Here is a 57671-nt window from a genome sequence, read left to right on the forward strand (position 1 = left end):
ACGATAAATGAAAAATTAATGTACTGATCAATTTTACGAAGCAGGTGATCCTCTTCGACCAGTTGATCTAGCAATACAAATTCGGCTTCGTGCTGAGAAGAATTTCTAGTGTGGAACATGAGAAAAAACACCTTCCTTTAGTATGCTTTTCTCTATTATAAAATGGAGGAATGGAAACTTTAAGAAAAAAATAAAGCTGTCGAGATTTTCTCGACAGCCTGACCCCTCTTAACGAGGGGTTTTTTTATGATGAAGTTACACTTTCTGTTTCTTTGACCAACTGTTTCATTCGTTCACGGTCACGTTCTAAAATAGGCTTCAAGTATCGACCAGTGTAAGAAGCTTCTTCTTTTGCAATCTGCTCAGGAGTCCCAGAGGCAATGATCGTTCCGCCGCCTGCACCGCCCTCTGGTCCGAGATCAACGAGGTAATCAGCAGCCTTGATAATATCAAGGTTATGCTCAATCACTAGCACCGTATCTCCGTTTTCGACCAATCGCTGAAGCACTTTTAATAAACGGGCAATATCATCCACATGCAGACCTGTTGTCGGCTCGTCTAAAATATAAAGAGACCTTCCGTTTGAACGGCGGTGAAGCTCAGATGCTAATTTCACACGCTGCGCCTCTCCCCCGGACAATGTCGTCGCAGGCTGTCCAAGTGTAATGTATCCTAGCCCAACATCAAAAATCGTTTGAAGTTTCCGCTTAATTTTCGGGATATTCTCGAAAAATTGGAGTGCGTCCTCCACAGTCATTTCAAGGACATCGGCAATGTTTTTCCCTTTATATGTGACCTCAAGTGTCTCGCGGTTATAACGTTTCCCGTGGCACACCTCACAAGGCACATACACATCAGGTAAAAAGTGCATTTCGATTTTAATAATGCCATCTCCACGACACGCCTCACAGCGTCCGCCTTTGACGTTAAAGCTGAATCTGCCTTTTTTATAGCCTCGTACCTTTGCTTCATTAGTTTGTGCAAACACATCCCGCACATCATCAAATACGCCTGTATACGTAGCTGGATTGGATCTCGGCGTACGGCCGATTGGAGATTGATCAATATCAATCACCTTATCTAAGTGATCCATTCCTTTGATCTCTTTGTGCTGTCCTGGCTTCGCCTTCGCTCTGTGCAGTTTTTGCGCAAGTGATTTTAATAGAATTTCATTCACAAGCGTACTTTTCCCTGAGCCGGACACACCGGTCACAGCTGTAAAGACGCCTAGAGGAAACTTCGCATTGACGTTTTTCAGGTTGTTTTCTTTTGCACCTTTGATCTCAATGTAGCGGCCGTCAGGCTTTCTTCTTTCGATCGGCAGCGGAATAAATTTCTCACCCGATAAATATTGTCCTGTTAAAGATTTCTTGTCCTTCATGACTTCTTCCGGCGTCCCAGCTGAAATCACTTCTCCTCCATGAACTCCTGCTCCAGGTCCAATATCAATCAAATAATCAGCGGCCAGCATCGTATCCTCATCATGCTCTACGACAATGAGGGTGTTCCCGATGTCACGCATGTTTTTCAATGTCCCGATCAACCGGTCATTGTCACGCTGATGCAGACCAATGGATGGTTCATCTAATATATAAAGAACACCTGTCAGCCTTGACCCGATTTGAGTCGCCAGACGAATCCGCTGCGCCTCTCCGCCGGATAGTGTGCCCGCTGACCGGCTCAATGTGAGGTAATCTAATCCCACATTATTTAAGAAAGACAATCGTTCTTTGATTTCACGTAAAATGAGCTGGGCAATCTGCAAATCTTTCTCAGACAACTCGATTTCACCATATAAATCAAGGGCATCAGAGACAGACAAATCAGTGATTTCTCCGATATGTTTGCCATTGATCAGAACCGCAAGCGTTTCTTTTTTCAGACGATATCCTTTACATGTCGGACATGGCTGATTGGCCATATATTTTTCCATTTGCTCACGAATATAATCAGAGCTGGTTTCCTTATAGCGTCTCTCAATGTTACGAAGAACGCCTTCAAATTCAATTTCATTTTCACGTACCTGACCAAAATCATTTTCATATTTAAAATAAATCCGTTCAGAGCCGCTGCCATATAAAATTTTATCGAATAAATGCGACGGTATATCCTTCACTGGAATGTCCATGTCGATGCCGTAATGTGTACATACTGCCTCAAGAAGCTGAGGATAGTATTGTGAGCTTTGCGGCTCCCATGGGGCAATAGCATGCTGTCGTAACGTCAAATCCTTATTAGGAATGACGAGCTCAGGGTCAACTTCTAGTTTAGAGCCAAGCCCATCACAGCTCGGGCAGGCACCGAAAGGACTATTAAATGAAAACATTCTCGGCTCAAGCTCACCAATAGAGAATCCGCAGTGCGGACAAGCATGATGTTCACTGAATAACAGCTCTTCTTGTCCAATCACGTCAATCATCACACGGCCTTCACCTAGTCGCAGCGCCGTTTCAAGGGAGTCAGACAGCCGAGCCGCAACGCCTTCCTTCACCACGATTCGGTCAATCACGACTTCAATGGAATGCTTCTTGTTCTTTTCAAGCTCGATCTCTTCTGACAGATCTTCCATCTCTCCGTCGACTCTTACTCGAACATAGCCCTGCTTTCGAATTTGATCAAGTACTTTGACATGTGTTCCTTTGCGGCCAGATACAACCGGAGCAAGCACTTGCAATTTCGTTCTTTCTGGATATTCTAAAATACGATCTGTCATCTGCTCAATCGTTTGGGACGTAATTTCAATTCCATGTATCGGACAAATAGGTTTCCCGACTCGAGCATACAAGAGACGTAAATAATCATAGATTTCAGTAACGGTTCCAACCGTTGATCTAGGGTTCCGGCTCGTCGTCTTCTGGTCAATACTAATCGCCGGAGAAAGACCTTCAATGGCATCTACATCCGGTTTATCCATTTGACCGAGAAATTGGCGCGCATACGCTGAAAGAGATTCAACGTACCTGCGCTGACCCTCTGCATAAATGGTATCAAAGGCAAGAGACGATTTTCCTGAACCAGATAAACCCGTGATGACCACTAGCTGGTCACGCGGGATATTCACATCAATATTTTTAAGGTTGTGGGCTCTAGCACCTTTCACCTCTATTCGTTCCATAGCCATCAGGCAATCATCCTTCCGCTTTTAGCTCTAGCAATAGATCTCTTAATTCTGCTGCTTTTTCAAAATCAAGCGCTTTTGCTGCATCTTTCATTTCCATCTCGACCTTTTCGATCACTTTTTCTCGTTCTTTTTTGCTCATTTTTGACAGCTTTGGTGCTGCATTTGTTTCATATTCTTCCGATTCCTCATGTATCTTTGTTGCCTTAATGGCATCTCTGATTTTCTTATGGATGGTTTGCGGAGTAATCCCAAATTTCTCATTATACGCCTCTTGCTGCTCTCGTCTGCGCTTCGTTTCTTGAATCGCAATATCCATTGATTTGGTCATTTTATCTGCATACATAATGACCCGGCCTTCTGAATTTCTCGCTGCACGGCCAATCGTCTGGATGAGGGATCTTTCAGAGCGTAAAAAGCCTTCTTTATCCGCATCTAAAATCGTCACGAGCGACACCTCTGGAATATCCAGTCCTTCACGAAGAAGGTTGATTCCCACAAGCACATCATATTTTCCGAGACGTAAATCTCGAATAATCTCAATCCGCTCAAGGGTTTTAATTTCTGAATGCAGATAATTGACCTTGATTCCGATCTCTTTTAAGTAATCTGTGAGATCCTCAGACATTTTCTTCGTCAGCGTAGTCACGAGCACACGCTCATTTTTCTCAATCCGTGCATGAATTTCTCCAATTAAGTCATCAATTTGACCTTCAATCGGACGCACTTCAATGATTGGATCAAGTAAACCTGTTGGACGAATAATTTGTTCCACAACCTCTGGAGTTTTCTCAAGCTCATAAGGACCAGGAGTGGCAGATACATGCACAATATGGTTGATATGCTTTTCAAACTCATCAAAGGTGAGCGGTCTGTTATCAAGTGCTGAAGGCAGACGGAATCCGTGATCAACCAACACTTGCTTTCTTGCTTGGTCCCCGTTGTACATCGCGCGGATTTGCGGGATCGTCACGTGTGACTCATCGACAACAATCATAAAATCATCTGGGAAATAATCAAGCAATGTGTAAGGTGTTGAACCAGGAGGGCGCAAGGTCAGATGCCTTGAGTAGTTCTCGATTCCTGAACAAAAGCCCATTTCTCTCATCATCTCAAGGTCATATCTTGTCCGCTGCTCAAGGCGCTGCGCTTCTAGCAATTTTCCATTATCTCGAAGCTTTTCGAGCTGCTCCTCAAGCTCTTGTTCAATATTAATAATTGCTTTTTCCATTTTTTCTTCTCTTGTGACGAAGTGAGATGCTGGGAAAATAGCCACATGTTCACGATCACCGAGTATTTCTCCAGTCAGTGCATCCACTTCACGAATACGTTCAATTTCATCACCGAAAAACTCCACTCTGATACAGTGCTCATCACGTGAAGCAGGAAAAATTTCAACGACGTCTCCTCGTACTCTGAAGGTTCCGCGCTGAAAATCTATATCATTACGAGAATACTGAATGTCCACCAGCTTACGAAGAAGCTGATTGCGTTCAATCTCCATTTCAGTACGTAAAGACAGCACAAGCTCTCGGTATTCCTCTGGCGAACCTAAGCCATAAATACAGGACACACTGGCAATGATGATGACATCTCTCCGCTCAAATAACGAGGACGTAGCGGAGTGTCTCAGCTTATCAATCTCATCATTGATGCTGGCATCCTTTTCAATAAATGTATCAGTCTGAGGCACATACGCCTCTGGCTGGTAATAATCATAGTAACTCACAAAATATTCGACAGCATTATTCGGAAAGAATTCCTTGAACTCGCTGTATAGCTGACCGGCAAGTGTCTTGTTATGCGCAATGACAAGTGTCGGTTTGTTCACTTCTTTGATCAGGTTGGATACAGTAAAGGTCTTTCCCGTACCTGTAGCACCTAACAGCGTTTGATGCTGTTTCCCCTGATGGATCCCCTCAACAAGCTTTTCAATCGCCTTCGGCTGATCTCCTTGGGGCTGATAGTTAGAAACTAATTCAAAGCGGTCACTCACATCAAAGCCTCCGTTTCGTTACGAAATCTATCTAATGAATATATTATCATAAAAGAACACAAAAATACGAACTAAAGTTCGGCTCTTGCTTGATTTTTATTTCCAATACAGTCATACCCTCTCTTCAATGGCAAATAACCCTCTTACGAAAACCTTCCTTTCAGTATGGAACATTTTGGTGAGAGATATTCGATGAGCAGAAAAAGAGCACAAAAAGAAAGCTGCACTCACTAGAATTCGTAAGCACAGCTTAAAAAACGTCACCTTACGGCCTATCACGCTCTTGATGATGACATCAATGATGTTTTTCAGCCTTTTCTCTTTTTTCAATTTCTTTTTTAGCCATATATAATGCCCCAGCTACTAAAGAAATAATATCTAATCCCACAATAAAGTAGGTTTCTGTATAGCCCTTCATGTACGAGGCAAATAAAAGCGCTGCTGTTAATGCAATGCCCACATAATGATTATAAGTAACCTTTGAAAATAAAATAACGAGCAGGAAAGGAAAAACAAGTGCAAATATGGCTTTTGTAATCACAAAAACCCTCCCTCTTCTTGGTCTACTTCCTTGATTATAGTAAAGATTGGCATATTGAACAATTCACAGTTTTCAATTTCACCTATTTTTCTTTCTGTTCGGAGACTTTTGTTATAGATATAGAAGGAAATTAGTGAGAATGTCCCCTTTGTAAAGATAGGTCTTTCCGTCTTTGACAGTAACATCCAATAAATCCTATGATTAAAATGATAGTGCGCACTATCATTTTAAAAACTATAGAGAGATATACAAATCATTGGCTATTTGGATAAGGGGGCATTCCCATGTATTCAGTTTTATTTCATGCGGCTGAAGAATCCGCAGCACTCGCAGGGGCAAAAGGCCTGAATTTAATTAAATTAAACAATCACGGACTGCCAGTCCCAGATGGATTTATTATCAAAACCAACAGCTTTTCAAGCTTTCTTTCATATCACAACCTGCATCCAACTGAACAAAACCTTGCTCACAAAATCAAAGAAGCATCGTTTCCTTCTCAAATGGAAGCAGAACTCCTTTCGTCCTTTCAATCATTGCGGAAGACTTATCCCTCAGTTGCAGTTCGATCCTCTTCTGTTGCTGAAGATCTCGAAGGCGCCTCATTTGCAGGACAGTACGAGACCTATTTAAATATCAAAACAAATGAAGAATTCTTACAGGCTGTCAAAGAATGCTGGTCTTCTTATTTTGCAGCGAGAGTGACAGAATATAAGGAAGAGATGGATGAAAACGAGGAAGAGATGCCGCTCATGGCTGTTGTCGTTCAAGGATTGATCCATTCTGACGTCTCCGGAGTCATCTTTAGTGAGAATCCCGTATCGGGAAAAACAAATGAAATGATGCTGACAGCAAGCTACGGACTAGGAGAAGCAATCGTCTCCGGGCTTGTGACACCAGACACATTTATTGTAGACAAAGAGACACTTTCTATTGAAAAATCACTTGGAACGAAAGAGCTGCAAATTATTCCTTATCAAGAAGGTGTCATTGAACAGTCAGTAACGGAGGAAATGGCTGGGCAATATTGCCTGAATGATGACGAATTAGTAGAAATCACGCAAATCACCAAACAAGTAGAAGCACTTTATGGACATAGCGTCGATATCGAATTTGGAATAGCAAATGGCACATTTTATTTACTTCAAGCCAGGCCGATTACCGCAGCCCTCTCAAAAGCAGCAGATGAAACAGCGGGTACTTCTTTTCAAATGCAGCCAGATGAGCTGCAGGATTTCTGGATCTCAATGGACGATCATATGCCTGGGCCAACGAGTCCTCTCTTTTCAAGTCTGATCATCCCAGCATTAAAAAGCGGAATGAAGAAAAATGGTGAAAAATATCAAGTACCTGATCTGAATATTAAAAATATCAAGCTTTATAGAGGCCACCTGTACTCAGCACCGTCACTGCCTGAAACGAGTGCAGAAGCTGCGCCAGTTTTTGATGAGCGCATATTTGAGTTATTTCCGCATTTAAGTGAACGTATGTATGAGATTTTAGAGAAAAATTTCTTTCCCTTTTACGAAAAACTCGATCGCCAAATGAAGGAACCTATGACCATTGAAGAAGCCATCATCGGCTTCGAAGAATTAAAGGCTTTTTATATACAAGCCTACGATGATCATTTTGATATTGTCATACCACAAGTTATTCTATCGGCTATGATCGAAGACATGATTGTGACATATACTGGTAATCAAACACAAGTGGTCCTGCTGCATGAGATGTTGATAGGCGTGATGAACAAATCTCTTGAAACAGACAAGAAGCTTTCTGATTTTGCAAAGAGTGTCCTTCAAGATCCTGAACTTCATCAAGCATTTATGAACCATGAAAAGAACCCAGAGCTGCTTGATGCACTCAATCACTCGGAAAAAGGCAGACACTTTATTTTGGAATTAGAGGAGTTTCTTCAAATCTATGGCTGGCGATCTGTTAAAAGTCATGACCTTACGGAAGAGACATGGGCGGAAAACCCTGAGTTTATACTAGATATCATCAGAAACAACATTCAGTCCCAATGTGATTTTGATGAAGAATTTGCACAAGCCGTCATCAAAAGACAAGAGACATATGAACATTTTATGAGCCAAGTGAAGGATGAAGCGTTTAAAACAAAATTTGAGACACTTTATCAATTTGCCCTACAGGCCGCTAATATCCGTGATGATCATCACTTCTACATTGATGCCATGTTAGATGCTAAAGCCAGGGTATATCTATTAAAAATTGGTGAACTTCTTGTACAAAAAGGAGCGATTCCCCATCAAGAAGATCTATGGTATCTCTACGATGAGGAGGTACACACAGCGCTCACAACGTCTACAACATTCGATACGGTCATCGCACAAAGAAAAATGGAAATGAAAGAAAATGAAGCCATTCAACCACCAGCTTATATGGGCACCCCAACTGAAGCTGAATTGCAGCAAGTGGAAAGAATGCTCGGTTCATTAAGAGAAAATGAAAATAACACAAACGATATGATCTATGGAATTGGCGCATCTAGCGGTATTGTTTCTGGAAGAGTAAAAGTCATTACATGTGCTGAGGAATTCTCACAATTTCAAAAGGATGATATTTTAGTTTGCAAAACAACCACACCTTTATGGACGAGCTTATTTAGAGATGCAAAAGCAGTCATAACCGATGCTGGCGGCATTTTGTCTCATTCAGCTATTATCGCTAGAGAGTATATGATGCCAGCTGTCCTAGGTACCCGAATAGCGACTGAAACACTTCAATCCGGTGACCTTGTGACAGTAGATGGTAGCAATGGACGCATTCAGATATTAAAACAGCATGCACGTGTCTAACTTTATCGTTTTGGGTCATATTGGCGGTCATAGGTTTTATCGGTATACTTACTTTGTTGCAAACACATTCATAACCTGAGGTGAGTATGCTTGTTAAAATCTACAAATCAACGAATCATTCGCGCAACAATGGATTTATTAACTGAAAAGGGCTATCAAAAAACCACAACCAAAGAAATAGCCACAAAAGCGAATGTCAGTGAAGCGACTATTTTTCGCAACTTTAAAAACAAACGCGGCGTCATTGCTGCCATTATGAAAATGAAATCAACACCGACGAAAACCTTAGAAGCAGAATTTAAAGGCGATTTATACACCGATTTAAAGTTTCTCGGTTCCTATTTCCTTGAAGATTTAACTTCAAAAAAAGAATTTATTTATATCAGCATGCGAGAACCGGCTATGTTTAAAGATTTGACCAGTCATGAAAAAATTTATCCTCAAGAACTAAGGGAAATGCTGATACAATATTTCAAAAAGATGAGTGCTCAGCATCATGTCTTAAAAGGAAAAGAAGACATTTATGCAGACATTTTCATTAGTACGTATTTCGGTTTTTTTATTCAGCATCTAGAGCAAGACTTTCAACTCGTTTTAACACAAAAAGATGATTTTATTGAGACATACACACACATTTTCATGAGAGGAATTTCCCCCGTTTAAAGGGTGGAATTCTTCTTTTTTACAAAAGGTGGTATACACATTGAGGTTACAAAAAGAGAGCTTGATCATCTATTCTTTGTTACTTGGAGCTATACTAGTTCCGGTCAACTCAACGATGATCGCAGTCGCTCTATCATCCATATCAACTTATTATGATCAATCCATTTCTAACATTACTTGGGTTGTCACGATTTATCTTATTGTCATGGCGGTCACTCAGCCTATCGCTGGTAAGTTAGGAGATATATACGGACACCGCCGCATGTATTTAACCGGAGTGACACTCTTTTTAATCGGCTCGATTGGCTGTGCTTTAGCACCTAACCTAGCATTTCTCATCATCTTTCGATCCATTCAAGCAGCTGGCGGGGCTATTTTAACACCGAATAGCATTGCATTGATTCGTGCAACAGTATCACCCGAAAAACTGTCTAAAACAATGGGTTACTTTGGATTTGGTGCTGGTATTGGTGCTGCACTTGGGCCTTTTATTGGATCGATTCTCATTCAGAGTTTTGATTGGCATTCCATATTCTTAGTGAATATCCCATTTCTGTTTCTTACACTTGTCACCGGTATTTTACTCATTCCAAACATAAAGCATACACGCCTACAAGCAAGGGTAGATATCATCGGTTCATTTTATTTAACCATCGGAATTGCCACAATCATTCTATGCACAAAAAGCCAGTTACTAAATGAATATTTAATTTATGGCATTTTAGCATTGATTGTGATTCCTTTATTCTTTAAACATGTACGGAAAGTAAAGAATCCGATCATCGATTTGTCCCTATTTAAAAACAGTTCATTTACAAATGCGAATCTGTCGATCATGCTAAGTAATTTTGTCATGTACGCCATCCTTCTTATTATGCCGCTGTTTATGGAACAACAACTTGCCCTTTCTCATACACAAGGCGGTATGATTCTATCGGTATTTTCGCTTTGTATGTCTCTTAGCGGTTTGCTAGGGGCTAGACTTCATCCGAAAAAAGGCGCGAAAAAAATGATTCGCTTTTCATTTCTCTGCCTCACTTTATCAGGCATCATGTTAATTACACTGAGTCAGTACCCCTCCTTACCACTGCTAATCGTGACACTAATCGCAGGTGGAATTTCATCAGGGATTGGTATGACCAGTATGCAGATGGCTTCTTTAACTGCTGTTGATCAAAGCTTATCTGGTTCGGCATCTGGTATTTTCTCTACCTTTCGATACTTTGGCAGTATCATTTCATCGACATTGATTGGTATCATGAGTGGTTTCCAATCTTTATTTATTGTATTAATGGGCGCAGGAATCCTTGGTTTCCTTTTATCTCAACGCGTCAAAACAAAATCCACCTCTCCATCATCGGGGCATTCCGCCTAATGACTTCCTGCGCTCTATGTTGATTTAGAGCGGGGGAGTTTTCATCATTTGTATCACTGTAAGCTATAGCGGGTACAGGAATCAAATATTGAAAATCCTTTTTTAAAGATAAAAAAAGCCATATGACTAGACAAAAAAGGAACTTTCGATCGAAATTGTCCCCGTTCACCCACCTAAAAGCTGTTTTTCATCTCTTCCAGCACTGATAACTTCGATTTTTTTTCACAATTTTTGTGGTATGCTTTTTGAAAATAGAGGACGCAAAGGAGCGGAAGAATGGAACGTGTAAAATATGTTTTGATCTGTTTATCAGCTCTAATATTATTCCTGTCAGGCTGTGGAAAAGACCAGCAATTTACTCCACCTGGCATCTCTCAATCGATCGCGGTCATCTCTCAATTAAAAAAAGCTTCCTTTTCAATAGTTGATTTACAAAAGAATAAAATGATCTCTTCCGTTGATTTAAAACATCCGCTCACTGATCTTATCCAAATCAACAAAGACGTCATCATTGCAACAAGTAAAGAAGGAGAATCGCTTATCGAAATTAATTTAAAAAAAGGTACAGCAACAGATTATATGGATGTGAATAAAGGGCTGACTTCTCTTACATATGATGCAGCTTCTCACACCTTAATTGCAGCGGATACACAGAAAAATGTCGTTTATTTTATTGATACGCAGCGTAAAAAAATAAAAGCAACTGTGAAGACCGGAAAGTTACCTTCTTCTATGACACTTTCTTCTTCAGGTACTTTATTTGTTTTAAATGCAGAAAGTCATACTGTCTCCGTCATAGATATTGAGAAGCAAAAACATATACGTACGTTCTCTGTACTTGAACGGCCTTCTGGTATTCATTTTGATGGAAAGTCCATTTGGGTCGGTGGACACGGTAAACAAGGTACCTTAAATAAAAGCATTTTTTCTTACGACCCAAAAACAGGTAAAAAGCAGCGAGAAATGAAACTAGGCGTTATGCCCGTTGCATTCTTTTCAGAGAAAAATTCTTCTACTTTATATGTACTTTGTCATGGAGATCATACGCTGTACAAAGTAGATACAGAGACAAATAAGCAGCTTGCTTCTGTTGAAACTGGTCAAAACCCGAATTATATCACCGCTGATACCACATCAATATATGTGAGTAACTTAGATGACAATTCAGTATCAATTATCGATAAACATACATTCATGATGAAAAATCGACTGAATGTCCCATCAGGACCTTATGCTATCGTGTTGGAGGAAAAGAAATGAAAGAACAAATGCATATTTTAATCGTAGACGATGAGTTCGATATGCTTGAGTTAATCGGATCCTTTTTAAAGAGACAAGGCTTTCACATCATCACAGCTAATAATGGAATGGATGCCTTACGTCAGCTTGAAAAGGAACCCGTTGACCTTGTTGTACTGGATATCATGATGCCTGATATGGATGGATTTGAAGTCTGCCAGCGTATTCGGCAAACATCTCAAATCCCCATTTTATTCTTAACAGCTAGAAGTTATGAGGAGGATCGAATTAGAGGTCTAGAAATTGGTGCGGATGACTACATCATGAAGCCTTTCAGTCTACGTGAGCTTGCAGCAAGAATTGAAACAACCTTGAGACGAATTAGAGGTCTTTCGCTAAAGCGCAGCCGAATACAGATTGGTGACATGGAGATTGATCAGGATGGCAGACAAGTCTATATCCATCAGGAGCCCATTAATTTAACTAGAAGAGAATTCGATTTACTCATGTTTCTTTTACTCAATCAAGGCCAAGTGTTTTCACGAGAACAGCTCTATCAAAAATTGTGGGAATCACATTCCACGAGCGGCTCTTTACGAACAGTCGATACACATATCAAAACGCTGCGACTGAAATTAAAGGGAGCGGAACGGCATATTAAAACCGTTTGGGGTGTCGGCTATAAGTTTGAGGAGGAAGAATGAAGCCTTTATCGATTAAAAAGAAAGTGCTCTTCTTAATCCTTGTAGTGACCGGAATCGTTGCTGCCTCAGCTCTTGCCCTTACCTATTACTTATACCAGCACTTATATATTGATAAACAGATCGATTCCTTAAGTTTACAAGGTAAAAAGCTGGCACAAATCTATCATAAACACGGGAAAGATACGTATTTTACCGATAGAATAAAATGGGCAAACGACTCAAGTCAGGCGAACATTATTTTTACAGATGACCCAATGGAGCTTTCAAGTGGTCTTCCTTTTGATACGAACACAAATGATAATCTCATTACGTTCAAGGAACGCCAAAAGCTCCTTCAAGGGGAAACCGTCGTGCTGATTAGAGAACACTCACAGTTTCATCAAGATATTCTTGGCATCGCCATCCCTGTTTTCTCAAGCAAAGATGAGCTATCGGGGACAATTTTTCTATCCATGCCCTTATCGGATGTGTATGAACCCTTTGTCCAAATCAGATTGACACTTGGCATATCCATTTTATTGATCCTGCTCCTGATTTTCTTTATCGGATATAAAAGCTCCAATAAAGTCGTGCGGACAATTAATCAAATGAAAGAAATTGCTATGGAAATGGAATCTGGTGATTTTTCAAAACGTATGGCAGTGACCAAAAACGGAGATGAGTTAAACCAGCTGAGCCGCTCCTTTAACAAACTGTCTTCTACCCTTGAAAAAGTTGAGCAGCACCGCAGGGAATTTCTTGCGAATGTCTCTCACGAACTTCGGACTCCGCTAAGTTATATGAAAGGATATGCTGAAGGAATTGAAGAAGGGATCATTGATCAAAAAAAAGGAATGCACATCATCCAGGATGAGGCCGCACGTTTAAGCCGGCTTGTGCACGATCTTTTAGACCTTGCGCAGCTAGAAGGTGATTCTTATCCACTAACGATGGAGCCAATTGTCTTTGCACAGCTGATTCATGACGTTCTTGATCAAATGGCATTTATCGCTAATCAAAAAGGCATTTATCTGAAACGAACACTTGATGAGGATTGTATTGTGTATGGCGATAGCGATCGGCTGCAACAAGTGGTTCGTAATTTACTGGACAATGCCATTCATTACACTCCCTCTGGAAAATCGATCTCGATTGAATTACTAGTTCACCAGCATATGGCTGAATTGAGAGTGACAGATGAGGGCAACGGCATTCCAAAAGAAGACCTTCCACATGTTTCTGAGCGATTTTACCGAGTAAATAAGGCACGTACGAGAAAAGATGGCGGCTCCGGTCTTGGACTAGCCATTGTCTATCAAATCATGAAAAAACATCATGGCACGTTCGATATTCAATCTGAGCCAGGATGCAGTACGACAGCCATCATTCAGCTGCCAAATACTCCGATCGATGAAGACCTGCCTACGACATAACAAATTCGATTTTAAAGGTAGGGTCATTCGCTTGATCCATATATACGCATCAGTCGTCTAAATTCGAACAGCTATTTTCAGCCCCTTTTTGATCATCTACTTTTATGCATCAATTCCTTTCAAAAGGAGAGTCGATTGCTTCAGTTCAAACAATAAAACTACATTAAAAAAGCGTGCCAGACCTTCTTCAAAAGTCCTGCACGCTTTTAAATTAAACAACTGTTTCAAACCGCTTTCTATTGATGAAGAAAGAAAGAGTGATGATGAGATAGATACCCATTGTGACCAAGGTTTGGACGATCGGAGTTGTTGATACTACGCCAATAAAAATGGCAATGATCGCAATGACAGAAAACCATGTCGTGAAAGGATACAGCTTGACGCGATATCCTCCTGGTGCTGTTACGCTTCGAGACTTTAGATGCCCGACAGCAATAATAAACCAGATGAATAAGACTGTGTAGCTTAAAGATCCCATTAAATAATTAAAGGTTTGACTTCCTACAAAAAGAGAGATTAATACGGCTGCATACAAAGTAGATGTACATACTAGAATCGCTCTGACTGGCACCTGCTGTTTCGACAGCTTAGAAAAACCCTTCCATACACGGCCATCCATCGCCTGTGTAAATAGTACCCTTGAAGAAGCATACAGACCAGAGTTCATAGAAGACAAGATCGCTAGTAAAATAATCCCGTTCATGATATCACTTGCATATGGCACACCAATCGTTGCAAACACCGTGACGAATGGACTCACTTGCTCATTGTTTACTTGATTCCAAGGAATCAAGCTGACGATGATGAAGAACGGAAGTACATAAAAACCGATGATTCGTACAAATGTACTTTGAATGGCCTTTGGGATGACTTTTTCAGGGTTTTTTGTTTCTGCTAATGTGACCCCAATCATTTCAGTTCCCCCATATGAATACACGACCACCAGCATTGCCGCAATTAAGCCGCCCGTTCCATTCGGGAAAAATCCCCCGTGGTCGGTTAAGTTGGATAATCCCGGTGCTGCATGCTGTCCGAATGAGACAAACAGCATCGTTAACCCAATAATAATAAATAAAAGAATGACAGCAATTTTTATAGAAGCTAACCAGTACTCTGTCTCAGCAAACATTTTAACTGAACAAACATTGATCAATGTCACAACAAGTGAAATGATTAACACAAGTGTCCATATTGGTACTTGCGGGAACCAGTACTGAATAAAGATTGCAGACACGATCGCTTCTGCTGCAATGTTCAGCACCCACATTTTCCAATAGATCCAGTCTAAGAAATAGGCGGGGTATTTGCCTAACACAGGTTCAATTAAATCACGAAATGTTCTAGCGCCAGGTCGTGCAACCGTCATTTCGGCAAGTCCTTGCATAATAAATAATAAAATAAGACCACCAATCATATATGCCAAAATGACAGCAGGACCAGCGATATCAATGGCAGAACTGCTTCCTTTAAACAGACCAGCACCGATGGCACCGCCAAGTGCGAGCATCATGATATGCCTTGACGTCATTGTTCGTTTTAACTGCACATGTTCCTTTTCCATTTTCTATAGCTCCTTTAAATTTGAATCTTCAGACAAATATAAGATAAAAGCATATAAAAAGGCCAGTCATCTCCTTGAAGAGACGACTGACCTTGCAACCGCGTTACCACTCTTATTGATTCAGACATAGCTGAATCCAACTTGAAACCCGATAACGGAGGTCACACGTAAAGACTTACTATTCATTCAGTCTTGCCGCTCCTTGAGCGAGTTCAATGATTCGTTTTACTGCGTTGCACCACCCCGCAGCTCTCTTAGAAAACGGATATTCATTTACTATTCTCAAGTCAAAGCGTTTTATAGTCAATTTGTCTATTTATCAAAGATTTTATTTTTTAAATATACTGACTAACCACGCAATTGTCAACAGCCTTTTTCAGACTTTTTCTTTTAACGAATCCAAACGGCTACTTCATCCATCGGACGACGCGTTTTGCCGCGCTTTGGCTCAATGACTCGATACCCAAAGGCTGCCATGACAGAGATGTCGTACTGACCATCTTCAAGTAATTCTTCTTCCTTAAGAATACGATGAATCTCATCGTAGCTGAATCCCTCAACAGGGCATGAATCAATGCCGATTTGTGCCGCGGCTGTCATCATATTTCCAAGGGCAATATACGTTTGTTTGGAAGCCCAATCGAAGAGCGTACGGTCATTTTCCATCAAATGAAGATCATTCTCTTGGAATTCTTTGTAGCGTTCTTTTACCATTTCAAACGTTTCGTCTGTCATTCCCTTGATTTCCTTGTTGATGTATTCTGCATATGCTGAATCATACCGGGCGTCTGTTCTTGCCAAAATGATCACAAAATGGCTGGCAGTTGGAAGCTGCTTTTGCGCACCCCATGTATATTCTTTTATTTTCTCTCTAAATGCTTCATTTTGAACGACGAGAAATTTCCAAGGCTCAAATCCGACAGAGCTTGGGGAAAGTCTTCCTGTTTCTAAAATGAACGCAAAGTCATCTTCTGGAATCTTTTTCGTCGGGTCGAACTCTTTTGTCGCATGACGGAATTCATACGCCTCAATGATTTCTTTTTTTAATTGCTCTTTGTCTCGCATGGTATTCATCCTTTCTAGTGAACGATTAGGGTGTGAAGTTTCACCAATCCAATTTCTTTCCATTCCCATATAGAAATTGTTATGATAATAAAACAAACAGCCCGAATGTGTGATGTGATATCTCTATGGTAAAAGAAAAGCTTCCATTGATTCAAGTACGCACATTTTTGTTCGTTAGGTACAATCATGTTCGTTTATCACCCATTTCGTCTTAGAAAGGAGTGTAAAGATGAGTGCACCATCCAATCCAGTCAGTATTGTCAATCATGGCTGTCCCGTTTCAACCACAACGAGTGTAATAGGAGGAAAATGGAAAGGAGTGATCCTTTATCATTTGACTTGCGGTCCAAAACGATACAACGAATTACGCCGGCTTCTGCCAAGGATTTCTCAGCGTGTTCTCACGCTGCAATTGCGCGAGCTAGAACAAGACGGCGTTGTTCACAGAAAAGTCTATGAGGAGGTCCCTCCTCGTGTCGAATATTCACTCACTTCTCTTGGAGATACTTTAAAACCCATCATCTTCGCTATGCGTGAATGGGGCGAATCCTATGGAAAAGAAGCTCGCCCAAAAGAAAAAAGCTGCCATCTCTAGCAGCTTTTTTTATAATGAAATCGCCGTTGATTCTTGCTGTGGATCATCCTTCACAAACAGGATGCCAAGCTGATGATGCTCCCCTTCGTAAGAAGCGCGTTTCTCAAACCTTGTCTGACCATTCAAGCCAATGATCTCAAGCTTTGTCAGAGCACGATTGGTTTGAAGGGCTTCGTAAAATTCCGAAACGGTTTTGACTTCAATTCCATTCACCTTTGTAATGACTTCTCCGATCTCAAGCTTTAAATCAGCTGCAGGTGTATTCGGAATGATTCCCAGCACCATCAGCCCTTGATTACGCTTAGAGAAGTAGAATGGAGCCGCATTGTCATTGACTCTCTGTTTCCATGAGAGGAAAGCTCTTCCGACAATCGCTATCAATACAGCTCCCCATGCAATCGGCTCAAACCAAATACTTGCAGCACCTAGTAAAGCAACAGCGAGTCCAAGCATGAGAATACGCCGTGCCGTAATTTGAATGCTCACAATTGGCAGTGATCCTTGAATCCGCTGCCCGAAACCGATGATGTATGGAATCAAAATAAATGAAAAGCTTTGATCGTGTACTTGAAGCACCGGCCACCATGGCAGAGAAGAAGTAAATTCACCTGCCGGCATCAGCAAAACAAGCGGTAAAAGCCACAGGCGGTTTGCCCGCTGCTGGCCAATCAAAAGTCCTCTCGCACTCATCACCATTGCAGGCGATGTTCGTAAATGCGCCGTTCGATAGGCTAGAATCCCCTCAGTCATTAATAAAAGACCTAGCAAAATAACAACGGCTGATGCATTCATCATTGAGAGCTGCGGCAGCCAAGAATGGCTCACTTGGAAAAACATCAGTCCAAGTGCCGCAATAAAACTGAAACCGAGTGTGTATGCAGACGAAAGCGCACTCGCCTTAAAGAATAAAGAGCAAACGATGGTCATCGCTGCAATCAGCACGATGAATCCAGGCGGGAGGGCAATCCCTAAGCCTACTGAAATGACGGATAGGCAAATCCCTAGAATCCATCCCTTTGAATATGTAAATTTAAGTTCATCGTATACATCTTCTATTCTTGTTTGAAACGCTTTTCTCTCACGCTTTACGCGGATGTAGCCATGTAACAGGCTGATTAATATCATGAAATAAAAAAGAGGGTGGATTAAAAACAGACCGACCGCTTTTAATCCAGCTCCCATCCACTCCGAGCTCATTATCGTTCACCGCCCAAGTCAAGCATTTTCTCTTATTCTATCAAATAAATCGATGCTTGACACCAGGTTTATTTCTCCTGATTCATCCAAAGTGTGACATTCGACAGTGAAAAATCTTTTAAGTAGTGATTGACATCTACATCTAGTATGCCGCCGAGCAGCTGCATCGACCTCTTGATGTCGGTTAAGTTTATACCAAGTCTCTTATGATTATCCATTAAATAATTGAAGTATATCTCAGCACAGTCTTCATCGATTTCGTCGACTGATTCTACCGTTGTGTAATTGACCAAGTACCTGCTTAACAGCATGAGCAGACTTAATGCCTTTGTAGCGGAAAACGTCACATCTTTCGTACGACTCTTAAGCTCCTCTACCAACTCGTAATATTTTTTCTCTCTCACAATACTTGCCCTTTTCAATTGTGTACCCCCATTTACTAGTTCTTTTAAGAAAAGCGCAAACCTCGGTACAGCTTAATGCTCAAGCTGAATATCCGCAAAAAATAAAATATTTAAAATGAGTGCTACTTTATATTGTAAGAATTATTTATGTAACATACAACTTTCAAAAGTTTCATTTTCATGACATGTTTAAATCAACAGAAAGTCTCTTATATAAATATGTTATCGGGTAAAATCGAAGGAATGTTATGTTTTTTGTAAAATAAATGAATATATTTCTCGATATAATTTATTTTTAAGAATAAACTATTATATGTTCGTAACACTTATGAACCAAAAAAAAGAGGCATTTATTCGCCTCTTTATTTTTTAAGATATAGTGCTTTTAGTGCAGTCTGCAGTTGAAGATCATTTTTCTCATAGGATTTCACTTCATCCACCATTTTGTTCATCATTTTCGCTGTCTTCAGATCAATCACACCTGATTTATCGAGATTGTATGTGCTTTGGAAGGCTAGCACCGCCTTTTTCGTTTCTTCATCAAAGTAGCCGTCTACTCTGCCGGGGTCGAATGCCAATCCCTTTAACAGCGTCTGTGCTTGTCTCACTTCTTCATTGTTCATATCCAGCTGAAGCGGTTCTTTCAGTTGAAGTGGGCCTACGGTAAAGTAATCTGGCTGATGAATCGCAATTGTCGGTACGACACCTTTTTTGTGAATCCAATTCCCTTTTGGCGTGAGCCATTTATACAGCGTTAATTTAATGTTACTGCCGTCACCCATTGGAACCGCCTGCTGCACAGTGCCTTTCCCAAAGGAGACATCACCGACGACTTCATATTTTCCGGCTTCTTTCATAGCACCAGCAAGTATTTCAGAAGCGGATGCACTGCCTTTATCGATTAAGACATTGACTGGGTAAGGCTTCTGTTCTTTCCGTTTTGAAAAATACCGTTTCCTGTCGCCGTTCCGTTCTGCAATTTGAATATAAGGCTGATCCTTCGTAATAAAATGCTTCAAAATGTCTTCTACACTTTGCAGATAGCCGCCAGGGTTCCCTCTCACATCCAGCACAAGACCTTCTATGCCCTTTTTCTCGAGTTGTTTCAGGCTTGACGTGAAATCCTTCGCAGTATCTTCAGAAAAGCTAGAGATCGCGATATAGCCCGTTTTATGACCATTTACCTCTTTCACAGAGGAAGTCACGGTTTCAAGCGGAATTTCTTCTCTTTTGATATGGAATGTTAACTCTTTTTCAATCCCGTTTCGTCTGATTTTCAGAGCGACAGATGTTCCTTTTTTTCCTCTGATTTTCAGTACAGCATCGTTTAAGCTTTTATCTTTCATTGGCTCACCATCAATGCTGATGATTTCATCTTTCGGCTTTAGACCTGCTTTTGCCGCAGGGGATTTTTTAAAGGCAGAGACGATAATGATTTTTCCTTCATCCATTCCCACTTCTGCCCCAATTCCCTCAAAAGAAGAATCAAGCGAATCAGAAAATTGCTTGGCGGTTTGCTTGTCCATGTATACTGAATACGGATCATTTAAAGTTGAAAGCATTCCTTGAATGGCGCCTTCAAGCAGCTTTTGGCGATCCACTTCCTCTACATATTCATTCGATATCAGGTCATAGGCTTTCTCGATTTTCTCCATCCCATTCTCTTTCGCCTTATCACTTGATTGAGCTTGTCCAGCCATTGCAGCAGCTGCTTGCGGTGACTCTGCATGAGTTCCTTCTTTATGCGTCATCACCCCTGCACTTATTAATAGAACGACACTTGCCATAATAGATGCGATTTGTTTTTTCATATTTGGCCTCCTTCTTCAACTCTTCCTGATGACCTGAGTTATTATATGCCAGAAGAAGGGATTTCATGTAAAGACATTCTCCCGCGAAGGCTTGACTAATCATTTCATTAGGTGTAATTTTTATTTTGTTATGATCGAGAAGGAGTCTTCGCTATGTATATTATATTGACGATGCTTTTATTAGGAATTTTATTAGGATTTGTAGGAGCAGGCGGGGCTGGTTTTGTCATCGCATTGCTTACGTTAATTTTTGATATCCCTATCCATACCGCACTCGGGACGTCTTTAGCCGCAATGGCATTTACGACGTTATCAGGTGCATACAGCCACTACCGGGAAGGGAATATTCAGCTGAAATCTGGTTTGATTGTCGGAGCTTTGGCTTGTGTTGCTTCTTTTGCAGGAGCTAAGGTTGCTCCTTTTATTCCAGAAGAAAGTCTGCACTATTTAACAGCTGGAATGCTCTTTTTATCCGCTGTGTTTATGATGATCAAATTATTTGTTCTTAAGGAAGACACTGAGCATCAGCCGCTTTCTTCACGTCAGCTGCTCATAAGGGGTATTATTTTAGGACTTGTATCCGGATTGCTGTCAGGTATGTTTGGTATCGGGTCTGCACCATTTATTCAAGTAGGACTTTTGATTTTACTGAGACTTTCCATTCGACAGGCAGTTGGCACGACAATGCTTGTCATTATTCCAATTTCCATCGGTGGTGGAATTGGATACATTACAGAGGGCTATGTTGATTTTATCTTGCTGATTCAAATTTTAATCGGAACAGTATTAGGGGCATTTATTGGCGCAAAATTCACACGCCTTGCACCGAAGCTCTTATTGAAATCGGCTGTACTGTTAACACCTATTATTGCCGGTTTACTGCTGTTATTTTAATTTCATTTAGAATAAAAAAGGCCGATAACATGATGTTATCGGCTTTTTGATTAGCGGATATATTGCGCTGGATTGACTGCATTTGATTTAGCGCCATTCCATAATCCTTTATGAATTTCAAAATGGAGATGCTGACCATGTGATTGGCCTGTATTCCCCATATATCCAAGGAATTGTCCTTGCTCGACTCTCTGCCCTGTGGACACACTTCTTGTAGACAGGTGGGCATATACCGTTTGATAGGTCTGTCCATTGATATTATGCGTAATGAATATCACATTCCCGTAGCTCGATGAGTAGCTTGAGTTCGTGACTGTTCCAGCTGCAGCTGCGACGACAGATACTGTGCCTTTTGCTGCAATATCTAAACCGTAGTGCTGTCCGCCTGAACGTCCGCCAAAGCCAGATGAGAATCGGCCAGCAGCTGGTTTAATAAAGCCGGAGCTGCTTGCTGGTGTATCAGATACTTGATCCGAGCCGCCGCTTTGAGGTGCAGGTGCACTTTTTTCAGCAGCTGCTTGTTCTGCTCTCTTCGCTTCTTCCTTTTGGCGGCGTGCTTCCTCAGACTTCACAGCCGCTTTTTGGTTCGCTAGAATTTCTTGTTCATTTTCAAGTTTGCCTAATTCATCATGGGCATGGTTCTTTTTATCTGTTACATCCCCTAAGATTTTCTCTTTTTCTTTTTGCTGTTTAGACAAATCCTTTTTCAGCTCTTCTAGCTCTTTCAGAGATGTTTCAAGTCCATTTAGCTGATTATTTAGCTCTGCTTCTTTTTGCTCCACCAGCTTTAAATCATTTTCATGTTCTGTAATCATGTCTTTGTCTGCTTCGACAATGGTTGTGACAGCTCCAACACGACCGACAAAATCACTAAAGCTGCGAGCACCCAGCAGCACATCTAAATAGTTGATCGTACCGCCGCTTTTTTGCATCGAACGAATTCGATCTTTGAATATAGCTTTTCTTTTTTCAATTCGATCATTGATGACTTGAATGTCTTTTTTTAGTTTCTTGATCTCTTGCTTCGTTTGTTTGACTTCTTTTTCTTTTTCAGCGACTTTTTCAGTTGCAGCACTTACCTTGTGGTCAATCTTTTCAATTTCTTTTTTGAGCTTGGATTCTTTCTTTTCAAGCTTAGCCAGCTCTGATTTCTTTTTCTTCAAAGTGGATTCAGTCTTTGATGTTTTCTCTTCGATTTGTTGACGTTTTTGATCTAGGTCTTCGTATGCGAATGCACGATTCTCGTTCCCTGGAATGTATAGCCACGTTGTTCCAATAAACGCTGCCATTCCAGCCATCATCAGCTTTCTTTTCAAAACGATATTCCCCTCCTATGACAACTGCCTGCATAAAGAGTCGACCGGATGAATCGGTTCAACCGGTCACACCTTCTATCAAATTCTCGAGTGCTGCCATCAAAAATAGATTTATACTTTTAAGAATTTACGGATGGACGTCAAGCTTCCCCATACACCAATGATTGCACCGATCAATAGAAGGACCAGTGAAACTTGAAAGACAAACGGGTTATATGGAAGCATGGAAATAAATGAGCCTTGTACTCTCGGTGCCACCCAGCCCACTGCATATTGATATGTGCCAAGCAATAGAGCGATTGGTATAATGGAACCAAATACACCAAGCAGTAATCCTTCGATGAAGAATGGCCAGCGGATAAACCAGTTCGTTGCACCTACGAGCTTCATAATCTCGATTTCTTTACGTCTAGCAAAAATCGTAATTTTGATCGTATTAGAGATCAAGAACATGGCTGTAAATAAAAGCCCAATAATGAGCGCAATACCTACATTTCGCGCCACTCCGACCACATTAAAGAGTCGGCTGACTTCTTCTTTTCCATAGGTTACTTTATACGTACCCTTTAAGTTTTCTAATTTCTTCGCTACTTTTGGTGTATCGTGTGGGTCTGATGTTTTCACAATAAACGCATCGTTTAATGGGTTTTCTTGATCAACAAGTCCCATGGATTGTCCATTTTCACCAAAGCTTTTAATCAGCGCTTTTAGTTCGTCATCTTTTGATGAGTACTTCACATCACTGATTTCAGGAATCTTCTCAATTTCTGCTTTTAATTCATCCTGCTGCTTTTGATTCGCCGTTAATTCGATTAACACTTTTACTTCTACTTCTTTTTCAGCGTTCGATGCCATGTTATTCAAGTTGAGCATAATCACAAGAAAAACCCCAACTAAAATCAATGTGACAGTGACCGCACTAATTGATGCAAATGTCATCCACGTGTTTCTTCCAAGTGAACGGAAGCTCTCACGTAAATGCCGCGAGAGAGTTTTAATCATAAATGCCGTACTCCCCTCTTGCTTCGTCACGCACAATCATTCCATCTTCGATTGCGATGACACGTTTCTTCATGCTGTTTACAATTTCTTTGTTGTGTGTCGCCATGACGACTGTTGTTCCGCGGTTATTAATCTCTTCGAGTGTCTTCATGATTTCCAAAGATGTATCTGGATCAAGGTTTCCTGTCGGCTCATCTGCAATGACAACCTCAGGACTATTCACGATCGAGCGAGCGATAGATACACGCTGCTGTTCACCGCCAGACAGCTGGTCAGGAAATTGTCGTGCTTTGTGCTTGAGCTGTACCAAATCAAGTACATCCAGCACTTTTTTCTTAATGATATGAGGCTGTTCCCCAATGACTTCAAGAGCAAATGCCACATTCTCAAACACCGTGAGGGTTGGAAGTAGTTTGAAATCTTGGAATACTACGCCAATTTCTCTTCTTACGTAAGGAATTTCTTTTTCCTTAATTGAGGCTAAATCTCTACTATTAATTAAGATTTTCCCTTTGGTTGGCTTCTCTTCACGATACATCATTTTGATGAAAGTGGATTTACCAGCACCACTGGGACCAACAACATACACAAACTCTCCTGGGTGGATAGAGACATTGATTCCATTGATCGCCTTTACACCGTTAGGATAGATCTTGTAGACTTCCTTCATTTCAATCATGTAATCACCTAATCTTTTCTTATTGCTGACTAACAGCTTATCATGATGTTTTGACACTTATCGTCAAAAAACGTTATGTATGGTCACGCACATACCCTTCGATACGTACAAGCAATTTATGTCCTTTTCATCCAAAAAGATGAAAAAAAATGAATCGTCTAAATTTCAACAACTCCAATTATACGTCATGAATCGACGCAATGGTATTACATTTATATTTCAAAACTTATAGTTAAAACGGTAAAAGGAACAAGTAAAACAGATAAACATGTCTTTCTACCCTTATTTTTTAATAAAATTTAATATAATACGTTTTCATACTATTCAAAAGTCTTTTTCTACATATAAAAACAAAAAAACCTTGTCGATTAGACAAAGGTTTTATTTTTTCTCTGCAAGCCATTTTGCCACTTCTTTTGCTTGCTTCTCATCTACCATTCCGCTTGGCATAGAGCCTTTACCATTCTGTGCAATATCTGCGATTTGGCTTTCATTATATTTCTTCCCTACTTCTTTCAGGCTTGGTCCGCCTCCACCAGATAGGTCTTTCCCATGACAGCCAATACAGTTTTGCTGATAAATTTCCTCACCACTGCTCACAGTTGAAGCACTTTTGCTGCCTTCTTTGTCACTGCTGCTTGAATTTCCTCCACAAGCCGCAAGAACAAGAAGCATCACTGCAAACAGCATCATTAATCCGCTTTTTTTCATCAATTTCCCTCCCTTACAATCATTTGGTCAACGCTATTATATCCTTGTTTACGCCCTTTTAAAACCCTCACCAAGCACCTCTTTTGCATCCATTACGATGACAAATGCTGATGCATCGATTGCTTTCACCACTTGTTTCAACTTTGTGAATTGTGACTGCCCAACGACACACATCAGAATTGGACGGTCATGGTCGGTATATCCACCGACTGCTGAGATCTTTGTGACACCACGGTCAATTTGATCAAATACTGCCTGCCTGACCTCATCCTCATGCCCTGTAATGATCATCGCCATTTTCGAATGACTGAAGCCGGCCTGTACGACATCAATCGTTTTACTTGAAATAAACACACCAATGACAGCGTACAGTCCCTCTTCAATCCCAAAAACAGTCATCGCAGCCAGGACAATTAGGCCATCCATCATCGCTAAACAGGTGCCAAGCGTGAGGCCTGTATATTTATTGATGATTTTGGCAGCGAGCGCCGTTCCACCTGTTGATCCATTTCCAAGGAACACGAGCCCTATTCCGATCCCAATCACCACTCCGCCAAAAATGGCTGCTAAGAGCGCTTCATGTGTCACAGGTGCAATATGTCTTGTGACAAACACCATCAAAGGTAAAAAAATAGAGCCAACGAGCGTTTTCACGCCAAATGTCCCGCCTAATAAATAAAAACCAGCGATAAACAGCGGAATATTGAGTCCCCATTGCACATACGCCGCCTCAAAGCCGAATGACTGCATAATCGTACTAATACCGCTCACTCCACCTGCAGCAATCTGATTCGGTAATAATAACGTATTAAACCCAATCGCCACAATGGCTGATCCGATTAAAATGAACAAGTAATTTTTCGCTTCAATCCATAATTGTGAATGTCCCTGCTTCATGTCTTTCTTCCTCCGTTACTTCTGAATGCACACCTATTTTAAGCCCTCCTAAAACGAATGTAAATAACAGCCAAATGCAGTGCTAATGGATTAATACTTTATCACACAAACGGATCAGCGTACTTGCCGTTTGGCATAGGAGCAAATGATGGTATATTTAATATGTACATGAGAAAGAAGGGACATGCGATGAAGAAAATACTGAAGATAACAGGCATGACATTACTTGCACTGATCATCTTGGCTTTTGGTGCTTTCTATACATGGAGCCGCTTTACATACGGACCATCCGCCGCATTAAAAAAGCAAGTGAACATCGAGCAAGTGGAACATAAAAACGATGTGTATACATTTGCATCAGCAAAAAGCGATACTGGTATTATTCTCTATCCCGGGGCAAAGGTAGAACCACTTTCGTACGCCAATATCGGGAATGAACTGATGAAAAAAGGTTATTCTGTCTTTATCCCTGACATGCCATTTTCGTTTGCGATTTTTAATACAAACAAAGCACACGATATTATGAAAGTTCATCAAACGATCAAACACTGGTATATTGGCGGTCATTCACTAGGCGGAACAGCTGCCGCTATGTTTGCAGAAAAAAACCAGCGCAAGCTCGACGGTCTCTTTTTCCTTGCGTCTTATCCAGCATCAGATAACTTGAAATCATCGTCCTTGAACGTACTCTCTATATCAGGTGAAAAGGATGGGCTTGCGACACAAGAGAAAATCAAGAAATCGAAAACAAATCTGCCGTCTCAAACCGTTTACCATGAAATAAAAGGCGGGAACCATGCTCAGTTTGGCATGTACGGCAAACAAAAAGGTGATCAGCCTGCGGACATTCCAGCCCTCACGCAGCAAAAGGATATCATTCAGACCATGCTTGAATGGCTAAAACCAGAAAAAAAGCTCCCGTAATAGGAGCTTTTCATTTTTACTTTTTCGTCGCTTCTAAAAACTCTTCAGCGTCTGCTACAGCTAAACCAATGGCTTCCTCCCAAAAGGCTTTTTGGGTAAGATCGACGCCTAAATGCTTATGAGCCAAATCTTCTACTGTCATTGAAGCTGTATCCTTTAGTAATGCAATGTACTTCTCTTCAAACGAAGTACCAGCCCGCAAGGCTTTTGCATAAATCCCTAGTGAGAACATGTAGCCAAATGTGTATGGGAAATTATAAAACGGTACACCTGTGATATGGAAATGCAGCTTAGACGCCCAGAAATGTGGATGGTATTCATCTAAAGAGTCACCGAAGGCTTCCTTCTGCGCTTCTACCATCAGCTCATTCAACCGATCCGCCGGCACTTCTCCTTGTTTACGCTCTTCATAAAAACGCTGTTCAAATAAGAAACGAGATTGAATGTTCATGAAAAATGCTACACTCCGCTGAAGCTTATCCTCTAACAAACTGAGACGCTCCTCTTCATTTGCCGCTTCTTTTAATGAAGCATCAGCCACAATCATTTCTGCAAATGTCGACGCCGTTTCAGCTACATTCATCGCATATTTACGATTAAGAATGCGAACATCCTGCATCACTTCCTGATGGAACGAATGACCAAGCTCATGCGCGAGTGTCGCCACATTGGATGGACTTCCTGAGAAGGTCATAAAAATGCGTGACTCCCCGCTGTCAGGGAAATTTGTACAAAATCCGCCTACTCGTTTGTTTGGACGATCTTCAGCTTCTACCCAGCGTTCATTAAAGGCTTTTTCTGTAAAGGCAGCAAGCTCTTCTCCAAATCCAGCGAAATGTTTCACAATAAAAGCAGCTGCTTCTTGATACGGATAGATCTTGGTTTCACTGCCAATAGGAGCCCCAACATCAAACCAGCTTAGCTTATCCACTCCAAGCATGTCAGCTTTTCGATGTAAGTAATCAATGAATGGCTGCTTATGTTCATCAATCACAGACCACATTGCATCAAGAGTTTCTTGTTTCATGCGGCAAATATCAAGCGGCTCTTTTAAAATATGATCCCAGCCTCTTGCTTCATATACTTGTAAACGAAAACCTGCCAGATGGTTTAGGGTGCTTGCAAATAGATGTTCATCCTGCGTCCATGCGTGCTCTAAGTTATGATATACGGCCTTTCTGACTTCACGATCTGAATCATCCATCGCATTTTCCGCTTGGCCGACAGAGATCATCTGCGTTTCACCATCTTGTTCAAATGGAATCATAATCTTATTCACCAAGCTAGAATAAAGCTCATCCCACGCATGGTAGCCATCTACAGCTAATTTTTGTATCAATGTTTCTTGTTCAACAGGCAATTGATCCTTCACGCGCTCTCTTCGTTCATTTAATATGTAGCGCACATCTGAAAAGGCTTCTGAATTCATGAGATCTTCCCATTTGCTAGGAGAGATGGCAGCAAGCGCTTGATCAAACAGCGCAAGAATGGTACCTAAATCAGCTTCCAGCTTGGCAATCGTACCTCGAAGACTGCCAGCCTTCATATCCTTTGTATTTTGAGATTGAAGACAGGAAACAAATGAACCTGCTTGAGACAGTTTTTTATATGTCGTTTCATACGTGTCAAGGACAGACGTTAACCTGCTTTCAATGTGTGTATCTTCTTTTGAAAAGGCATCGACCTTTTGTCGTAATTCATTTAATAGCTGCTGAATGTGTTGCAGGTATGTTTTAAATTCTGGTGAAGAACTGCCTCCTTTAAAAAAGGCATCTAAATCCCACGTCTCTTGTAATGGTGTTAATCCCAAAATATTTCCCCCTTTATTTGCTAATTTCATCATACAAAGGATATAGAGTCAGTATGGCGTATGTATTCCTTTATATTCATTATATTTTCTCACAATTAAAAAAACCCAGCAAGAAGCCGAGTTTTTATGATAATTTCGAACGTAAGTAAGCATCGATAAATGAATCTAAATCTCCATCCATGACCGCTTGAACATTTCCCATCTCCGTATTGGTTCGATGGTCTTTCACAAGAGAATACGGATGGAATACATAAGAGCGAATTTGGCTTCCCCAGCCAATTTCTTTCTGCTCTCCTCTAATTTCATCCAATTCAGCCTGCTGTTCTTCGATCCGTCTTTGATAAAGTTTCGATTTCAGCATTTTCATCGCACGTTCTCTGTTTTTGATTTGTGACCTTTCTGTTTGGCATGTGACCACAACATTGGTTGGTATGTGTGTGATACGAACGGCAGAGTCAGTCGTATTGACATGCTGTCCACCTGCGCCGCTTGCACGATACGTATCTACCTTGATATCTTCTGTCCGAATATCAATATCAATTTCTTCATTGAACTCCGGCATGACATCACAGGAAACGAACGATGTATGCCTGCGGCCAGATGAATCAAAAGGAGAAATACGAACCAAACGATGGACACCTTTTTCTGCTTTTAAGTACCCGTATGCGTTATGCCCTTTGATGAGCAATGTCACAGACTTAATTCCTGCCTCATCGCCTGGAAGATAATCAAGCGTTTCAACCTTAAAGCCTCTGCGCTCTGCCCAGCGAGTATACATTCTCAGAAGCATAGAACCCCAGTCCTGTGATTCAGTACCGCCTGCGCCCGGGTGAAGCTCAAGAATGGCATTGTTTTTATCATATGGTTCACTTAAGAGAAGCTGCAGCTCAAACTCGTTAAACTGCTTGGTTAAGTTCTTCAGCTCTTTTTCAAGCTCTGCATGAAGCTCCTCGTCATAATCTTCCCTTAATAGGTCATGTGTCATTTGCAGCTCTTCATGAGATTCACTGAGCTCATGGTATGCATTCACATTATCCTTTAGTGCATTGGCTTCATTGATGACGCCTTGTGCCTTTTGCTGATCATTCCAAAAATCAGCTTCTGACATTGTCGCTTCAAGTTCTGCAATTTTGGCTTCTTTTGTTTCGAGGTCAAAGAGACCCCCTAAAATCAGCTAGCCTGCTAGCCATATTTTCAAGCTCTTGTCTAATTTCTACTAATTCCATATCCTTCACCTCATAGATGTATGGGGGCTGACATGAATAGAAAGAGGTTTTCACCTCTTTCCATTACTTATTCTGTCTTCCCATGACAATTTTTATATTTCTTGCCGCTACCGCAGTGACATGGTGAGTTTCGTCCAATGTCTACGACTTTACGTACCGGCTTCTTTTTCACTGTCTTCTCCTCATCACCCTCTTGAGGCTGATGAGCTGTTGTTTGGCCTTGAACGACTTCTTCACGTTCTAGGTTGTTTTGGATTTCTGATTTTAAGACATATTTGGCTACATCATCTTCGATTGAAGCAACCATATGCTCAAACATCGCAAATCCTTCCATTTGATACTCACGAAGCGGATTCGTTTGTGCATACGCGCGTAAATGAATCCCTTGGCGCAGCTGATCCATTGCATCGATATGATCCATCCACTTTGAATCCACCGCACGAAGAACGATGACTTTTTCAAATTCTCGCATTTGTTCATCGCCATATGTTTCTTCTTTTGCATCGTATTTTTCTTTAATACGATCCATGATGAAGGAGGTGATTTCATCTGCTTCTTTGCCATAAATATCTTTGACCAAAATAGCTCCTTCATCTAAATAGTTCGTGTTGATTAATTCAACAAGCCCATCTAGTTTCCATTCTTCAGGAAGCTCTTCTTTCGGCGTATAAGAACCAACAGCCCGCTCAATTGAAGATTGAATCATATTGATGACAATCGATTTTAAGTTATCAGAATCGATGACTTCAAAGCGTTGTTTGTAAATCACTTCACGCTGCTGACGAAGTACATCGTCATATTGCAGAAGCTGTTTACGGGAATCAAAGTTGTTCCCCTCGACGCGTTTTTGAGATGATTCAACGGCTTTAGACACCATTTTACTTTGGATAGGTGTAGAGTCATCCATGCCAAAGCGGTCAAGCATCGCCATCGTGCGCTCTGCACCAAATCGGCGCATCAATTCATCTTCCATGGAGAGATAGAATTGAGTAATCCCTGGGTCTCCTTGACGACCAGAACGTCCGCGAAGCTGGTTATCAATACGTCGTGATTCATGACGCTCTGTCCCAATTACAGCTAGACCGCCAAGCTCTTTGACGCCTTCGCCAAGCTTGATGTCCGTACCACGACCTGCCATGTTTGTCGCAATGGTGACGGCTCCTTTTTGACCAGCCTCTTCAATAATTTGTGCCTCACGCTCATGGTTTTTCGCATTTAACACTTGATGAGGAATCCCTTTATTTTTAAGCAGCTTAGAAATAAGCTCAGATGTCTCAACCGCTACTGTTCCGACAAGAACTGGCTGCCCTGTCATATAGCGCTGCGCAACATCCTCAGCCACTGCTTTAAATTTACCTTCCATTGTGCGGTAAATTAAATCAGGTCTGTCATCACGAACGACTGGTTGATTGGTCGGGATTGTCACAACCTGCATGTTGTAAATGTTACGGAATTCTTCTTCTTCCGTTTTCGCTGTACCAGTCATACCAGATAGCTTTTCATACATACGGAAGTAGTTCTGGAACGTAATCGTTGCAAGGGTCATACTTTCGTTCTGCACTTCGAGACCTTCTTTTGCCTCAATAGCTTGATGCAGACCTTCACTATAACGGCGTCCTTTCATTAAACGTCCTGTGAAAGAGTCAACAATAACGACTTGGTCTTCTTCAACGACATAATCCACATCTTTTTGCATCGCAACATGTGCCTTCAGCGCCTGAGCGATGTGATGGTTCAGCGCAACATGCTTAACATCAAATAAGTTCTCGATGCCGAATGCTTTTTCCGCCTTCGTCATTCCGCTTTCTGTCAGCTGTACACTTTTTGTTTTAATATCATATGTGAAATCATCTTCTATTTTTAATGTACGAACAAATGCATTGGCTTGTACGTAAAGCTTTGTAGATTTCGCAGCTTGTCCAGAAATGATAAGAGGTGTTCTCGCTTCATCAATTAAGATGGAGTCAACCTCATCGATCACGGCATAATGAAGCGGTCTTTGAACCATTTGCTCTTTGTAAAGCACCATGTTATCTCGTAAATAGTCAAAGCCCAGTTCATTGTTTGTTGAATACGTGATATCAGCGGCATACGCTTCTCTTTTTTCATCTTTGTCTAAGCTGTTTAAGTTTAAGCCAACCGTTAAGCCAAGAAATTCAAAAATCTTGCCCATTTCCTCTGCATCACGGCTTGCCAAATATTCGTTGACTGTCACAATGTGGACGCCTTTTCCAGAAAGAGCATTTAAATAAACAGGCATTGTTGATGTCAACGTTTTACCTTCACCTGTTTTCATCTCAGAGATGTTGCCTTCATGAAGCGCGATCCCCCCCATGAGCTGCACCTTAAACGGGAACATTCCTGTCACGCGGCGTGATGCCTCGCGAACCGTTGCAAATGCTTCAACCAACAGGTCATCCACGGATTGTCCTTTTTCAAGTTTTTCTTTAAATTCAATCGTTTTATTTCGTAAAGCCTCGTCAGATAATTTCTCGAAATCTTGTGCGAGAGCTTCGATTTCATTTGCTTTTTTTTCATATTTGCTGATCGTACGTTTCGTAGGATCAAACACTTTGTTTAAGATTCCAAGCATATAATAACGCTCCTCTATTTCATGCAATTTTTCGGCATGTCCAAAAGATTGACAGGTCCATATTTACCTGCATTTATCATACCATACCTTCCTTCATTTCCAAAGAATTTGCAATGATTTCGCACAAAAAACCCGCCCCTTATGAAGGGAACGGGTTTACTTTTTTTAGGTTGTTTTTAGATCAGATTAAGCGTTTGGCTCAATGAGTCCATATTTTCCATCATTTCGGCGATAGACCACATTGGTCAAATTTGTCTCAGCATTTGTGAAGACGAAGAAACTATGACCTAACATGTTCATTTGAAGAATGGCCTCTTCGCTATCCATCGGTTTTAAATTGAATCGTTTTTGTCTGACGATTTCTGTTTCATCAATTTCTTCGTCATCTTGAACAGCTACATCAGGCGTCCCATTTCCTCCAGCAAATAAGTGTTTTTTGGCACCTTGCTCGCGGAATTTACGGTTTACTTTTGTTTTGTGCTTTCGAATTTGACGTTCTAATTTACTGGCTGCTAGGTCTACTGCATTGTACATATCTTCATTATGCACCTCAGCTCGAAGTGCTAGATCAGTCATTGGAATGGTAACCTCAACTTTAGATTCTTGATCATTGTAAAACTTCAAGTTCACGTTGACTGAAGCATCTACGTCTGTTTCAAAATAACGCTCCAGCTTTCCAATTTTTTTCTCGACATGATCTCTTAGTGCAGGTGTTACGTCGATGTTTTCTCCTCTGACATTGTAATTCATGTAAAGAACGCCTCCTTTAAAATTAAGGATATGTAAACCTATTTCTACTTTTCCCTCCTTTTCTCCTGCTCAAACGTAAAAAAAATGTGAATATTCATTGAAATTTGTCGAATTTTGCGGTGCTTCAACTGTTGCTTGATAGGTGATGAATATATATTCGGCTCATTCTTGAAAAAGACCAGCTCACGTTTAAATCGTGAAAGATGAAATGGATGTTTTCAGCGAATGAGATAAGGTTTTTAAATCTTCCGCCGCTGCTTTCATCTCTTCATTTGCCGCCAATGATTCTTCAACAGCCGCAGACATGTACTCCGTCTCTTCTGAATTGCGTTTGGCTCCTTCTTCAATGACCCCAACCGTCTGAGATATTTCCTCTGTACTAGCTGAAATTTGCTCTGCAGTGGCTGAAAGTTCCTCTGCTTTCATCGAAATATCACGAATAGATTCCAAGATTTCATGAAAGCTCTGTTCAGACAATTGCGATACTTTCACACCTTCTGCTACATCCTGCTCAACCTTTGTCAATGAGTGTGATGATTTTTCAGTATCTTTGTTCACGTTCGCGAGTAATTGACTAATTTGATCTGTCAGCTGACTAGATTCTTCCGCCAGTTTCCTCACTTCATCTGCTACAACCGCAAAGCCTCTTCCATGTTCTCCTGCTCTTGCCGCTTCAATAGCTGCATTTAAAGCAAGCAAATTCGTTTGGTCAGCAATGGCATGGATATGACCTAACAAATCTTCAATGCCAGTAAACTGGGCTTGTACATGAGCCATTGTGGAATGGTGCTCGTTCACAGACGCTTTGATAGAGCTCATTTGTTTTACGAATTGCTGAATAAGCGCTGCACCCTCTTCAGCCTTTTCAGTCACTGAAATTGAGTGACCCGAAACATCGGATGTGTGTTCAGCTGCATTTTGCATACCAGTCGAGACTTCTTGAATCGCAGAAGCTACTTTTCCGACCGCGTCTGATTGTTCACGTGAAGCTTCACCGACCTGTTCAATCGAACTAGACGTCTGCTCACTTGCCGATATTGTTTGATGAATGGTTTCCTCAAACTGAGCAGCAGAATCAGCTAATTGTCTTGATCCATTTTGCACCTGTAAAATGAGCTGACGTAAATGAGTCGTCATTTGATTAAAAGCGGTACCAAGTTGGCCAATCTCATTTTTAGAGGTCACTTCAATCTCTTCAAGTGTAAGATCACCATCTGCCATCCTTCTCGCGGCATTTGTGACAGAAACAATCGGCTTTGTCATACGATAAACGAATCTTGTCCCAATCACCAAAAAGCCAACAATAATGACCGCACTAACTAGAATGAGTGTGAACACTAATTGGTTACTGTCTTGATTGAGCTGATTGATTTTCTGGTCACGTTGCTTCAACTGGGTTTGAGCAAATTCTTTTGTAAAGGTATGTATTTCTTGTTCGATAGGCTGTAATTCTTGACTGAGGCGGGTGTTGAATTCTTTTTGATTTTGCATATTCAATGAATTAAATAGTCGGTTCGTTGAGGTGTAGTAGAGATAATTTTTTTCTGAGATTTGATCTAATAGATTTTTTGCTTGTTTGACAGCGCTCATTTTTGAAGCTTCAGTTGTTTTCTTATTAATCTCTTCATATGTTTGCTCAATTTTCTGTAAATTTTCAGCATCTTGCACGACAACATAGGTTTTGATTTGCGCTTCCTGCTTTTGCAAAAGCACCTCTAATTCCAGTGAGGTCTGATAAAGCTTCACTTCTTTGCTGAGAAGCGTCTTGTAGGATTGATCTGTTTTGTAATAGATAAAGCTTGAGACCCCTAAAATACTGACAAACAATACACATATGACAATAAGCCCAAACAAAAATTGATTTTTTAGTCTCATAATTTCCTCCGAATGGTCTGAATTGAACAAAAATTAATGAATGACATACGGCCTCATACAGGCATGTATTTCATCCATCCACTTTCTATATTCAGGTATAAAATATGATGTAAGGAATGATTGGAAGTGTATTGAAGGGAATGTATAGAAAGCTAGTATATCAAAACTTAAAAAAATTTGATCAAACGAACGAATCGTTTTGGCAAAGTGCTCATTTTCTATAATTGAAAGCAGAAGGGGATGCGTTGTCTCTAAATGAAAGAAGGCATGGATCAGATCATTAAAGATCCGATCCCCTTCAGTTTTAGCAAAATCCTTCTCAATTTCATCTAAATATTTTAGACTCTCTTCTATCGTATATAGAAGTTCATAATATGTGGTTAATAAAATATAGTCATCTGAACGATACGCCACAGGTCTCACCTAATTATTTCCGTTTATCGTAATATACGCCGTCACTCGTCATAGGCTGGTATGGATTTTGATAATTCAGCTGTTTTGTTTTCTTTCTTTGAATGGCTTGAATATCTGCTTTGATCCCATTTTGGATCACAGTTAATTGCTTCGCCATCTGTTGATCTGTTTGGATGATTTCTTTGATTTTCTCTTTTTCTTGATCCGTCAGCTCATGCTGAATATCTCTCATTAATTCGTCTCTCTCAATCAAAAAGGCATCAAAGTCTTCAACCAAGGTGTCACTTTGCGGATTTGCCGCTATTTCGGCTGCCATTTTTAATGTTTGGTCATGCAGCTGGTCCACAATACTCATAGAGATCCCCCGATAGAGTGATGGCGCCCTTTTCGATCGGTTTGAATAACTTCCTTCCATGCATCACGAAAATCAGTTACGTATTGCTCTACTTCATTCAACATCTCTTCGTCATTTTGAAGATTGGCTTCAATCAGTCTGCGATAAATGTAATCATACATACTTGCCATACTCTTTGATACGTCATAAGAACGATTTAAGGTGACATTTAATTCTTGAATGATGTTTTGAGCCTTTTTCAGGTTCACATTTCTCGTTTCTGCATCCTCTTTTTGAATGGCATACTTCGCTAGTCTAATGAACTTTAAGCAGCCTTCATAAAGCATAAGCGTCAACTCAGCAGGTGTTGCAGTCTCAATAGAATTTTTCTGATAGGCGGCATAAGGGTTCTTTATTGCCATATGTTATAAACCTCCAATTATTGTCCAAGCAGTTGAGAAAGATAGCCAGATTGGTTGTTTAGCTTTTGAATCGCGCTATCCATGGCGCTAAACTTTTTGTAGTAGCGGGTTTCAACCATTTTTAAACGATCTTGGAATGTATCCATTCGTTTTGTTAAAGAATCAAGGTCCTTACCAAGTCCGTATTCCTTTAATTGCATTGTTGTGCTGCCAGCTTTAGTTTGAATGCTCTTCGTGAAGGCTGATAAGGAATTTTTGATACGATGAATGATTCCTTGTTCTTGATATTGCTGCTGCGCTTTATCTTTATCTTTTGAATCCACATTTAGCGAACCTGACATAAATATTTGACTGATCTTCTGTGGGTCTTCTTCAATGGCTTTTCTTAGTTTCGGTTCATCAATGACAAGCTTTCCGCCATCTTTATATTTATCTGAAGTGGTAATTCCGATTTGTGTCATGTGAATTCTATTCCCATCACTTGTCGTAATATCAGCATAAAAATCACTTCTTATTTTAGAGGCACCACCTCGTAAAATGGAATCACTTCTCAGCAAGCCAGACTTCGCTGTCGTTTCCCATAGCTCCACTTCTTTGTCAGACATTGCTTTTTTCTCTTCAGCTGTTAAAGGATGATAGTCCCTATTTCTTTTTTCATTGACTTTGCCATTGACCTGCTCAACAAGTTCATTGTATTTATCAACAAATTGTTTAATTTTATCAAAGATTGTATCGACATCTGTTGAAACGTTTAAGCTGACAGGCTTATCGGTTGTCCCTTTAAGCTCGTACGTAATACCAGCTTGCTCAAATGTATTGTTGTTATTTTCCATTTTCAGACCATTAATCTCGTATTGTGCTTTTTGCCCTTGAGTGGTCGCAACTAATTTGTTATCTCCATCCACTTGGAAGCCTAATTGAGTGAAGAATGAAGCTGAATTACCATCAGCTGCTTTAATACTGACACCTTCTCCCGTTGTCCGTGAAGTGAGAGCGACCGTATCGACATAGTTTGATCCGTCAAAGATCTGTCCTTTGTAAGCCGTCACACCTAATTGCGAGCTGTTCAGCTTTTTCACGATGTCATCAATTGTATCGGTATCAGAAGTATTGATCGTCACCGTTTTCGGTTTTGTCGAATCTGGTGTCGTCACTTCGAATGTAAACGTGCCATTTGTTGGTGTAAATCCAGATGTACCAGATGATCTGAAGACGGAAGCTGTCGCTAATTGGGTGACATTGATTGAGCCAGAAGTAGCATTAGTTGAGCCAGTTGCTGTGACAGCAGATTCATTTGAGCTTGTCACCTTTTTTGCGCCATATGTACTTGGACGCGTTAAGTTTAAACTGTTGATCAAATCATCTAATTCTTTGACTTTCGAGTTCACCTCGCGATAGCTGTCTCTTTGCCATTCAAGTGTTTGTTTCTGGCGTGTCATTTTATCAAGTGGTGCTTGCTCAGTTTTCATTAGCTTTGATACGATTTCATCAATATCAAACACATTTGAAAATCCAGTAATTCGATTGACCATTTTTTATGTTCTCCCTTCACTTACATTCTTTTATCTACAAATAAACCGACAATTTCTGTCATTGCCGCATAGAAATCAAGCCATTCCTTGGAAGGAATTTCTCTAATGACTTCTTCTGTTTGGTTATCTACGACTTTGACATAATATTCATTGAGTTTTTCATGTAATTCAAATTGCAGATGAAATTGAGTGGGTTCAATCAGCTTGTTTGCTCCTTGAAGCGTTTTTTCAATTTCTTCTTTTGAAACGACCTTGCCATTTGCTTGTAAATCAGAGTTTACATTGTCATTCTGGTTATTAGAAACACGGGTTTGAAATGCATCGATAATTGGCTCTAGCGATGTCACCTTACCAACAGACATAGTTATTCAGCTCCTGTGCTTTAATCTACCTTTTATATCGGCTTTGAATTTTCAAATTAAATATAGATGGACCGATTTGTTAAAGTTTCATATAGATTATAAACACACACATCGAAACGCTTTCATACGGAGAAGGACAACTGAATTAGATAAAAAAATCCTCACTTTTTTTGTGAGGATAATTGAGTGAGGAGATCTACGGATAAACTCGCAGCACGACTGTTCTCTTCTTGAATAGACAGGTACACTTCTTTCCTGTGAATATCAATGTGCTTAGGAGCTTCAATCCCGATTTTCACTTGATCTCCTTCGATTGAAATAATCTTGACTTCAATATCATCGCCAATTTGAATCGACTGGTTTAATTTACGCGAGAGAACTAACATGAGGATGCCACCTCTAACAAATGTTTTGTATGATAGGCTGAATCATGCAAAATCACCTGCTTGGCTTTCATGTTTTTCCGGTTCACAATAATAGGCGCTCTTAAATTGGCTGTCGTTTTTTCAATAGAAGATTCCATTGTTAAGATCACCATGACTTCCACATCATTGGCATCTTCTACTTCTAGAATATCTACGACCGTTTCGTCTAGATCGAATTCATATTGATTGAAAAATAAAAACGGACTGCTGACAATAAAGCCTAACTCTGCGTTTTTCAATGATTGAAGAACTAAAAATGGAGACTCTTCTGATAAAGGTAAAATGACAAACTGTTTTTGATCCAGAAATCCTGGTATTCCATTAGAGAAGTTGATAATTTGCTCCTCTTTGATTGTCACTTCACCATGGTATTTTGTTTGAATGATCATAATTCACGACCTTTTTCATTTTTCTTAACTATACCTTATCACCATTTTGGCCCGTTTCGTCAACTTCTATTTTTAAATCTGGGTATTGTAACATATCAATATTGACCTTACCTGGCTGGTAGTTAACGATTGGTTTATGAGGCGTTGCCTCTATGATAGCTTTTTGAGGCTCCACATCAATTTGAAGCTCAGATGGCTGATAGTGAATTTTCACACTAAAGAATGAAGGGATCACACCAATGGTGAATTGTTTGGCTGGAGGAGCGCCATTGATTTTGGCAAACTCGGCAATTGCATTCCCACCATTCTCGATCTTGATGAGTTCACTGCCTTCTTCCGCTCTTCGGCCCATTCCCTCTCCAACAGCACGTTTCCCCTCAGCTGCCCATTCCTCAGATCGTCTAAAAATCGACTTGATATCCATATCGGCAAATGCTTCGGTTTGATCTATTGTTAATTTTGACGGTGTCCTTGTCATATTCATGACGGCTCTGGGCTGCTGAATCTCAAGGTCTGCTCTTGGCTGCTCTACTTCTTGCCGAGAAGGAGTTGTCGACATTTGCAGCTTTGCATAGGTTTGTTGCATTAACAATCTAGGGATTTGCATATAGGTACACCTCCATGATGCAAAAAAGCACCCAACGGATGCTTTTTATTATCTTAAGAAATCGACAAGGGATGGCTGAATAACTTTAGCCGTCGTTGCTAAAGCAGCTCTATTCACAACCTCTTGTTGAAGAAGATCAATAATTGCTTTTTCACTTTCTACATCTTCATTATCTGATTTGGCATTTTTCAGTACTTCGAATTGTGAAGTCAAGCGACTGCCTACTAAGTCAACACGATTTGAACGGGCTCCTAGGTCCGAGCGCTCAGCACTCATCACTTCTTTAAACTGATCGATACTTCCTAACGCATCATCAGAATTTGCGAACGTTCCATTTTTCAATGAGTTTTCTAAATCCGTCAGCATTTCAATGACATTTTGACCGCTGGCAGACTGTCCACCAAACGCTGAAATTGGATTTGAGTTCACATTTAAAGTGATACCATCAGAAATGTTCGACTTAACGGCATTTGCATCTGTATAGTTTTCAAAGTTAAACGTAAACGTACCATCTGCGTTCTCGACAACTGGTTTGACATTTGTATTCGTTCCATTAAATACGAATTTACCTAACATCTGAGTGTTCATTGCGTCAATGATTTGTTTCTTCATCTGGCCAATTTCCACTCCGATAGCTGCTAAATCTTCTGGCTGCTTTGTTCCGTTAGCCGCATCAAGCACTTTATCTCGTACATTTGACATAATATCAATGATTTCAGTGACACTTGTTTCAGATGTATCAATCCAGTTTTGTGCTTCATTTAAGTTTTTTTGATATTGTTCATTTCGAAACATTGCTGTGCTATATTGAAGGCTTTTTACTGCTGCAACGGGATCATCAGACGTTTTTGTGAAACGTCTCCCTGTTTGTGCTTGCTCATTTATTTTAGAAAGTTTTTCATAACTTTTACTAATATTACGAAGTGAGTTTTGAGAAATCATACCTTGTGTGACTCGCATCAGCTATACCTACCTTCCTACGACACCCATGCCGTTTATTACTTTATCCAATATTTCATCTTGTAATGTCACAACTCTCGCAGCTGCATTATATGCATGCTGAAATTGGATCATATTCGTCATTTCTTCATCAATGGAAACAGCACTCGTCGACATTCTACGTTCATTGGCTGAATTGACAAGAGCGGCTGAACTGCTTTCTAGCGTCATGTTCTTTTTCCCTTGAATCCCCATCTCAGCAATGACATTTTGGTAGTAATCCTGGATCGTCGTTGTATTGCCGCCGATTGGTAACTTTAAGTCTTGTATATTTGCTAATTTTGTAGCATTCGAACCGTCACCTTTTGTTTGATTGAGAGATGCTGCAATATTATCTGTTGATGCTAAAATGACATCACTCACTTTGATACGAGCTGCTAAGCCTTTATTCAATTCATTGTTATTCTCAATATCAAAGAAGTCTTGTCCACTTGTGCCATTTAACGTGTACCCCTGCTTATGCACATCGTTAAATGTATCCATAAATACTTGTGCTACTTCATCCAGCTCTGCAAGCATATCCGGATACATGCCTTTTTCAGCACCATTTGACATGTAGCCATAAGCCTCAACAAGTGCTTTTACTTTACCATTCACTTGAAGCTGATCTGCTGCAATGGTTGTTGTTCCGAATTGAAGTGAGTTAACAAGTCCCGTTGTATTATCATAGGAGATTTGCAGTTCAGATTTTTCGTTCGTAATGCCATTCAAAATCGTTCCAGCAGATTGTCCATTTGCACCGATAATGTCGATGTTGACAGTTCCTTCAGCAATTTTGAGTGCATTCCCGCCAGATGGATTATAGCTCACTTTAATATCAACAAGTGAGGATAATTGATCTACCAACGCATCACGCGTATCATATAGATCATTTGGAAGATACCCGTTTGGTTCAACTGCTGCAATTTGTTTGTTCACTTCATCTATTTGAGATAAAATCGTGTTCACATTTTTGGCTGTTGAATCGAGTTCTGTTTTTAAATTCTTTTGTATCGTTGTTAAAGACGAATTAAGTAGACGGAATTGATCTACTAAAGCCTGTGCACTTGTTTTAACAACTGTACGCGCAGACGCTGTATCGGCATTTTTTGTTTCGGATAGGACCTGTAATGATTTCCAAAGGTTATCAAAAGCTCTGTTTAAGCCTTCATCCGTCAAATCATTCATAACTCCCTCCATTTGCGAAAGGGCATCAGATTTTGTTGAGTAGTAAGACAAGTTATTGTTATGATCTCTGAATTGCAGATCTAAAAAGCTGTCTCGAATTCTTTCAACGGTTCCAACTTGAACTCCTGTCCCCATTTGGCCATACGTCTTGCCGTCATAAACTGAAATGACTGGATAAGGATTATCTGCTTTAAAGGTAACTCTTTGTCTTGAGTAGCCATCTGTATTTGCATTGGAGACGTTGTTTGATGTGACATAAAGCCCTGCACGCTGGGCTGTGATTCCTCTTTTTGCCGTTTCTAGACCCATGAATGTAGAACCCATTGGTATCCTCCTTGTTTACGCCTTTGAATCAAACAAAGCCCTCTGCTGTTTAGGCTTTGAACTCTCAAGACCATTTTGTCCGTAATTCATATTTTCTTTATTAGGGTTAACGAGATCGAATGTCAGTGAAATAAATTGAAGCGACTGCTGAATGAGCTGTTTGTTCAGTTCATTTACATCTTTCAGTTCCACCATGATGTCATTTAATTTGTCATATAACGAAATGAGCTCTTCTTGATCTGAACCTTCAGCCTTTTCGATACACGCGGTGATGGTTGGCGGTTCATCACTTTGTAAAAATTGAACTGTGGCTTCAATTCGTTTTTCTTCTAATTGAGAAATGGCTTGAATATATTTTTGCTCTAAATTCAGAACCTCTGAAAGAGCATCAATCTCATTGCTTTTCAGCATTTCTGTTTTATCCTTCGACAGCTTCAAAAGCTGTTCATGCAATCCATAGAGACGATGCAGCTCTTCAATGATTATTTTAACTGACATTCACGCTACTCCCTTTTGTTATTGTTGTTTATAAAAATTCAGCATTTTATCAGCAATGCCTTTTGTATCTACTTGATATGTTCCGGCTTCAATGCTTTTTTTAATTTGGTCTATTTTATCTTGGCGTTCTTTCATGATATTCGGCACCTTTTGCATTTCGATTGCCTTTTTAGAAATTTCGACTTTATCAGTTGATTTTGCTTGATTTGATTGCAACGTTTGTTTCTCATATGTTTTCTTGTAAGGATTTACTGGTTGTGTTCCATATCGATTAATTTTCACGGGATTCCTCTCGCTTTCCGTTACAGTCTGTCTTGATTCTATCCATTTTATCGACCAAACTGCAACTTAGTTTAGGGAATCAATCGTTTTTAGGATTAATGGCATAATAGGTGTCTTTTTTCCTAGATTCAATCTCCCTTTTACGCTCTTCTTCTTGATTCATTTGACTCATTTGCGAATGAATATCCTGTTCACATTGGCTGCACAGCTTGTTTTTTCTGATCGGTTGGCCACATCTTTCACAAGGATAGTTGATATTCGGAAATTGACTAATTTGAAGTCTTTTCAAACGGATAAATTTCAAGATTAATTCTTCAGCAACTTCTGTTGCATCTACTATTTCAGCAATGATTGATTGTCTATTACTTTGCTTTCGCAAGAATTTATAAACGATATCAAAAGAACGTTCTTCTTCTTCGAAGCATTTGTTACAAACCGTTTGGATGGTGGTTTTTAAAAATAGCTGATTACATTGTGGACAGTTTGCCAATTGATTCATAACCAAAACCCCTTACGTTATTTTCTCTTCTTATTATCGGTTAATTATCCTGAATTTTAACTACGGATTAACGTAAAAGAGGAAACACTTTTGGCACCTGCTTCTTTTAAAATTCTTGCCGCATCATAAATGGTGGCCCCCGTTGTATAGATGTCGTCAATTAAGATAACATCCCTTTGAACGATCGCATCTGTCTGCTTGATTTGAAACATTCTTTTTTGATCTAAACGTTCATTTTTCTTTTTCTTAGACTGCTTGCTTTGATGTATTTTCACAAGCGGCTGAAGGATCGGCTGACCAATCAAGGAAGCAAGTATGACTGACTGATTAAACCCTCTTTCCTTTAGCCTTTCTTTACTTAAAGGAATCGGGATCAGCACAGGTTCTTTAATTGAAAAGGAGCGCTTAAATACTGCTTGGACATCTTGTTTAAAAAGCTCAGCTAAAGCTGTATCACCTCGAAATTTAAAGCGGGAAAGGACATCTTTCATCAAATCGTTGTAAGCATAAACAGACCTATTTTTCACAAGTACTGTAGTAGAATCAGGGCGTTCTTTCCACCTGGAACAGTCTTGACATAATTGATCATTCGACTGTGCTCTCCCACAAGCTGGACAAATCGGGCGTTGAATTTTTTCTAGGTGATGCTTACATGCTATACATAGATGATCATCATTTAATAGAAGTAATGATTTCCATGTAAAAGCAGCGACAAAATGCCCCTCACAAATTAGGCAGATCAATTGTTATCCTTATTTATCGGCAGACGATTTTCGCATCTTGGAAATGTGGTGACCTTTGAAGCAGCTTCTGTCAGAATGACCAGCATGGCCGTATTCTTCTGTTTATCCACCATCTCGGATTTACTGTAAGATATTTTATCGATATCTGTTATATACTGAGGCTTCACTTGATTTAGTGAAATCGCTAATACATCTTCTATACACTTTTCACAGTGACAAATCATGTTTAATTGGTTGAGATATTGATAGAGGATTTCCTTGAGTAGTATTTCTTTTGCATTGAGTAGCATATTTGTCTCTCCTGCCATTTGTGTATTGTGAATATAAATGTACCATGAAATTTAGTTGAACCCACATTATTTTTCAGTAAACTCTTTTGCAGCTGTATCATTCATTTTTACGATATGCTTCTTTGCTTGTTTCATACTTCTCGTTAAACCAAAATGAAAAAAGATAACATCTCCTTTAAAAAAATCGGGATGTCTACCTGCTCTACCAGAAATCTGAACAAGTGCACTCTCTGTAAAGATAGTAGATTCCGCACCTAGTACCCCCACTTGAACATTTGGAATGGTTACGCCTCTTTCTAGAATGGTGGTTGTAACTAGTACATCGTATTTATAATCTCTGAAGTGCTGGACCTTTTGTTTCCTGTCTGGATCATCAGCAGACACCCCTTCTACATTTAAGCGTTGTTCTCTAAGAACCTTCGTTACCTTCTTCATGGTCGAAATAGAAGGAACAAAAAGTAAAATCCTTCTCTTCTTTGTGATATGTTTCTGCATCCAATTCATTACTTTAGGTGGGAGCTGGTTCTTTTTTAATTTCTTCTTCCAATGTCCAATCCATTGAAAGGACGGGACAGGTAACGGTTGTTGGTGAAAGCGCAGAGGAATTTTTATGGCTTCTAGTTGTCCACGAGATACATCTCTTTTCATTTTCTTAGAGGGCGTCGCACTTAAATAAACCCTAACCCCTTTCTTTCTCATTGCCTTTAAAACAGCAAATTGGAGACGTTCATCGATTGAATAAGGAAAGGCGTCGACTTCATCTATAATAAGCACATCAAATGCATGTTTGTATCTCATCAACTGATGAGTTGTGGCGATCACTAGCGGTGCTATTTGGAACCTTTGAGGGCTTCCTCCATAAAGAACAGCTATTTTCATTCCTTGAAATGCTTTTTTAAGCCGCGGCTCTAGTTCAAGGACAACATCTGTTCTAGGTGTCGCAATGCAGACACTCATTCCTTGATGTAAGGCATATTCAATTCCGTAAAAGAGCACCTCTGTTTTCCCTGCCCCGCAAACTGCCCAGATGAGTAGGTCAGATTTGTTTTTTATCGCTTCGATCAATTTTTCGGACGCTCTTTTTTGTCCTTTAGACAGGTTTCCCTGCCATGTTAATTCCGTATGACATGTTTCTTCCATTTGTGGACCCGTCCATTCATAAAGAAAGCCACATTCCGTTGTTTTCCCCATCATGATGCATGATCTACAGTACACACAATCTTTTTGACACATGTCACACGGAGTGTGGGCAAAGTACCGCTTTTTTGATACACCACATCTACAGCAAGTAAGACCATTTGCTTTCCTCTCAATAGCAGGTGTTCGGATGACGAACCCTTTCTCCTCCAGCCAATCCAAATCGGACTGTGAGCATCTTGTTTCAGCGGTAAGCAGGTGGCGTGACTGCAGTTGCTGCCTTAGTTCCATTGCTTTGTCCATGTTCAATTTCACCAAACACCTTTCAACTGATGTTTGCCTATTATGCGCAAAGACATGACCTTTCGTCCAACAGCTAAAATAGAAAAACAAAACCCCTTTTCTATTAGAAAAGAGGTTTTTTAAGATTTATCTAATCACCCAGCCAAGAGCTATAGAGCCTTCGCCTAGATGAGTGCCAATCACGGCACCAAAGTAGCTTTTATAAAATTCAACATGAGGATACTTTTCTGATAAGTGCGCAATTAAGTCGTCTGCTTCTTCTTCTCTATTACCATGTATCAGTGTTGCTCTCATCGGGACACCACGTGATGCATCTTCGTCAAATAATTCAAAAATACGTGAAATGGCTTTTTTCCGTGTACGAATCTTCTCAAAAGGGACAATTAGCTTGTTGTCAAAATGCAGTATAGGCTTTACCTTTAAGAGGCTCCCAATAAAAGCCTGAGCACCATTTAATCTGCCGCCTCTTTGTAAATGAGTTAAATCGTCTACCATAAAATAAGCTCTCTGATTCTCTTTCAGATAATTGAGATGGGCTAACACTTCTTCTAGAGAAGCACCACCTTGGATTTTTTCAGCAGCTTCTATCGCATAAAAACCTTGCGCCATACAGCTAGTTTCTGTATCAAACGGATAAATATCAATCCCGTCAACTAGGTCATTTGCTGAGGCTGCACTATTATATGTTCCACTAATTCCGCTTGAAAGGTGAATACTAATCACAGCATCGTATGTTTCACTTAGTTTTTCATATAATTCTATTAACTCACCGAAAGCAGGCTGAGAGGTGGTTGGAAGGTCTTTATGCTTTTTGACTTCTTCATAATATGTCTTCCAACCCATTTCTATTTCTTCACGGTATGATTCGTTGCCAAAAATGACATTAAGAGGGATCATATGAATATGATGTTTATCACGCAGCTCTTGTGGTATATAAGCAGTACTGTCTGTTACAACGGCTATTTTCATTCTTAAATACCTTCCTTATCCGTTAAGTTGCTCTTTTTTATTTTCAAAGAATGATCATTGTTATTCATTAGAATTATAATAGTAATCAAAAAAGCCTGCCTAATCAATAGGCAAGCCTGCTATATCCGAAAAAGACTCCTTATCTACCTATCATTTCTCTCCAGTTAACATGTGAGAGAACCAAAAACAGGCGAAAAAGGAGTACTTGTCCGGAACATTATCTCATTTCTACCCAGCCGTTTTTAATTGCTACAACAACAGCTTGTGTACGGTCGTTTACATTCATTTTTTGTAAAATGTTACTCACGTGGTTTTTGACTGTTTTCTCACTAATAAAGAGCGACTCACCAATTCCTCTATTGCTCTTTCCGTCAGCTAACATTTGAAGAACTTCGCACTCACGTCTCGTTAAGATATGAAGTGGTCTGCGAATTTCAGGATATACCTCGTGCTGCGGATGTGCTGAAACGCCACTAGTCGCTAGGCGTCGGAATTCATTTACTAAGTTATGAGTAACTTTCGGATGTAAATAAGATCCTCCGTCAGCTACGACTTTCACTGCTTCAATGAGCGTGTCTGCATCCATTTCTTTTAACAGGTAGCCTCTTGCCCCTGTTTTCAATGCATGTGTCACATAGTTTTCATCGTCATGAATAGATAGAATAATGACTTTTGATTCGGGATAAAGCTCAACTAGCTGCTTTGTAGCCTCTACACCATTTACATTCGGCATATTAATGTCCATAATGACAACATCCGGATGATAGTGTTCTACGATACGTGCAGCTTCGTCACCGTCGTCTCCTTCTGCAACTACTTCAAAAGTAGGTTCAAAATCTAAAATCCGTTTGACACCTTCACGGAATAATTGGTGATCATCAATAATTACAATATTTACTTTAGTCACAAGCTACGCCTCCCCATGTTTATTGTTCTACACCTGAACTTTATGGTCAATATGTCTTTTGTCTCTATTTTACAATTTTATTTTGCAATGTTAATGGCACGCGAATCATGATGAATGTCCCTAGACCTATTTTTGAGTCTATGGTCATTTTACCTTCCAGTAAGTCTACGCGTTCTTTCATGCCAAGTAAACCGAAGGATTTGTTTTTGTTTGTTTTCACATCTTTCATATCAAAGCCTTTTCCATCGTCTTTGATAATTAACGTGACAAAGTCTTTCGTCACTTCTACTTTTACAGAGATTTCTTCAGCTTCGGAATGCTTTAGTGAATTTGTGACAGCTTCTTGGGCTAGTCTAAACAGTGCCACTTCAAATTGAGAAGCAATTCTTTCGCTTTCTGTATCCCCTAGGCATTGGAACGTAATCTTGGTTTTTCCATCATACTCTTCGATTGTGTTTAAATATTTTCTTAGCGTCGGAATGAGACCCAAATCATCTAAAGCCATTGGTCTTAAATCATAAATGATTCTTCTCACTTCGTACAGAGCATTTCGCACATTCTGTCTGAGACTTCTAATTTCTTTAAAGCCTTCTTCTGTCCCACGGTCTCTGAAAATCCGTTCAATTAATTCGGAACGCATCATCACGTTTGCCAGCATCTGGGCCGGACCGTCATGAATTTCCCGGGACACCCTTTTGCGTTCTTCTTCTTGGGCTTCAATAATTCTTAGTCCAAAATCTTGTTTTGCCTGAGCATCTTCAAGTAACACGCCAACTTGGCGTAAGTCCTGATTGAGATAGTTGAGAACAACTGTGATCTGACTCACAAGCGTTTCAGAGCGTTCAATGACGTCTTGCAGGCTTAACAATCGTCTTTCCAGATCGTCTCTTCTTTCTCTCAGCTGCTTTTCGCGCTGCTGGATCATGGTGAGTTCCACTTGCAGATTATGTGCTTTTTCGTAGGCCTCCCGTATTTCTTCTTCGCTAAATTTGTTGAAGTTTCTGCTGACCTCAGATAAGCGATTTCTAGCATGTCTCGTATGGACTTCGAGTTTATCCCCAAAATCAATTACTTCGTTTACTTGCTGCTTGATTTGCTTCAGCTCTTCTACTAGGCTTTCATATTGTTGACGGGACTGTTCGCCTATCCTAAATACTTCGTCCTTGCTGCCATCAACTGTACTTAGCATTTTCATGATGATTGAATCCAATAATTTCGGATCCATTTTAGGTGTTGTCATGGCTTTTCCCTCCCGTAACAGTGATGTCATCTTTTTTTATTATAAATGTCATTGATCTGCATTTTATGTCGAATTATAATGAAAGAATGCGTATAAATCATGAAGTTTTTATGACGACCCTTTTTCCGCCCCTATCATCATAACAAAATACGCTGTAAAATTCTAAAACCAATGCAAATTTTCTCTAGTCTTACAATTTGCTTGTCAGGAGGGTAAGTCTTTTGCTGAATCGCTATCTTACAGTAAAAAGTCGTGGCGAGCATGAGATCGTCATTGAAAAATCACGTTTTATTTGTCATATACAGCGTGCTGTCTCAGAAGAAGAAGCACAAGCATTTATACAATCCATTAAAAAACAACATTGGAATGCCACACATAATTGTTCTGCCTATCTCATTGGAGAACATGACCTGATTCAAAAAGCGAATGATGATGGTGAACCAAGCGGTACAGCAGGTGTGCCAATGCTTGAAGTGTTAAAAAAACGGAAGCTGAAAGATACAGTCGTAGTGGTCACTCGTTATTTCGGCGGTATTAAGCTAGGCGCCGGTGGATTGATTCGTGCCTACGGAAAATCTGTATCAGAAGCCATCAACCATGTTGGTATGGTAGAACGCTGTTTAATGCGTACGATGCACACAACAATAGATTATACATGGCTTGGAAAGGTAGAGAATGAGCTTAGAGCCTCATCTTTTCAGCTAAAAGAAATTCATTATGCAGAAGATGTTATTTTTGAGACGTATGTAGAAGAAACACAAACAGAGCAGTTCATTGAATGGATGACTGAGCTGACAAATGGAAAGAGTGTTACAAAAGAAGGCGAACTGATTTATTTAGAAAAGGACATTGGTCCGATAAAGGAGACAGATGAATGGCACAACGAGTAAGAGTGCGTGTACGAAAGAAAAAGAGTAAGAAGAAGAAAATTTTCAAACGTATCCTGGTCTTATTTTTGCTTCTTATCATCTGCATGGGCGGATTTGCAGTATATAAAATAGTCAATACACTTCAGGCTGCTGACAAAACATATGATGAGCTAGACCGAGGAGAGAAATCGAAGCTTCGTGATGCGGTCATTGATATTAAGAAGAAACCTTTCTCTGTACTATTTGTCGGAATTGAGGATTATGCCACAGATGGTGATCATGGCCGTTCAGATTCACTCATTGTCGCAACGATTAACCCTCAAGACAAAACGATGAAAATGGTTAGTATCCCTCGTGACACACGCGTACAGCTTGCAAGTGACACGACAGGAAATAAAGAAAAGATCAATGCAGCATTTGCTAAAGGTGGAAAAGACGAGACGATTGAAACTGTCGAACAATTCTTGCATATTCCAATTGATAAATATGCAACCGTTGATTTTGAAGGATTCAAGGATGTTATTGATGAAGTCGGCGGAATTGATATCGATGTTCCATTTGACTTCAATGAAAAAAGTGATGTGAAAAAATCGAAAAAGATTTACTTCAAAAAAGGCAATATGCATTTAAACGGGGAAGAAGCACTTGCTTACGCTCGGATGAGAAAACAAGATCCACGCGGTGATTTCGGACGTAATGATCGTCAGAAACAAATTTTACGCGCAATGATTGATCAAATGTCGAAGGCAAATAACATTGCGAACGTCGATAATATCGCTAAAGAAGTAAGTGATCACATTACAACCAACTTCCGTATCACAGAAGGTCTTGCGCTTCAGCAAATCTACAGCGGATTTAAAGGAAACGACACAGAAACACTTTCTATTAAAGGGTCAGATCTTTATTTAGGACCAAATCGAACGTATTACTTTGAGCCAGACCAAACCAATCTAGCTAACGTACAAAATGAATTACGGACGCATTTAAAGCTTCCTGCTGAATCTTCGACTGAAACAGATTCACAAACCAATCCACCCTCTGGTGAAACAGGGTCAAGTGATACAGCTAATCCTTCGACCAGCACACCAGGACAATAATAAAAACAGCCCAGTTCCTAGGAACGGGCTGTTTTTTATTGTCTTTTGACCATTCGTTTATAGAATTTCGTAAATGGTTTGAACTCTTCGTTGACCAAACCCGTGACTTCCGCAATCACTTGCATAAACATTACCAGTAAAAAGATAATGATGAGCGATAACCAAATGGTCGCGCTTGTCAGCAAAATCGCACTTAAGCTAAAGACTAAGCCAATCATGTAAATGACGATGACCGCCATGCGATGGGACAAGCCAAAGGCCATTAGTCTATGATGAATATGAGATTTGTCTGGCGCTGAAATCGGCTGTTTGTTTAATATGCGTCTAATGATTGCAAAGGTCGTATCAAATATAGGAACACCTAGAATGATCACAGGAACAACAACACTAAACAAAGTGACACTTTTGTATAACCCTAAAAGTGACAGCACCGAGATCATATACCCTAAAAATAGCGAACCGGTATCCCCCATAAAAATCTTCGCCGGATGAAAGTTGTAAAAGAGAAAGCCGATCGTACTGCCAATGACGACAAGAGATAAAGAAAGAATCAGAATCTTATCAGCAGAAAATGCCATCACTGCAATCGTTGATAAACCGATGACAGAAATACCGGCAGCTAGTCCATCAAGGCCGTCAATTAAATTTATGGCATTTGTGATGCCGACAATCCATAGCACGGTGAGGGGATATGCCATCCAGCCTAACTCAATTCGATCTGTTAAAAAAGGAACAGAGAAAAAGTCCATTTTTAAGCCCGTGCTCACAATCAAACAAGCAACAAGAACTTGTACGAGAAATTTAAATTTTGCACTTAAATTATATTTATCATCAAATATACCTAAAATGACGATGAGTACGGCACCAACTGAAATTGCTGTAATTTTATTATGTAGAAACAGCCCGCCTGCTAATGCTCCAGCCGCTACCCCAATAAAAATTGCCAAACCACCCATTCGAGGCATTACTTTATCATGAACTTTTCGTTTATTCGGCTGGTCCACTGCACCAATCTTAATTGCAAACTTTTTGACGATTGGTGTCACAATTAAAACTGTAGCCAGAGAGACAAAAAACGCTAATAAGGCGCGTTCGTAATCCATAGGTCAGTCTCCTTCTAAATTGAAATCTGTATTTTGTATATTGGCCGCTCTTTCCATTATACAATTGAATAGAGGATGATCACAAGCTCCCCCGGTGAAGAAGAAACAAATAAAAACGCACAATCCCGAATGAATTATGCGTTTTCTTTAATATTCGTTAGTTCCACCATGTTTGTGAACAGCGCGTGCCAATCTTTTTTCATCGCACGGCTTTGTCTTAGATGTCTATAGGTCGTGTCGTCTTTTTTGCTGATCACTTTCAGGCAGGCTTCTACGAAGAGCGCAGGATCATCGCCCTCTAAATATTCATACACATCCTTCTCTTTTAGCCTTTCCGTTGATGGGAGATTTAAACCGACAACCGGTATTCCAGCTGCTAAAAATTCATAGAGCTTGAGAGGGAACACCGCTTGATTGTAAGGGGATTGTTTGTATGGCATCATGCCTACATCAATCAGCTTCATATAAGCAGGTACTTCTTCTGGTGCAACAGCTCCTGTCCAAATCACATTTGGCCGTTTGAGTGCATGCTGAAAAGATGGATCTCCATTCGTTCCATCCGGACCGACAAATAAAAATGTCCAATCAGGCCGCATGCGAGCAGCTTCAGCCATCATGTCAAAATCGAGCTTTGGCTTGATTCCTCCGATAAAACCAAGCACGGTTCCTTCTCTTCCTTCCAGCACATCTTCTTTACACGGAAGATTGCTTTTCGCAAATACATCGTACTCGACGCCATTTTCCACAGTAAACACATCTTTCGGTTCTCCCATAAGACGTTTTTTGATTTGATCGTGTAAATATTGAGAAGAGCATGTAATGCTGTGTGCGTATTTAATGATTCGATTTTCTGCTTTGACAATGACACGCTGCCTCATATAAGAAAGAATGTTGTGTTTGCCGCTTATCGGCTCTCCCCACAGGTCACTGCAATCATAGACAATGTGTTTCCATTCAAATAAGGAAGATAAGAGCGGAAAGCCCGGAAACGTATACCATAAACAAACAGCAATCCCCTTCTTTTCCTCCTGCCGCAAATGTTCAAGAAGAGGGGACAATTTATGAATATAGAACATGTCTTGATATCGGCCAAAGCGAAATAATTTACTCTTGAGCACATCAGGAATGGTCAATTGCTTCATTCGATCTGTTATGGGCTGAAAGGGAGCTGTATGACGAGATGATGACGGGCATACCCAGATGACCTCTTTTGTTTCTGGATCAGATGCTAGAAATTCGGCCAGCCGATGCCGTCTGTACCTCAGTCCGTCCTGTCCCCATTCTCCCGTCGCTACGACAACATGTATGATCGAGTCTGCTTTCACCTTTATCACCTTTTTTCCCTTCTGTTTATAAGCGCTTCTTCACAGCATTTGTCGCATAGTGCATAAAACACCAGGACGCTTTGACAAAATGAAGCTGCTCAATTTCTCTGTAGACAAACCACGTTTTTTTCGCTGCTTTCCACTTGTTACTAGAGATGGAGTTCCCAACGATGCGATATTCACTGAGCGGTTCGCTCATACCATAGGCTGTAAATCCTCTTTTTAATATAGACAGCCATGTAGCTAAATCCTGCCTTGTGCGAATGTTCGGCATTTCCACATGTCCTACCTTTTTAAGATCAAGCATGACCGTTAAACAGCCGATAATGGTATTTTTCAAGGCTTCATTATAATCTAATTTCGCTGGCGCAGTGACGGTTTTTTCTAACGGTTCTCCATTTTCTGCAATGATGTCATATGCCGTAAATGTAAAGGCATAATCATTTGTCAGCATGAAGTCTACCTGTTTTTCAAGCTTCGTCTCTTTCCACTTATCATCGCTGTCTAAAAAAGCAATAAAGCGCCCTTTTGCCTGGTTGATGGCTGCGTTTCTAGCAATGGCGGCTCCCCCATTTTCCTCTAAATAAATGACGTTGATTCTGTCGTCCGCTTGACTTAAATCCCCTAATAGCTTTCTCGTTCCATCTGTAGAACAATCATCTGCAATGATCAGCTCCCAATTGGAATAGGTTTGGGCAAGGACGGAATGAACTGTATCCGTTAAATAACGTTCCGCATTATACGCCGGTGTAATGATGGATACTAACGGTTGATTGTTCACCTAAGACTCATCTCCAGTTCATCATTAAGATTCTTTGAACACTTCGGGTAAGACCACAAACATGAGCGAGATGCTAAAGCCAATGACAAGCCCAAGCAGTGCACGTTTTTTGGCTGACATGCCTTTATTGCCCTCATCAAGTACTTGTGCAGGATCGACAATCTTTGCCTGCTTCATTCCAAGCTTTGTCGACTCCAATTCATATAAGAATCGTTCTTTATCGACTTTGGAATCATTGCTGACAGATTCGTCTTCAAGAGCAGCTAATCTACTTTCAATCACCTGCTGCCTTTTTGTAAATAATGCTTTGTCTTGCTTAAGAAATGTCTCCGACACCTGCTTCACGACAGCCAAAGCGCGATCCTTATCGGCATCTGTGAAAGACAGCTGTAATTGTGTATCTGATTGATTGGTAAGGATGAGACGGGTTTTCACATCCTGCCTTTCTTCTTCTTTGACATCACTGAGTGCTTCGTTTAGAAATGCATCGCTTTTTAATAGAGATGTCACTTCTGCCATATTGTTATACACCCCATCATCATATTTACCAAGAGTGAGGGTAACAGCAGCTGTGTAACTGGACTGCTGCGTAGTTCCTTTAGCAAAAAAGAAACCAAAGGCGCCTAATATGACAGGCAGCAGGATGAGCCATACGATGTACTTTTTGATTCGCTTCCCTATCCTAGATATGAAACCAGACATGTTCATTCTCCCAACATTGACGTATTTGCTCTTTCACTAGTGTAGCCATACACACGTAGCATCACACACGGTTTACCACAGCTTGAGTCGTTGTTTGTTTTTCAACATATTCACCGCTGCGATCACCAGTCCTAAAAATACCCAGTGGAAATATAAATTCGAGACGGAGCTAGGACTGATACTTGAAACGAGAAAGCTCAGCATGGCTGCAAACAACCCTTCAATGATCATTTTTGCAGATCTTGTGTCAGCCCATTGGTATTGTTTGTACAGTGTGAACATGAGATAGGCGTATACTGAGATATAGCCCAGCATGACCGCTAACCCAAAGTTCGTCATCAATTCCAGCAGCCAATTGTGCACTTCTACGACCTGGTCTGTATCAAAGATCGAAAAGTGAGCTAAGTAGTAAGACACATTCCCCGCTCCAACCCCGAATCCGTATGAATTCGTAAAGAAGTGCCAAGCATTTTTGATCAAATTCGCTCTCGCGATGTTAGACGGGAGTGGTTCACTAAAAGAATGTGCGACCTGAGAAGCGAGAAACAAGTCATAAAAGACCGAATAAATCTTGGCTGAAAAGACAGCGATACAGATAACAACAAGTCCGCCTGCTGCAATGATTGACCACTTTTTGAGAAATCGCGGCAGCAGCAGCCACACATAGACCGCCACTCCTGCAAATAGGCCAAGCAGACTGGCTCGGGATTCGGTTAACAATATGAGATACAGTGCGGCGATTGCCCCTAATAATCCAAACGCTTTGATATAACCGTTTTTCATTTGACGCATGCACGCTAGATATAAAAAGAAACTAATCGATAAAAACGTCGCAAAGTCATTTTGATTAAAAAAGACAGATGTAGGATAGTGCTGTTTATACGCTGGTCCTAGATACAATGAGGTATTCGGTAAATGGTTCAATGTAAAGTGATTATAGAACCCAATCCCCATCACAAACACAGTCATGACCAGCCAAATGCTATAAAAGGTCACCACTTGATCCATTCGCTGAATGAACATGACGACAAGAAAGACAAACCCCATCCCCATTGCAAGCAGGGACATATATTTCAGGCCGTCTGTGACCGAATGAGCCCAAAGCAGTGAGATGAGCCCGTAAAGAAACCATGCAGCGAAAAAACCAAGAATTCCTTTGACACGAATCTGCTGCCACTGCGATATGTACGTCCCCTTATCTCTCATCCGCCATATGAATAAAGCAAAGACGGCGATAAGCATAATACGGTAGAGAAAAAGACTAAAGAATCCGGCACTAATAGAAAAGAAAGCGTTGTTGAGAAAAGTCAATGCAATCAAAAGATAGATGGCTGACATGAAGATTTGCTCACCATTCATGTATAGCTTCATCAACACGAGAGCAGCCGACAGGATCAAAAGTATAACCGGAACAGCCACCATCTTCTTTAACCCGACGGGCTGGGCGGTTGCCATTTGTACAAGCCCGATCCCTGCTGCAAACAAAATACATCCAATCATGATTTGCCATGCTGTTTGTTTCACACTCATACCCATTTTCCTCCTAAGCAACCCATCCGATTTGAGGGATTAAGCCTTGACTTCCTGTTCATAGTAGGAAATGGTACGAGCCAAACCTTCCTGTAAACTCACAACAGGCTCCCATGCTAAGACTTGTTTCGTTTCCTCATTTGCCAATGTACTATGCACAATATCTCCTGCACGCTGCGGCTTGTAAATTGGTTCAAGATGCGATCTCGTCACCCGCTTCATCGTTTGAAACAGCTCATTCACAGTGATCGAATCACCACATGAAATATTTAAACAAACGTTTGATTGAGCTGTTAAAGCCGCAACATTCGCTGCTGCTAGATCACCTACATAAATGAAATCTCTTGTTTGTTCCCCGTCTCCGAAAATGAAAGGAGCCTCATCTTTTGCAAACTTATCAGAGAAAATAGAGACAACTCCGCCTTCGCCAAGTGCGTCTTGTCGCGGACCATAAACATTGCTGTACCGAAGAATACAATAGTCCACATCATACAGTGATTTTGCCATTTCTAAGTATCGCTCTACTGTGAGTTTCGATAACCCATAAGGCGAACCAGGCTTTAGCCGGTGAGCGGTGTCTACTGGCAGATACACTGGATCTCCATAGACAGCTGCTGATGAGGCAAATACCACTTTCTTGACACCAGCCTCTGAAGCCGCTTTGATTACATGCAGAGATCCTTTAATATTCACTTCTTCGTCATAAACGAAATTCTGAACGGAAACGGCTACACTCACCTGTGCTGCAAGGTGAATGATATAATCCGGTCTCATTTGTTTGATCAAATCAACCGTTTCTGATTTTGTGACATCTGCCTCAATGCATTGAACGGAAAGATGGGCAATATTTTCCCGAGATCCAGTTGAAAAGTTATCAAGAACGATGGGCTCGTAGCCTTTTTCTAGTAAAGCCTCTACCGTGTGTGATCCAATAAATCCGCTTCCCCCAGTAACCAATACTTTCTTCATCCAAGCTCCCCCTGTTATTGTGCCTTTGATACCAATTCTGCTTCCCATACGCCTGGGCGGCCGATAGACTGGTAAATAAATCCTCTCTCTTTCATTTCTGCTGGATCAAACAAATTCCTTCCATCAATTACAATCGGTGAACGAAGCAGCTGCTTGATCTGATCTTTATCCATCTTCTGTACGTCATCCCATTCTGTTAGGATGAGGCAAGCATCCGTATCTTTTACTGTTTCATACAGGTCATTGCTGAAGACAGCCTGCGGGCCAAGCTCTCGCTC

General features: G+C 40.5%; 55 protein-coding genes and 1 other annotated feature (1 of these 56 running past the window's edge). Of the genes, 11 read left to right on the forward strand and 44 right to left on the reverse strand.

The annotated features are described in order from the left end of the window. Window positions 1–244: 244 nt before the first annotated feature. The 3 genes from uvrA to C6348_RS17580 all read right to left on the reverse strand — a co-directional run bounded on the left by uvrA (window position 245) and on the right by C6348_RS17580 (window position 5655). The gene (gene uvrA, locus C6348_RS17570) at window positions 245–3121 is read right to left on the reverse strand and encodes an excinuclease ABC subunit UvrA (RefSeq protein WP_106043891.1); all 2877 of its coding nucleotides are present in this window, start codon (window positions 3119–3121) and stop codon (window positions 245–247) included. Between the two features lie 7 nt (window positions 3122–3128). After that, window positions 3129–5114, reverse strand: a complete 1986-nt coding sequence (gene uvrB, locus C6348_RS17575; RefSeq protein ID WP_034660110.1) for an excinuclease ABC subunit UvrB — start codon at window positions 5112–5114, stop codon at window positions 3129–3131. 295 nt (window positions 5115–5409) lie between these two features. Then, window positions 5410–5655, reverse strand: a complete 246-nt coding sequence (locus C6348_RS17580) for a CsbA family protein (RefSeq protein ID WP_012011392.1) — start codon at window positions 5653–5655, stop codon at window positions 5410–5412. Between the two features lie 284 nt (window positions 5656–5939). On the opposite strand from C6348_RS17580, the gene C6348_RS17590 reads away from it, so the two are divergent. The 6 genes from C6348_RS17590 (at window position 5940) to C6348_RS17615 (ending at window position 13864) form a co-directional block, all read left to right on the forward strand. Further along, window positions 5940–8471, forward strand: coding sequence for a PEP/pyruvate-binding domain-containing protein (locus tag C6348_RS17590; RefSeq protein ID WP_106043892.1), 2532 nt, complete (start codon window positions 5940–5942; stop codon window positions 8469–8471). A 90-nt stretch (window positions 8472–8561) separates the two neighbouring features. After that, window positions 8562–9134: a TetR/AcrR family transcriptional regulator gene (locus C6348_RS17595; RefSeq protein WP_106043893.1), complete on the forward strand. Its 573-nt coding sequence runs from the start codon at window positions 8562–8564 to the stop codon at window positions 9132–9134. Window positions 9135–9174: 40 nt separating this feature from the next. Then, window positions 9175–10509, forward strand: a complete 1335-nt coding sequence (locus C6348_RS17600) for an MFS transporter (RefSeq protein WP_106043894.1) — start codon at window positions 9175–9177, stop codon at window positions 10507–10509. Window positions 10510–10785: 276 nt separating this feature from the next. After that, window positions 10786–11769, forward strand: a complete 984-nt coding sequence (locus C6348_RS17605; RefSeq protein WP_106043895.1) for a YncE family protein — start codon at window positions 10786–10788, stop codon at window positions 11767–11769. Beyond that, entirely contained in the window at window positions 11766–12452 is a 687-nt protein-coding gene (locus C6348_RS17610) for a response regulator transcription factor (protein WP_060597374.1), read from the forward strand. The genes C6348_RS17605 and C6348_RS17610 overlap by 4 nt, the downstream gene beginning before the upstream one ends. After that, window positions 12449–13864: a HAMP domain-containing sensor histidine kinase gene (locus C6348_RS17615; RefSeq protein ID WP_034660120.1), complete on the forward strand. Its 1416-nt coding sequence runs from the start codon at window positions 12449–12451 to the stop codon at window positions 13862–13864. Before C6348_RS17610 ends, C6348_RS17615 begins: the two co-directional genes overlap by 4 nt. A gap of 211 nt (window positions 13865–14075) precedes the next feature. Here the strand turns inward: C6348_RS17615 and C6348_RS17620 are convergent, their stop codons facing one another. Together C6348_RS17620 and C6348_RS17625 are read right to left on the reverse strand one after the other, a co-directional pair. Next, a complete protein-coding gene (locus C6348_RS17620) occupies window positions 14076–15425 on the reverse strand; it encodes an amino acid permease (protein WP_034660121.1) in 1350 nt (449 codons plus the stop codon). Window positions 15426–15500: 75 nt separating this feature from the next. Next, window positions 15501–15725 (reverse strand) — a binding site (T-box leader). Between the two features lie 90 nt (window positions 15726–15815). Next, the gene (locus C6348_RS17625; protein WP_106043896.1) at window positions 15816–16490 is read right to left on the reverse strand and encodes an NAD(P)H-dependent oxidoreductase; all 675 of its coding nucleotides are present in this window, start codon (window positions 16488–16490) and stop codon (window positions 15816–15818) included. Between the two features lie 229 nt (window positions 16491–16719). On the opposite strand from C6348_RS17625, the gene C6348_RS17630 reads away from it, so the two are divergent. After that, a complete protein-coding gene (locus C6348_RS17630) occupies window positions 16720–17085 on the forward strand; it encodes a winged helix-turn-helix transcriptional regulator (RefSeq protein ID WP_034660123.1) in 366 nt (121 codons plus the stop codon). Between the two features lie 9 nt (window positions 17086–17094). Here C6348_RS17630 and C6348_RS17635 read toward each other — a convergent pair whose 3' ends face one another. From C6348_RS17635 to ctpB, 3 genes are all read right to left on the reverse strand, one after another. Continuing rightward, on the reverse strand, window positions 17095–18282 hold the full coding sequence (locus C6348_RS17635) for a PDZ domain-containing protein (RefSeq protein ID WP_189293920.1): 1188 nt from the start codon (window positions 18280–18282) through the stop codon (window positions 17095–17097). A gap of 68 nt (window positions 18283–18350) precedes the next feature. Further along, on the reverse strand, window positions 18351–18704 hold the full coding sequence (locus C6348_RS17640; protein ID WP_007500014.1) for a swarming motility protein SwrAA: 354 nt from the start codon (window positions 18702–18704) through the stop codon (window positions 18351–18353). Window positions 18705–19048: 344 nt separating this feature from the next. Then, window positions 19049–20497, reverse strand: a complete 1449-nt coding sequence (ctpB, locus tag C6348_RS17645) for a carboxy-terminal processing protease CtpB (RefSeq protein WP_106043898.1) — start codon at window positions 20495–20497, stop codon at window positions 19049–19051. Between the two features lie 153 nt (window positions 20498–20650). Between ctpB and C6348_RS17650 the strand changes: the two genes are divergently transcribed. Then, a complete protein-coding gene (locus C6348_RS17650) occupies window positions 20651–21391 on the forward strand; it encodes a sulfite exporter TauE/SafE family protein (protein WP_034660126.1) in 741 nt (246 codons plus the stop codon). Between the two features lie 50 nt (window positions 21392–21441). Here the strand turns inward: C6348_RS17650 and C6348_RS17655 are convergent, their stop codons facing one another. The 5 genes from C6348_RS17655 to C6348_RS17675 form a co-directional block, all read right to left on the reverse strand. Further along, window positions 21442–22707, reverse strand: a complete 1266-nt coding sequence (locus tag C6348_RS17655) for a murein hydrolase activator EnvC family protein (RefSeq protein ID WP_034660127.1) — start codon at window positions 22705–22707, stop codon at window positions 21442–21444. 111 nt (window positions 22708–22818) lie between these two features. Then, window positions 22819–23709: a permease-like cell division protein FtsX gene (gene ftsX, locus C6348_RS17660; RefSeq protein ID WP_044139350.1), complete on the reverse strand. Its 891-nt coding sequence runs from the start codon at window positions 23707–23709 to the stop codon at window positions 22819–22821. Next, entirely contained in the window at window positions 23702–24388 is a 687-nt protein-coding gene (gene ftsE, locus C6348_RS17665) for a cell division ATP-binding protein FtsE (RefSeq protein WP_034660129.1), read from the reverse strand. The genes ftsX and ftsE overlap by 8 nt, the downstream gene beginning before the upstream one ends. A 381-nt stretch (window positions 24389–24769) precedes the next feature. Beyond that, window positions 24770–25099, reverse strand: a complete 330-nt coding sequence (cccB, locus tag C6348_RS17670) for a cytochrome c551 (RefSeq protein WP_106030555.1) — start codon at window positions 25097–25099, stop codon at window positions 24770–24772. Window positions 25100–25147: 48 nt separating this feature from the next. Further along, the gene (locus tag C6348_RS17675) at window positions 25148–25996 is read right to left on the reverse strand and encodes a YitT family protein (RefSeq protein ID WP_003212797.1); all 849 of its coding nucleotides are present in this window, start codon (window positions 25994–25996) and stop codon (window positions 25148–25150) included. Between the two features lie 189 nt (window positions 25997–26185). Between C6348_RS17675 and C6348_RS17680 the strand changes: the two genes are divergently transcribed. Then, on the forward strand, window positions 26186–26920 hold the full coding sequence (locus C6348_RS17680) for an alpha/beta family hydrolase (RefSeq protein ID WP_095285732.1): 735 nt from the start codon (window positions 26186–26188) through the stop codon (window positions 26918–26920). 16 nt (window positions 26921–26936) lie between these two features. On the opposite strand, the gene C6348_RS17685 is transcribed toward C6348_RS17680, so the two are convergent. From C6348_RS17685 to degS, 24 genes are all read right to left on the reverse strand, one after another. After that, entirely contained in the window at window positions 26937–28730 is a 1794-nt protein-coding gene (locus tag C6348_RS17685; protein WP_106043899.1) for a M3 family oligoendopeptidase, read from the reverse strand. A gap of 124 nt (window positions 28731–28854) precedes the next feature. Further along, window positions 28855–29956, reverse strand: a protein-coding gene (gene prfB, locus C6348_RS17690; RefSeq protein ID WP_106043900.1) for a peptide chain release factor 2 whose coding sequence is annotated in 2 segments (ribosomal slippage) — window positions 28855–29883 and window positions 29885–29956 — 1101 coding nt in all. Because the reading frame shifts where the segments join, the coding sequence is not laid out codon by codon here. A gap of 67 nt (window positions 29957–30023) precedes the next feature. Then, on the reverse strand, window positions 30024–32549 hold the full coding sequence (gene secA, locus C6348_RS17695; RefSeq protein ID WP_106043901.1) for a preprotein translocase subunit SecA: 2526 nt from the start codon (window positions 32547–32549) through the stop codon (window positions 30024–30026). A gap of 186 nt (window positions 32550–32735) precedes the next feature. After that, complete coding sequence (hpf, locus tag C6348_RS17700) at window positions 32736–33299, reverse strand: ribosome hibernation-promoting factor, HPF/YfiA family (RefSeq protein ID WP_034660135.1); 564 nt, start codon at window positions 33297–33299, stop codon at window positions 32736–32738. Window positions 33300–33488: 189 nt separating this feature from the next. Beyond that, a complete protein-coding gene (locus C6348_RS17705) occupies window positions 33489–35174 on the reverse strand; it encodes a methyl-accepting chemotaxis protein (protein ID WP_106043902.1) in 1686 nt (561 codons plus the stop codon). A gap of 33 nt (window positions 35175–35207) precedes the next feature. Beyond that, entirely contained in the window at window positions 35208–35588 is a 381-nt protein-coding gene (locus C6348_RS17710; protein ID WP_034660137.1) for a DUF8042 domain-containing protein, read from the reverse strand. Window positions 35589–35601: 13 nt separating this feature from the next. Next, entirely contained in the window at window positions 35602–35943 is a 342-nt protein-coding gene (gene fliT / locus C6348_RS17715) for a flagella biosynthesis regulatory protein FliT (RefSeq protein ID WP_106043903.1), read from the reverse strand. Next, window positions 35940–36344, reverse strand: coding sequence for a flagellar export chaperone FliS (gene fliS, locus C6348_RS17720; RefSeq protein WP_106036481.1), 405 nt, complete (start codon window positions 36342–36344; stop codon window positions 35940–35942). Before fliS ends, fliT begins: the two co-directional genes overlap by 4 nt. A gap of 17 nt (window positions 36345–36361) precedes the next feature. Beyond that, window positions 36362–37876, reverse strand: coding sequence for a flagellar hook-associated protein 2 (locus C6348_RS17725; RefSeq protein ID WP_106043904.1), 1515 nt, complete (start codon window positions 37874–37876; stop codon window positions 36362–36364). Window positions 37877–37896: 20 nt separating this feature from the next. Further along, entirely contained in the window at window positions 37897–38238 is a 342-nt protein-coding gene (gene flaG, locus C6348_RS17730; protein ID WP_106030563.1) for a flagellar protein FlaG, read from the reverse strand. A 161-nt stretch (window positions 38239–38399) separates the two neighbouring features. Then, window positions 38400–38624 carry a carbon storage regulator CsrA gene (gene csrA / locus C6348_RS17735; RefSeq protein WP_095285728.1) on the reverse strand — a complete coding sequence of 75 codons (225 nt, stop codon included), beginning with the start codon at window positions 38622–38624 and terminating at the stop codon, window positions 38400–38402. Then, complete coding sequence (gene fliW, locus C6348_RS17740) at window positions 38618–39052, reverse strand: flagellar assembly protein FliW (RefSeq protein ID WP_044139341.1); 435 nt, start codon at window positions 39050–39052, stop codon at window positions 38618–38620. The genes csrA and fliW overlap by 7 nt, the downstream gene beginning before the upstream one ends. Window positions 39053–39080: 28 nt before the next feature. Beyond that, the gene (locus C6348_RS17745) at window positions 39081–39659 is read right to left on the reverse strand and encodes a DUF6470 family protein (RefSeq protein WP_106043905.1); all 579 of its coding nucleotides are present in this window, start codon (window positions 39657–39659) and stop codon (window positions 39081–39083) included. Between the two features lie 48 nt (window positions 39660–39707). Further along, window positions 39708–40619 carry a flagellar hook-associated protein FlgL gene (gene flgL / locus C6348_RS17750; RefSeq protein WP_066031682.1) on the reverse strand — a complete coding sequence of 304 codons (912 nt, stop codon included), beginning with the start codon at window positions 40617–40619 and terminating at the stop codon, window positions 39708–39710. A gap of 9 nt (window positions 40620–40628) precedes the next feature. Beyond that, entirely contained in the window at window positions 40629–42149 is a 1521-nt protein-coding gene (flgK, locus tag C6348_RS17755) for a flagellar hook-associated protein FlgK (RefSeq protein ID WP_106036479.1), read from the reverse strand. Window positions 42150–42164: 15 nt separating this feature from the next. Then, entirely contained in the window at window positions 42165–42647 is a 483-nt protein-coding gene (locus C6348_RS17760; RefSeq protein ID WP_034660146.1) for a flagellar protein FlgN, read from the reverse strand. 18 nt (window positions 42648–42665) lie between these two features. After that, entirely contained in the window at window positions 42666–42929 is a 264-nt protein-coding gene (gene flgM, locus C6348_RS17765; RefSeq protein ID WP_003213252.1) for a flagellar biosynthesis anti-sigma factor FlgM, read from the reverse strand. Between the two features lie 79 nt (window positions 42930–43008). Next, window positions 43009–43428 (reverse strand): TIGR03826 family flagellar region protein, encoded by a 420-nt coding sequence (locus C6348_RS17770; protein WP_106043906.1) that lies wholly within the window; start codon window positions 43426–43428, stop codon window positions 43009–43011. Between the two features lie 56 nt (window positions 43429–43484). After that, a complete protein-coding gene (locus tag C6348_RS18980; RefSeq protein WP_189288297.1) occupies window positions 43485–44171 on the reverse strand; it encodes a ComFC family protein in 687 nt (228 codons plus the stop codon). Continuing rightward, window positions 44168–44461, reverse strand: coding sequence for a late competence protein ComFB (gene comFB, locus C6348_RS17780; protein ID WP_060597398.1), 294 nt, complete (start codon window positions 44459–44461; stop codon window positions 44168–44170). The genes C6348_RS18980 and comFB overlap by 4 nt, the downstream gene beginning before the upstream one ends. A 66-nt stretch (window positions 44462–44527) precedes the next feature. Beyond that, on the reverse strand, window positions 44528–45907 hold the full coding sequence (locus C6348_RS17785; RefSeq protein WP_142394263.1) for an ATP-dependent helicase ComFA: 1380 nt from the start codon (window positions 45905–45907) through the stop codon (window positions 44528–44530). A gap of 120 nt (window positions 45908–46027) precedes the next feature. Next, entirely contained in the window at window positions 46028–46870 is an 843-nt protein-coding gene (locus tag C6348_RS17790; protein WP_106043907.1) for a DegV family protein, read from the reverse strand. Window positions 46871–47087: 217 nt separating this feature from the next. Further along, window positions 47088–47777, reverse strand: coding sequence for a two-component system response regulator DegU (degU, locus tag C6348_RS17795; RefSeq protein WP_008348273.1), 690 nt, complete (start codon window positions 47775–47777; stop codon window positions 47088–47090). A gap of 64 nt (window positions 47778–47841) precedes the next feature. Then, a complete protein-coding gene (degS, locus tag C6348_RS17800; RefSeq protein ID WP_003213166.1) occupies window positions 47842–49017 on the reverse strand; it encodes a two-component sensor histidine kinase DegS in 1176 nt (391 codons plus the stop codon). Window positions 49018–49238: 221 nt separating this feature from the next. Here degS and C6348_RS17805 point away from each other — a divergent pair, with 221 nt between their 5' ends. Then, window positions 49239–49907, forward strand: a complete 669-nt coding sequence (locus C6348_RS17805) for a YigZ family protein (RefSeq protein ID WP_012011434.1) — start codon at window positions 49239–49241, stop codon at window positions 49905–49907. Next, the gene (locus C6348_RS17810) at window positions 49892–50983 is read left to right on the forward strand and encodes an LCP family protein (RefSeq protein WP_106043908.1); all 1092 of its coding nucleotides are present in this window, start codon (window positions 49892–49894) and stop codon (window positions 50981–50983) included. The genes C6348_RS17805 and C6348_RS17810 overlap by 16 nt, the downstream gene beginning before the upstream one ends. 35 nt (window positions 50984–51018) lie before the next feature. Here the strand turns inward: C6348_RS17810 and C6348_RS17815 are convergent, their stop codons facing one another. The 7 genes from C6348_RS17815 to tuaD form a co-directional block, all read right to left on the reverse strand. After that, window positions 51019–52086, reverse strand: a complete 1068-nt coding sequence (locus C6348_RS17815; protein WP_034660156.1) for a glycosyltransferase family 4 protein — start codon at window positions 52084–52086, stop codon at window positions 51019–51021. 134 nt (window positions 52087–52220) lie between these two features. Then, window positions 52221–53411, reverse strand: a complete 1191-nt coding sequence (gene tuaH / locus C6348_RS17820) for a teichuronic acid biosynthesis protein TuaH (RefSeq protein ID WP_411266114.1) — start codon at window positions 53409–53411, stop codon at window positions 52221–52223. A 25-nt stretch (window positions 53412–53436) separates the two neighbouring features. Further along, a complete protein-coding gene (gene tuaG / locus C6348_RS17825; protein ID WP_045210160.1) occupies window positions 53437–54192 on the reverse strand; it encodes a teichuronic acid biosynthesis protein TuaG in 756 nt (251 codons plus the stop codon). A gap of 24 nt (window positions 54193–54216) precedes the next feature. Next, a complete protein-coding gene (tuaF, locus tag C6348_RS17830) occupies window positions 54217–54894 on the reverse strand; it encodes a teichuronic acid biosynthesis protein TuaF (protein ID WP_095285725.1) in 678 nt (225 codons plus the stop codon). Window positions 54895–54966: 72 nt separating this feature from the next. Further along, the gene (gene tuaE, locus C6348_RS17835; protein ID WP_106043910.1) at window positions 54967–56424 is read right to left on the reverse strand and encodes a teichuronic acid biosynthesis protein TuaE; all 1458 of its coding nucleotides are present in this window, start codon (window positions 56422–56424) and stop codon (window positions 54967–54969) included. A gap of 39 nt (window positions 56425–56463) precedes the next feature. Next, complete coding sequence (locus tag C6348_RS17840) at window positions 56464–57393, reverse strand: NAD-dependent epimerase/dehydratase family protein (RefSeq protein WP_034660160.1); 930 nt, start codon at window positions 57391–57393, stop codon at window positions 56464–56466. Window positions 57394–57407: 14 nt separating this feature from the next. Next, window positions 57408–57671 carry the final stretch of a UDP-glucose 6-dehydrogenase TuaD gene (gene tuaD / locus C6348_RS17845; protein ID WP_034660163.1) on the reverse strand. 1074 nt of this gene lie beyond the right edge of the window, so 264 of the gene's 1338 nt are visible here — the last part of the coding sequence; its start codon lies beyond the right edge, outside the window — the gene reads right to left on this strand; it ends in the stop codon at window positions 57408–57410.

The organism is Bacillus sp. YBWC18 (genome assembly GCF_002998775.1).
Classification (GTDB): domain Bacteria; phylum Bacillota; class Bacilli; order Bacillales; family Bacillaceae; genus Bacillus.

Bases quoted from the DNA above. Each gene is read 5' to 3' on its own strand.
- uvrA (WP_106043891.1), bottom strand. From the start codon at position 3,121: ATGGCTATGGAACGAATAGAGGTGAAAGGTGCTAGAGCCCACAACCTT.
- C6348_RS17590 (WP_106043892.1), top strand. From the start codon at position 5,940: ATGTATTCAGTTTTATTTCATGCGGCTGAAGAATCCGCAGCACTCGCA.
- C6348_RS17605 (WP_106043895.1), top strand. From the start codon at position 10,786: ATGGAACGTGTAAAATATGTTTTGATCTGTTTATCAGCTCTAATATTA.
- C6348_RS17610 (WP_060597374.1), top strand. From the start codon at position 11,766: ATGAAAGAACAAATGCATATTTTAATCGTAGACGATGAGTTCGATATG.
- C6348_RS17615 (WP_034660120.1), top strand. From the start codon at position 12,449: ATGAAGCCTTTATCGATTAAAAAGAAAGTGCTCTTCTTAATCCTTGTA.
- C6348_RS17620 (WP_034660121.1), bottom strand. From the start codon at position 15,425: ATGGAAAAGGAACATGTGCAGTTAAAACGAACAATGACGTCAAGGCAT.
- C6348_RS17625 (WP_106043896.1), bottom strand. From the start codon at position 16,490: ATGCGAGACAAAGAGCAATTAAAAAAAGAAATCATTGAGGCGTATGAA.
- C6348_RS17630 (WP_034660123.1), top strand. From the start codon at position 16,720: ATGAGTGCACCATCCAATCCAGTCAGTATTGTCAATCATGGCTGTCCC.
- C6348_RS17635 (WP_189293920.1), bottom strand. From the start codon at position 18,282: ATGAGCTCGGAGTGGATGGGAGCTGGATTAAAAGCGGTCGGTCTGTTT.
- ctpB (WP_106043898.1), bottom strand. From the start codon at position 20,497: ATGAAAAAACAAATCGCATCTATTATGGCAAGTGTCGTTCTATTAATA.
- C6348_RS17650 (WP_034660126.1), top strand. From the start codon at position 20,651: ATGTATATTATATTGACGATGCTTTTATTAGGAATTTTATTAGGATTT.
- ftsX (WP_044139350.1), bottom strand. From the start codon at position 23,709: ATGATTAAAACTCTCTCGCGGCATTTACGTGAGAGCTTCCGTTCACTT.
- ftsE (WP_034660129.1), bottom strand. From the start codon at position 24,388: ATGATTGAAATGAAGGAAGTCTACAAGATCTATCCTAACGGTGTAAAG.
- cccB (WP_106030555.1), bottom strand. From the start codon at position 25,099: ATGAAAAAAAGCGGATTAATGATGCTGTTTGCAGTGATGCTTCTTGTT.
- C6348_RS17675 (WP_003212797.1), bottom strand. From the start codon at position 25,996: ATGAAGCAGGGACATTCACAATTATGGATTGAAGCGAAAAATTACTTG.
- C6348_RS17680 (WP_095285732.1), top strand. From the start codon at position 26,186: ATGAAGAAAATACTGAAGATAACAGGCATGACATTACTTGCACTGATC.
- secA (WP_106043901.1), bottom strand. From the start codon at position 32,549: ATGCTTGGAATCTTAAACAAAGTGTTTGATCCTACGAAACGTACGATC.
- hpf (WP_034660135.1), bottom strand. From the start codon at position 33,299: ATGAATTACAATGTCAGAGGAGAAAACATCGACGTAACACCTGCACTA.
- C6348_RS17705 (WP_106043902.1), bottom strand. From the start codon at position 35,174: ATGAGACTAAAAAATCAATTTTTGTTTGGGCTTATTGTCATATGTGTA.
- fliT (WP_106043903.1), bottom strand. From the start codon at position 35,943: ATGAGTATTGTGGACCAGCTGCATGACCAAACATTAAAAATGGCAGCC.
- fliS (WP_106036481.1), bottom strand. From the start codon at position 36,344: ATGGCAATAAAGAACCCTTATGCCGCCTATCAGAAAAATTCTATTGAG.
- C6348_RS17725 (WP_106043904.1), bottom strand. From the start codon at position 37,876: ATGGTCAATCGAATTACTGGATTTTCAAATGTGTTTGATATTGATGAA.
- flaG (WP_106030563.1), bottom strand. From the start codon at position 38,238: ATGTCTGTTGGTAAGGTGACATCGCTAGAGCCAATTATCGATGCATTT.
- csrA (WP_095285728.1), bottom strand. From the start codon at position 38,624: ATGTTAGTTCTCTCGCGTAAATTAAACCAGTCGATTCAAATTGGCGAT.
- fliW (WP_044139341.1), bottom strand. From the start codon at position 39,052: ATGATCATTCAAACAAAATACCATGGTGAAGTGACAATCAAAGAGGAG.
- C6348_RS17745 (WP_106043905.1), bottom strand. From the start codon at position 39,659: ATGCAAATCCCTAGATTGTTAATGCAACAAACCTATGCAAAGCTGCAA.
- flgL (WP_066031682.1), bottom strand. From the start codon at position 40,619: ATGCGAGTCACACAAGGTATGATTTCTCAAAACTCACTTCGTAATATT.
- flgK (WP_106036479.1), bottom strand. From the start codon at position 42,149: ATGGGTTCTACATTCATGGGTCTAGAAACGGCAAAAAGAGGAATCACA.
- C6348_RS17760 (WP_034660146.1), bottom strand. From the start codon at position 42,647: ATGTCAGTTAAAATAATCATTGAAGAGCTGCATCGTCTCTATGGATTG.
- C6348_RS17770 (WP_106043906.1), bottom strand. From the start codon at position 43,428: ATGAATCAATTGGCAAACTGTCCACAATGTAATCAGCTATTTTTAAAA.
- comFB (WP_060597398.1), bottom strand. From the start codon at position 44,461: ATGCTACTCAATGCAAAAGAAATACTACTCAAGGAAATCCTCTATCAA.
- C6348_RS17790 (WP_106043907.1), bottom strand. From the start codon at position 46,870: ATGAAAATAGCCGTTGTAACAGACAGTACTGCTTATATACCACAAGAG.
- degS (WP_003213166.1), bottom strand. From the start codon at position 49,017: ATGACAACACCTAAAATGGATCCGAAATTATTGGATTCAATCATCATG.
- C6348_RS17810 (WP_106043908.1), top strand. From the start codon at position 49,892: ATGGCACAACGAGTAAGAGTGCGTGTACGAAAGAAAAAGAGTAAGAAG.
- C6348_RS17815 (WP_034660156.1), bottom strand. From the start codon at position 52,086: ATGGATTACGAACGCGCCTTATTAGCGTTTTTTGTCTCTCTGGCTACA.
- tuaF (WP_095285725.1), bottom strand. From the start codon at position 54,894: ATGTCTGGTTTCATATCTAGGATAGGGAAGCGAATCAAAAAGTACATC.
- tuaE (WP_106043910.1), bottom strand. From the start codon at position 56,424: ATGAGTGTGAAACAAACAGCATGGCAAATCATGATTGGATGTATTTTG.
- C6348_RS17840 (WP_034660160.1), bottom strand. From the start codon at position 57,393: ATGAAGAAAGTATTGGTTACTGGGGGAAGCGGATTTATTGGATCACAC.